The 56665-nt window shown below is 60.7% G+C and carries 55 protein-coding genes and 3 pseudogenes (2 of these 58 cut by a window edge); 30 read left to right on the top strand and 28 right to left on the bottom strand.

What is annotated here, in order from left to right:
* Together FNL56_RS01535 and FNL56_RS01530 are read left to right on the top strand one after the other, a co-directional pair.
* Positions 1 to 113: the 3' portion of a site-specific integrase gene (locus tag FNL56_RS01535; protein ID WP_143577415.1), read on the top strand. It extends 1423 nt beyond the left edge of the window; 113 of the gene's 1536 nt are visible here — the last part of the coding sequence; its start codon lies beyond the left edge, outside the window; the stop codon is at positions 111 to 113.
* Positions 114 to 339: 226 nt separating this feature from the next.
* Positions 340 to 627 carry a DNA cytosine methyltransferase gene (locus tag FNL56_RS01530; RefSeq protein ID WP_143577414.1) on the top strand — a complete coding sequence of 96 codons (288 nt, stop codon included), beginning with the start codon at positions 340 to 342 and terminating at the stop codon, positions 625 to 627.
* Positions 628 to 688: 61 nt separating this feature from the next.
* Here FNL56_RS01530 and istB read toward each other — a convergent pair whose 3' ends face one another.
* From istB to FNL56_RS01475, 11 genes and pseudogenes are all read right to left on the bottom strand, one after another.
* Positions 689 to 1483 carry an IS21-like element helper ATPase IstB gene (gene istB / locus FNL56_RS01525; RefSeq protein WP_143581731.1) on the bottom strand — a complete coding sequence of 265 codons (795 nt, stop codon included), beginning with the start codon at positions 1481 to 1483 and terminating at the stop codon, positions 689 to 691.
* Positions 1480 to 2979, bottom strand: coding sequence for an IS21 family transposase (gene istA / locus FNL56_RS01520; RefSeq protein ID WP_143579282.1), 1500 nt, complete (start codon positions 2977 to 2979; stop codon positions 1480 to 1482). The genes istB and istA overlap by 4 nt, the downstream gene beginning before the upstream one ends.
* Before the next feature lie 108 nt (positions 2980 to 3087).
* Positions 3088 to 3516 (bottom strand): annotated as a pseudogene (locus tag FNL56_RS01515) (IS21 family transposase); the annotation flags it as partial.
* 184 nt (positions 3517 to 3700) lie between these two features.
* Complete coding sequence (locus FNL56_RS01510) at positions 3701 to 3979, bottom strand: hypothetical protein (protein ID WP_143577410.1); 279 nt, start codon at positions 3977 to 3979, stop codon at positions 3701 to 3703.
* Positions 3980 to 4031: 52 nt separating this feature from the next.
* A complete protein-coding gene (locus FNL56_RS01505) occupies positions 4032 to 4373 on the bottom strand; it encodes a DUF2958 domain-containing protein (RefSeq protein WP_143577409.1) in 342 nt (113 codons plus the stop codon).
* The gene (locus FNL56_RS01500) at positions 4363 to 5526 is read right to left on the bottom strand and encodes a PGN_0703 family putative restriction endonuclease (protein WP_143581730.1); all 1164 of its coding nucleotides are present in this window, start codon (positions 5524 to 5526) and stop codon (positions 4363 to 4365) included. Before FNL56_RS01500 ends, FNL56_RS01505 begins: the two co-directional genes overlap by 11 nt.
* A gap of 569 nt (positions 5527 to 6095) precedes the next feature.
* Positions 6096 to 7331, bottom strand: a complete 1236-nt coding sequence (locus FNL56_RS01495) for an ATP-dependent DNA helicase (RefSeq protein WP_168204630.1) — start codon at positions 7329 to 7331, stop codon at positions 6096 to 6098.
* 242 nt (positions 7332 to 7573) lie between these two features.
* Positions 7574 to 8119 carry a hypothetical protein gene (locus FNL56_RS01490; RefSeq protein ID WP_143581728.1) on the bottom strand — a complete coding sequence of 182 codons (546 nt, stop codon included), beginning with the start codon at positions 8117 to 8119 and terminating at the stop codon, positions 7574 to 7576.
* A gap of 13 nt (positions 8120 to 8132) precedes the next feature.
* A complete protein-coding gene (locus FNL56_RS01485; RefSeq protein ID WP_143577405.1) occupies positions 8133 to 9038 on the bottom strand; it encodes a replication initiator protein A in 906 nt (301 codons plus the stop codon).
* Positions 9035 to 10381, bottom strand: a complete 1347-nt coding sequence (locus FNL56_RS01480) for a bifunctional DNA primase/polymerase (RefSeq protein ID WP_143577404.1) — start codon at positions 10379 to 10381, stop codon at positions 9035 to 9037. Before FNL56_RS01480 ends, FNL56_RS01485 begins: the two co-directional genes overlap by 4 nt.
* A 110-nt stretch (positions 10382 to 10491) precedes the next feature.
* Positions 10492 to 11136: a hypothetical protein gene (locus FNL56_RS01475; protein ID WP_143581727.1), complete on the bottom strand. Its 645-nt coding sequence runs from the start codon at positions 11134 to 11136 to the stop codon at positions 10492 to 10494.
* Between the two features lie 891 nt (positions 11137 to 12027).
* On the opposite strand from FNL56_RS01475, the gene FNL56_RS01465 reads away from it, so the two are divergent.
* The 5 genes from FNL56_RS01465 (at position 12028) to FNL56_RS01440 (ending at position 17726) form a co-directional block, all read left to right on the top strand.
* Complete coding sequence (locus tag FNL56_RS01465; RefSeq protein ID WP_143577401.1) at positions 12028 to 12312, top strand: hypothetical protein; 285 nt, start codon at positions 12028 to 12030, stop codon at positions 12310 to 12312.
* A gap of 288 nt (positions 12313 to 12600) precedes the next feature.
* Positions 12601 to 12795 (top strand): hypothetical protein, encoded by a 195-nt coding sequence (locus tag FNL56_RS01460; protein ID WP_143577400.1) that lies wholly within the window; start codon positions 12601 to 12603, stop codon positions 12793 to 12795.
* Positions 12796 to 13153: 358 nt separating this feature from the next.
* Positions 13154 to 14452 carry a hypothetical protein gene (locus tag FNL56_RS01450; protein WP_143578741.1) on the top strand — a complete coding sequence of 433 codons (1299 nt, stop codon included), beginning with the start codon at positions 13154 to 13156 and terminating at the stop codon, positions 14450 to 14452.
* Positions 14453 to 14661: 209 nt separating this feature from the next.
* Positions 14662 to 17136, top strand: a complete 2475-nt coding sequence (locus tag FNL56_RS01445; RefSeq protein ID WP_143577398.1) for a type IA DNA topoisomerase — start codon at positions 14662 to 14664, stop codon at positions 17134 to 17136.
* Positions 17137 to 17174: 38 nt separating this feature from the next.
* A complete protein-coding gene (locus FNL56_RS01440) occupies positions 17175 to 17726 on the top strand; it encodes a CIA30 family protein (RefSeq protein WP_143577397.1) in 552 nt (183 codons plus the stop codon).
* Between the two features lie 171 nt (positions 17727 to 17897).
* Here the strand turns inward: FNL56_RS01440 and FNL56_RS27525 are convergent, their stop codons facing one another.
* Positions 17898 to 18071 (bottom strand): hypothetical protein, encoded by a 174-nt coding sequence (locus FNL56_RS27525; protein WP_168202831.1) that lies wholly within the window; start codon positions 18069 to 18071, stop codon positions 17898 to 17900.
* 784 nt (positions 18072 to 18855) lie between these two features.
* On the opposite strand from FNL56_RS27525, the gene FNL56_RS01435 reads away from it, so the two are divergent.
* From FNL56_RS01435 to rutD, 3 genes and pseudogenes are all read left to right on the top strand, one after another.
* Positions 18856 to 19680, top strand: a complete 825-nt coding sequence (locus FNL56_RS01435; protein WP_143577461.1) for an IS5 family transposase — start codon at positions 18856 to 18858, stop codon at positions 19678 to 19680.
* Between the two features lie 410 nt (positions 19681 to 20090).
* Positions 20091 to 21117: pseudogene (locus tag FNL56_RS01430) on the top strand (IS110 family transposase).
* Between the two features lie 376 nt (positions 21118 to 21493).
* Positions 21494 to 22531 carry a pyrimidine utilization protein D gene (rutD, locus tag FNL56_RS01425; RefSeq protein WP_143577396.1) on the top strand — a complete coding sequence of 346 codons (1038 nt, stop codon included), beginning with the start codon at positions 21494 to 21496 and terminating at the stop codon, positions 22529 to 22531.
* Positions 22532 to 22538: 7 nt separating this feature from the next.
* On the opposite strand, the gene FNL56_RS01420 is transcribed toward rutD, so the two are convergent.
* From FNL56_RS01420 to FNL56_RS01390, 7 genes are all read right to left on the bottom strand, one after another.
* Positions 22539 to 23375 (bottom strand): ABC transporter ATP-binding protein, encoded by an 837-nt coding sequence (locus FNL56_RS01420; protein ID WP_246661496.1) that lies wholly within the window; start codon positions 23373 to 23375, stop codon positions 22539 to 22541.
* A complete protein-coding gene (locus tag FNL56_RS01415) occupies positions 23336 to 24115 on the bottom strand; it encodes an alpha/beta fold hydrolase (protein WP_168202830.1) in 780 nt (259 codons plus the stop codon). The genes FNL56_RS01420 and FNL56_RS01415 overlap by 40 nt, the downstream gene beginning before the upstream one ends.
* A gap of 94 nt (positions 24116 to 24209) precedes the next feature.
* On the bottom strand, positions 24210 to 24995 hold the full coding sequence (locus FNL56_RS01410) for an ABC transporter permease (protein ID WP_210245454.1): 786 nt from the start codon (positions 24993 to 24995) through the stop codon (positions 24210 to 24212).
* Positions 24995 to 25384, bottom strand: coding sequence for a pyrimidine utilization protein C (gene rutC, locus FNL56_RS01405; RefSeq protein ID WP_143578535.1), 390 nt, complete (start codon positions 25382 to 25384; stop codon positions 24995 to 24997). Before rutC ends, FNL56_RS01410 begins: the two co-directional genes overlap by 1 nt.
* Before the next feature lie 71 nt (positions 25385 to 25455).
* Entirely contained in the window at positions 25456 to 26187 is a 732-nt protein-coding gene (locus FNL56_RS01400) for an isochorismatase family protein (protein ID WP_210245453.1), read from the bottom strand.
* A gap of 23 nt (positions 26188 to 26210) precedes the next feature.
* A complete protein-coding gene (locus FNL56_RS01395) occupies positions 26211 to 27266 on the bottom strand; it encodes an ABC transporter substrate-binding protein (protein WP_143577394.1) in 1056 nt (351 codons plus the stop codon).
* A gap of 170 nt (positions 27267 to 27436) precedes the next feature.
* Positions 27437 to 28429 (bottom strand): LysR family transcriptional regulator, encoded by a 993-nt coding sequence (locus tag FNL56_RS01390; protein ID WP_246661616.1) that lies wholly within the window; start codon positions 28427 to 28429, stop codon positions 27437 to 27439.
* Between FNL56_RS01390 and FNL56_RS01385 the strand changes: the two genes are divergently transcribed.
* Positions 28410 to 29234 carry an IS5 family transposase gene (locus FNL56_RS01385; protein WP_143577461.1) on the top strand — a complete coding sequence of 275 codons (825 nt, stop codon included), beginning with the start codon at positions 28410 to 28412 and terminating at the stop codon, positions 29232 to 29234. The two genes, FNL56_RS01390 and FNL56_RS01385, sit on opposite strands and share 20 nt — an antisense overlap.
* Before the next feature lie 764 nt (positions 29235 to 29998).
* Here the strand turns inward: FNL56_RS01385 and FNL56_RS01380 are convergent.
* Complete coding sequence (locus FNL56_RS01380) at positions 29999 to 30973, bottom strand: LysR family transcriptional regulator (RefSeq protein WP_143577393.1); 975 nt, start codon at positions 30971 to 30973, stop codon at positions 29999 to 30001.
* 136 nt (positions 30974 to 31109) lie between these two features.
* Between FNL56_RS01380 and FNL56_RS01375 the strand changes: the two genes are divergently transcribed.
* The 7 genes from FNL56_RS01375 (at position 31110) to nthB (ending at position 38325) form a co-directional block, all read left to right on the top strand.
* On the top strand, positions 31110 to 32150 hold the full coding sequence (locus tag FNL56_RS01375; protein WP_143578739.1) for a carbon-nitrogen hydrolase family protein: 1041 nt from the start codon (positions 31110 to 31112) through the stop codon (positions 32148 to 32150).
* A 69-nt stretch (positions 32151 to 32219) separates the two neighbouring features.
* Positions 32220 to 33536 carry an ABC transporter substrate-binding protein gene (locus FNL56_RS01370; RefSeq protein WP_143577391.1) on the top strand — a complete coding sequence of 439 codons (1317 nt, stop codon included), beginning with the start codon at positions 32220 to 32222 and terminating at the stop codon, positions 33534 to 33536.
* 8 nt (positions 33537 to 33544) lie between these two features.
* Positions 33545 to 34420 (top strand): branched-chain amino acid ABC transporter permease, encoded by an 876-nt coding sequence (locus tag FNL56_RS01365; RefSeq protein ID WP_143577390.1) that lies wholly within the window; start codon positions 33545 to 33547, stop codon positions 34418 to 34420.
* Positions 34417 to 36282: a branched-chain amino acid ABC transporter ATP-binding protein/permease gene (locus tag FNL56_RS01360; RefSeq protein ID WP_143581726.1), complete on the top strand. Its 1866-nt coding sequence runs from the start codon at positions 34417 to 34419 to the stop codon at positions 36280 to 36282. The genes FNL56_RS01365 and FNL56_RS01360 overlap by 4 nt, the downstream gene beginning before the upstream one ends.
* Entirely contained in the window at positions 36269 to 36973 is a 705-nt protein-coding gene (locus tag FNL56_RS01355) for an ABC transporter ATP-binding protein (RefSeq protein WP_143577388.1), read from the top strand. Before FNL56_RS01360 ends, FNL56_RS01355 begins: the two co-directional genes overlap by 14 nt.
* A gap of 69 nt (positions 36974 to 37042) precedes the next feature.
* Positions 37043 to 37666, top strand: coding sequence for a nitrile hydratase subunit alpha (nthA, locus tag FNL56_RS01350; RefSeq protein ID WP_143577387.1), 624 nt, complete (start codon positions 37043 to 37045; stop codon positions 37664 to 37666).
* Positions 37663 to 38325 (top strand): nitrile hydratase subunit beta, encoded by a 663-nt coding sequence (gene nthB, locus FNL56_RS01345; protein WP_143577386.1) that lies wholly within the window; start codon positions 37663 to 37665, stop codon positions 38323 to 38325. Before nthA ends, nthB begins: the two co-directional genes overlap by 4 nt.
* A gap of 306 nt (positions 38326 to 38631) precedes the next feature.
* Here nthB and FNL56_RS01335 read toward each other — a convergent pair.
* A pseudogene (locus FNL56_RS01335) lies at positions 38632 to 38922 on the bottom strand (integrase core domain-containing protein); the annotation flags it as partial.
* Positions 38923 to 39126: 204 nt separating this feature from the next.
* Here FNL56_RS01335 and FNL56_RS01330 point away from each other — a divergent pair.
* Positions 39127 to 39975 (top strand): amidohydrolase family protein, encoded by an 849-nt coding sequence (locus FNL56_RS01330; protein WP_168202829.1) that lies wholly within the window; start codon positions 39127 to 39129, stop codon positions 39973 to 39975.
* Positions 39976 to 40003: 28 nt separating this feature from the next.
* Here FNL56_RS01330 and FNL56_RS01325 read toward each other — a convergent pair whose 3' ends face one another.
* Both FNL56_RS01325 and FNL56_RS28690 read right to left on the bottom strand, forming a co-directional pair.
* On the bottom strand, positions 40004 to 40285 hold the full coding sequence (locus FNL56_RS01325; RefSeq protein WP_143577384.1) for a hypothetical protein: 282 nt from the start codon (positions 40283 to 40285) through the stop codon (positions 40004 to 40006).
* Positions 40285 to 40647, bottom strand: coding sequence for a polysaccharide deacetylase family protein (locus FNL56_RS28690; protein WP_143582519.1), 363 nt, complete (start codon positions 40645 to 40647; stop codon positions 40285 to 40287). Before FNL56_RS28690 ends, FNL56_RS01325 begins: the two co-directional genes overlap by 1 nt.
* A gap of 194 nt (positions 40648 to 40841) precedes the next feature.
* On the opposite strand from FNL56_RS28690, the gene FNL56_RS27520 reads away from it, so the two are divergent.
* Entirely contained in the window at positions 40842 to 40994 is a 153-nt protein-coding gene (locus FNL56_RS27520) for a hypothetical protein (protein ID WP_168204629.1), read from the top strand.
* Here FNL56_RS27520 and FNL56_RS01315 read toward each other — a convergent pair.
* Positions 40991 to 42076: an amidohydrolase family protein gene (locus tag FNL56_RS01315; RefSeq protein ID WP_143577383.1), complete on the bottom strand. Its 1086-nt coding sequence runs from the start codon at positions 42074 to 42076 to the stop codon at positions 40991 to 40993. The genes FNL56_RS27520 and FNL56_RS01315 overlap by 4 nt on opposite strands.
* A 162-nt stretch (positions 42077 to 42238) precedes the next feature.
* On the opposite strand from FNL56_RS01315, the gene FNL56_RS01310 reads away from it, so the two are divergent.
* From FNL56_RS01310 to FNL56_RS01300, 3 genes are all read left to right on the top strand, one after another.
* On the top strand, positions 42239 to 42943 hold the full coding sequence (locus FNL56_RS01310; protein ID WP_143577382.1) for a TetR/AcrR family transcriptional regulator: 705 nt from the start codon (positions 42239 to 42241) through the stop codon (positions 42941 to 42943).
* A gap of 68 nt (positions 42944 to 43011) precedes the next feature.
* Entirely contained in the window at positions 43012 to 44103 is a 1092-nt protein-coding gene (locus FNL56_RS01305) for a Bug family tripartite tricarboxylate transporter substrate binding protein (RefSeq protein WP_143577381.1), read from the top strand.
* Positions 44104 to 44117: 14 nt separating this feature from the next.
* Positions 44118 to 45281, top strand: a complete 1164-nt coding sequence (locus tag FNL56_RS01300; protein ID WP_143577380.1) for an enolase C-terminal domain-like protein — start codon at positions 44118 to 44120, stop codon at positions 45279 to 45281.
* 137 nt (positions 45282 to 45418) lie between these two features.
* Here FNL56_RS01300 and FNL56_RS01295 read toward each other — a convergent pair whose 3' ends face one another.
* The 3 genes from FNL56_RS01295 to FNL56_RS01285 are packed head-to-tail and all read right to left on the bottom strand — an operon-like array spanning position 45419 to position 49013.
* Positions 45419 to 47344: an AMP-binding protein gene (locus FNL56_RS01295; protein ID WP_143577379.1), complete on the bottom strand. Its 1926-nt coding sequence runs from the start codon at positions 47342 to 47344 to the stop codon at positions 45419 to 45421.
* Positions 47345 to 47346: 2 nt separating this feature from the next.
* A complete protein-coding gene (locus tag FNL56_RS01290; protein WP_143581725.1) occupies positions 47347 to 48243 on the bottom strand; it encodes an HpcH/HpaI aldolase/citrate lyase family protein in 897 nt (298 codons plus the stop codon).
* 23 nt (positions 48244 to 48266) lie between these two features.
* On the bottom strand, positions 48267 to 49013 hold the full coding sequence (locus tag FNL56_RS01285; RefSeq protein WP_246661495.1) for an enoyl-CoA hydratase/isomerase family protein: 747 nt from the start codon (positions 49011 to 49013) through the stop codon (positions 48267 to 48269).
* A gap of 249 nt (positions 49014 to 49262) precedes the next feature.
* On the opposite strand from FNL56_RS01285, the gene FNL56_RS01280 reads away from it, so the two are divergent.
* From FNL56_RS01280 to FNL56_RS01265, 4 genes are read left to right on the top strand one after another with little or no spacing between them, the layout of a single operon-like run.
* Entirely contained in the window at positions 49263 to 49910 is a 648-nt protein-coding gene (locus FNL56_RS01280) for a TetR/AcrR family transcriptional regulator (protein WP_143577377.1), read from the top strand.
* A complete protein-coding gene (locus FNL56_RS01275; RefSeq protein WP_143577376.1) occupies positions 49907 to 50668 on the top strand; it encodes an enoyl-CoA hydratase-related protein in 762 nt (253 codons plus the stop codon). The genes FNL56_RS01280 and FNL56_RS01275 overlap by 4 nt, the downstream gene beginning before the upstream one ends.
* Before the next feature lie 2 nt (positions 50669 to 50670).
* Complete coding sequence (locus tag FNL56_RS01270; RefSeq protein ID WP_143577375.1) at positions 50671 to 51270, top strand: enoyl-CoA hydratase/isomerase family protein; 600 nt, start codon at positions 50671 to 50673, stop codon at positions 51268 to 51270.
* A gap of 54 nt (positions 51271 to 51324) precedes the next feature.
* Positions 51325 to 52467, top strand: a complete 1143-nt coding sequence (locus FNL56_RS01265; protein WP_143577374.1) for an acyl-CoA dehydrogenase family protein — start codon at positions 51325 to 51327, stop codon at positions 52465 to 52467.
* Between the two features lie 348 nt (positions 52468 to 52815).
* Here the strand turns inward: FNL56_RS01265 and FNL56_RS01260 are convergent, their stop codons facing one another.
* Positions 52816 to 53193 (bottom strand): dihydrofolate reductase family protein, encoded by a 378-nt coding sequence (locus FNL56_RS01260; protein WP_246661571.1) that lies wholly within the window; start codon positions 53191 to 53193, stop codon positions 52816 to 52818.
* A gap of 514 nt (positions 53194 to 53707) precedes the next feature.
* Between FNL56_RS01260 and FNL56_RS01255 the strand changes: the two genes are divergently transcribed.
* From FNL56_RS01255 to FNL56_RS01245, 3 genes are all read left to right on the top strand, one after another.
* Positions 53708 to 54907 (top strand): IS256 family transposase, encoded by a 1200-nt coding sequence (locus FNL56_RS01255; protein ID WP_143577346.1) that lies wholly within the window; start codon positions 53708 to 53710, stop codon positions 54905 to 54907.
* A 535-nt stretch (positions 54908 to 55442) separates the two neighbouring features.
* Entirely contained in the window at positions 55443 to 56141 is a 699-nt protein-coding gene (locus FNL56_RS01250; RefSeq protein WP_143577372.1) for a GntR family transcriptional regulator, read from the top strand.
* A protein-coding gene (locus FNL56_RS01245) for an ABC transporter permease (protein WP_143577371.1) crosses the window boundary here: on the top strand, positions 56138 to 56665 show its 5' portion. The gene runs 309 nt beyond the window's last position; only the first 528 of its 837 coding nucleotides appear in the window; its start codon is at positions 56138 to 56140; the stop codon falls past the right edge of the window. Before FNL56_RS01250 ends, FNL56_RS01245 begins: the two co-directional genes overlap by 4 nt.

Genomic DNA, 56665 nt, shown 5'->3' with positions numbered 1-56665 from the left:
TTCTAGATGCAATCACGGGGCATGGCAGTCGGTCGGTAGGGGACTCATATGGGGAGTTTCCGGCGGAGGCTTTGTATCGAGAGCTCTGCAAGATTCCGGCCCTAAAACTCTGAGTAATGCCGGTGCAAATCCGCGTGAGGCTCAAGTTCTCGATCATGTCGCTCTCGCAAGCCGGAAGATCGATTGACCACAATATTCAAATGTTTTCCGGTGAGGGCTCGCTGATGGTATGTTGCTAACGAGGCGACTTAGGATATGAGATTGCCGGAACCAAATTGCCTCCTGTGATTCGGCGCGTCTGCGTTGGGCAGCCCGCAGCTGAAGGGTGTTCAGTCAGACATGAAAGGCATTAATTTTGCTGATTTGTTCGCGGGTTGCGGGGGATTCTCGCTCGGGCTTTTACAGGCTGGACTGACGGGAAGTTTTGCCATCGAGCGAGACCCGATGGCATTCGAAACATTCTCAGCCAACTTGATCGAGGGCCCCTCATCGCGACACGCTTTCGAATGGCCTGAATGGCTCGAAAAAAAGGCCTGGGATATCGAGCACCTGCTGTTGCAGCACAAGGCCGATCTGATCAGCCTCATGTCAACGCCGGAGAGATTTTACAGCGGGTGGCCGGAGTAAAAGTGCAGCACGGACGCAAGCAAGAAGGCCCCCGATCGGGGGCCTTCTTGCTTTTCGCGTTTTATTCCTGAGGGGCCGCGTCCGCCGGCGGTTCTGACCGCGCTCGGCGTGACCGGCGCCTGGAGTCGGCGAGCCTAAAGCTGTCGCCGTTCATCTCGAGAATATGGACGTGATGTGTGAGGCGGTCGAGGAGCGCGCCGGTGAGCCGCTCGGAGCCGAACACGGACGTCCACTCGTCGAACGGCAGATTGCTCGTGACCAACGTGCTGCCTCGCTCGTAGCGCTGGCTGAAGACCTCGAACAGCAGCTCGGCCCCGGTCACAGAGAGTGGTACATAGCCGAGTTCGTCGATGATCAGCAGCTTGTAGCCGGCGAGCTGACGCTGAAGACGCAGTAGCCGTTTTTCGTCGCGCGCTTCGAGCAGTTCGTGGACCAGAGCCGACGCCGTGATGAAGCCAACCGATAGACCCTTCTGGCAGGCCGCCAAGCCAAGCCCGAGCGCGATGTGGCTCTTGCCTGTGCCGCTGTTGCCGACAGCAATGATGTTTTCGCGCCGCTCGACGTAGTCCGAGCGCGCCAGTTCCAGCACCAACATCTTGTTCAGCGATGGCAACGCCAGGAAGTCGAAGCTGTCGAGGCTTTTAACGGTCGGGAACCGCGCCGCCTTGATCCGGCGCTCCACCATACGTCGCTCGCGATCAATCATCTCCATCTCGGCCAGCCGCATCAGGTAACGCGGATGGTCGACGCCTTCAGCCGCACACAGCCGGGCGACCTTGTCGTACTCTCGCAGGAACGTCGGCAGCTTCAACGCCTTCAGATGGTGGGCGAGCAGGATCTGCGGCGCGTCGGTCATGTCGCCACTCCGGCCAACAGATCCATGTACGACCGCGCCGATGTTGTCGCGACCGTCGCTTTGGGCAGATACGGATAGATCGTCATGTCGAGGCGTGGCGGACGCCGCTCGATACGGCACAGCACCAGATGCTTCACGGCATCGAAGCCGACCGCACCGCGCGCGATTGCGTCGCGCACAGCGGCGGCCACGTCGTCGACCTTGAACACCTCGATCAGCCGCAGCACCTGCACAAACTCGCGCTTGCCGGACCTGCCCATACGGGCCTCAAGCAGGCGCCGCAGCGTCGCGAACTCCTCGGGCAACTTCCAATCGGCGAGCGGGGCTGCCTGGTCGAGCGCATTGGTTTTCTGCTCGATGAGCGCCAGGTAGTGCAGCGGATTGAACACGAAGTCCTCGCGCGCGTAGGAGCGGGGATGGCGCGCAATCACCTCGGCTCCGCAGGCGATGATGACCTCGTGCACGTAGCCACGGACCAGAACCTTCTGGTGCCCATAGGCCGTCGGCACCGAGTAGTCATTCAGCCGATAGCGCACCAGCGAGAGCGAGTTGACGCTGCCCGGCTTCTTGTCGCAAGCGTCGTAGGGCGCCGGCAGCGGCTTCTGGAACGCGGCGAGATCGTGCTGCAGCCGCTCGCCGATCGTGCCGTCATGGCCGCGCAGCCGGTCCGCAAGGCGCTTCCGGCACCCCTCCAGAAGATGCCCGTTCAAGGCCTCGAAGTCAGCGAACACGGGGATCGGCACCAGGAAGTTCCGCCGCGCATACCCCACAAGCCCCTCGACCTTGCCCTTGTCGTTACCCTTGCCAGGGCGGCCAAACCGATCCGTGAACAGGTAATGCGATTGCAGCTCGCTGAACACGCGCGTGCGCTGACGCTTGCCATCGCCGAGAATGCGGGCAACCGCGATCCTGGTGTTGTCATACAGGATCGACTGCGGCACGCCGTCGAAGAACGCGAATGCTCGCACGTGCCCGTCGCAGAACGCTTCCGTCGTCTCCGCCGGATAGCCCACCACGAAGATCGCGTCGGAGTGCGGCAAGTCCATCGCGAAGAAGTGGATCTTGCACTCGACGCCGCCGATGATGCCGATCGCTTCGCCGAAGTCGGCCTGGGCATGCCCCGGCGGATGCGCAAGCGGCACGAACATTTCCTGCGTCCGCTGGCGCCAGCCGGCAACGTAGTCCTTCACGATCGTGATTTTGCCCGTAAATCCGTGCTCGTCGCAGAGCCGCTCGAAAATCCGCTTGGACGTATGCCGCTGCTTCTTCGGCCGGTCCTTGTCGGTCGCCAAAATCGCATCAATAATACCGCTGAACTCGTCGAGCTTCGGCCGCAACGGTGGCTTCCTGCGCACGTATCCGGGCGGCACCGAGAACTTCAGCATCTTCGAGACCGTCCTGGCGTTGATGCCGAACCGGTCTGCCGCAGCGCGCTCGCTGATCCCCTCGATCAGAACGGCGTGCCGGACCCGCGCGTAAAGCTCCACTGTCTTCATCCCCCGCCCCCTGCCGTTCCAGACAAAGGACTCTAACTGCCGCAGTTTTACTCCGGCGCAGCCAAACAAATCGGCCGCTTCAGTGAGGCAGTATTGCTCCGGCTTTCACAGATCGGCGACCTCGGTGAAGTCCGACAACCCCATGCGACCCGGCGGATGTTCCTGACGGAAGATCACCTCCCGATCCGGCCCGTTCACCGCCCGCCATGCCCGAATGCGCCGCTCGAGCGTCCGCCGCGTTCCAGAACCCAGCTCCGGATGTCGGCGGCATAGTTCCTCGAACACGGCGATCGGCCGTAAGCCTGGGGCGGCGTTCAGCATCGGGAGGATGTCGTTCTCCCAAAGATCGGCAAATGGATCAGCGCGGCGGCGTTCGCGGGGCGACTTCTTCTGGGTGGGAAGTCGGGGATCCTTTTCGAACCGGTAGGCGGCGGAGGTGCTGAAACCAGCCTTTGCAGCGGCGACGGCTGGCGAATGGTTGCGACGCAAGCTCATGAAAAGCCTCATTTGTTGATCGGTGACATGCCGGCCGGCCAAAGAATTGGTCCTCTCAAAGGAGAAACCCGATCTTTGACCAGCCGCCGTTACCGCCAAATGAGGCCCGTTCGGGCGACACGCCGCTGCTGGGCTGCCTCCGGTCGGGCTACGCCCTCCCTTCGTCAACCCAGCAGCGGCGCATTCTCATCCTGATTGTCGCGGGATTCTCATCCTGATTGTCGCGCTACATTGCGACCTGGATCAGCGCCCCGGCGTAGGCAGGTATTCGATGAAGGTCTCGAATGTCGCCTTTGACAATGCTGGATCGTAGATGTCCTTGGGGGATGGTTGCAGCGGCGACACGGTCACGAAGCTCTTGGAGTGAGACGAGCTCGAAGGTGCCGATGTTGTAGCGCTTGCCGTTGACGAGCGAGATCAGCTCCTGTCCTTCGACGCGCAGCTTCGCGCGGGTTTCGGCATATCCCTTCTCATGGAAGCCGGTCAGGCGTTCGAACCAATCCATGCAGATTCCTCTAAAGATGAACGGGGCTGCGGGTGGCAGCCCCGTTGGGGGTCTAGGCGACGATCCGACCCTTGACCCGAGCGTCCTCAACATATGCCGAGAGCGGCTTATCAGCGACGAAGTAATTATCGCGTTCGACGGGCAGACCCAGCCGTCCACGAAGCTCGATGAGCTCTTGGAGGCTGACGTACCCGAGCTCAGGAAAGCCCAAACCTAGGTCGCAAAGCCCAAAGAGACGGTCGGGATCGTCAGGGTCGACCTCCGTGAGCAACCACGTCGCCGAGCCGTCCGGCGTGAAGAGCTTGACGGCGGGAAAGTGATCGCGCTCATTATCGAGCGCGTTCACAAGGAGGGTGACGCTGTCGGTGACCGTCAGGGGTGAATTATTGACCATAGGTCACCGCCCGACGAAGCCGCGTGGTCGAGGACGCAACCCCGACTGCAGAGATTGAACCTGCTTTGCGCTGGCGGCGCGGCTTGTTGACCTGGGCCGCTTCTTTTTCAGCGGCGGCGGTGGTGGTGGGGCTCGATGAAGCAGGGAGGGTGTATTCTGTCATCGCCAGATGGAAGACCCGCTCGAAATCGCAATAGCGCGCCCAGAGAGCTCGAGCCAGATCAGTGGCGCCGGCCTCATTGATCGTGTCTATGACCTTCTCGAGGGTGATCGACTGAAACTGGACGCGATCGGCGTCGAGGTCATCGTCAGGGATCAGTTCATTCTTGTACACGCGGCAGGCGGTCTGGACGCGGCGATTGAGCCGAGGACCGATGACGACGAACATAGCCCGGTCAGTGACGCCCTGATCGACAGCGAGCTGCGCGAGCATATGTTCACGCCAGAGCTGCTCGAGGGCAAGGGATCTCAAGATGACTGCATCCGGTTCAGAGTAGAGGCGAACCTGACGGGCGGCCTCGTCGTAGCGATCCCGCAGGCGTGCGGCAGGGCCCTCCATTGATTCCGAGTATTTGGTCTCGATGAAGACGGTGGCGCTTTCGCCATCCGGCGTCAGGACTTCGATTGCCAGGTCGAACGCAGTTCCGTCATCAAGGAAACGCGCTTCGCGGCGGCCGGGCGAGGTTTCAAAACGGATGTTCTCGACGCTTGCAACGAAGGCAGGAAGCAGCGAGCGGAACACGGCGGTGGCGAGCTGGAGATCGAGTGCAAGCGGCGCGAAGACGTTGAAACTCATCGGCGTCGAGCTCAAGGCGTTGTAGAATAGCCGGTGCTCATCAATCGCGGCACCTTCCTCCCGCATTATTGTGGCGTGGCGGACGAAGGCATGGATTTCGGGGGTGAGAAAGTTGCGGCCGGAGCGCGCGGCATCTGCTTCGAGCATTGAACCGAGGTCCATGACGATGTCGCCGTCGTCGGATTTTCGGACATGAACGCCGGTGACAATGGCGCTATCACGAAGCCAAAGGTGCTGAAGTAATCGAGCGGCACTACGAAAGCGTGTGTCGATGATGCAGGCGACGTTGTGATCTTTGAGGATCGATTGCGGAATTAGCGGGATGCGCGGCAGTGGCGGCGCGGAATAGAGCGACATACGAATCTCCGGTTGCACGGCATGTGCAGGGGAAGATTCAGAGATGCGCTCACGATCTTGATAGGAATCGGAAGATTGCTGAATAGCTGCAGTTCGAAAGTCATCATCGCTCTTGGTACGTCGACGAAGCCGGCGAGGGGTAGCTTATCGAGAGTGAGTAAGCCAGCTCGTGCGAGCAGGTCGGGCTATGGGTCAAGTCAGTCAGAGAGGAGTGTAGGGTGGTAGGGGTAGGTTAGGTAGGGGCAGATAAGGCTAAGCAGGCAGGCCAGGCTGGTAGGCCAGGCTGGTAGGGGTAGGTAGGGTTCTCTCGCTTTCTTTCGGGGGCATCTCGAATATACCTAGTCGTCCAGCTATCAACCAGCTGTCTTTTCGCTAAAATGAAGCCACAGGTCTAGGGTTCTTGCGCGCGGTTTTTGTTTACTGGTTGGCCCCGAACAATCGAGACTTTCAACGGGGATGATCAAGTTAGAGTAAGCGGGCGATTAGAGCGCAGCCCGAATTGCGCCGAAACGATCACGAGAAGCCGAAATCGAGAGCGGTAACCGCCACCGCGCCTCTCGTGTCTCACCCTACGTTTCGATTACAGTGATCGCTTTTGAGGTGCGCGTAATGCCGGTATAAAGCCATCTGCGCGCGTCGTCCTTATAGATCTGCGACTCGTCAAAGAGCACGACATTATCCCACTCGCTTCCCTGGCTTTTATGAACCGTGATGACGTCCGCATATCCGAAGCGCTCGGACCGAGCTTGGTCCAATTCAGAGACAGGAAAAATCGTGCCTGTGAGCGGTCCTGTAAGGCACTGCACTTTCAATTTACGGTCGCCGGTCTCTGATTGAATCTGAAGGCTAACGGTTGCGCCATTGATTTGCGTGCAAGATAGCGCAGTCCAAACCTGGCCGTTTAGCAATCCTTTGTTTCTATTATTGCGTAAGCACATCAGCTTGTCGCCGGGCATCGGAAGCGGCGCGGTTCGACCGAACAGGTTGCGCAGAGCATGTCCGACAGCGCCGCAAGTCGCTTTGCGTCCAGCCAAAACCTGGTCAGCCTTCATCAAACGATCGAGAGGCAAGGCGTTTAGTTTGAGAATCAGGCTGTCGCCATAGCTGCCTCGCTTGAGTCTTCGGCCTTCCCGTAAGTCTAACGACATTCGCGTGATGGGATTGTCGAGCGCCTGCCGATGAAGTTCGGTGAGAAGGTAGTCGGCTTTGGCGTTCGTGAAATAGCCGGCGCCATTGATCGGAGGCAATTGCATAAGGTCCCCCATCGCGATGACCGGTTTGTTGAGGGACAAGATGTCCTTCGCAAGATGACTGTCGACCATTGAGCACTCGTCAAGAACAACAAGGTCACACTTCGCTATAGCGCCGGCGTGATTGATAATGCGATCGCTCGGCCCGCCGTCATCGCGAGGTATCCACTGATACAACGCGCGGTGGATCGTGGAAGCATCGGTGCATCCCTTCGCGATCAGTACAGATGCTGCTTTGCCTGTGTAGGTCACGAATGCAATGTTGCAGCCCAAGGCATCCGGCAGCTCGCGAGCGATCGTCGTCTTGCCGGTCCCAGCATAGCCAAAAAGTCGGAAGACGCCCTTGAGTTTGCTAGCGTACCACGCTCGGATACGTATAATGGCATCGGTCTGCTGGCTACTCAGATTGACAGTAGCATGACTTGCTTGGCCTCGGGGCTGTTGGATGACCGCCGAACCCCATCTAGAACGGACGCTCGCTTCTAGATGGCTGCCGTCGACCTGAGAAAGCGCCGTCGCAGATCCGTCTATGTGGAGTGCGCCGCGCGTATGCATAGCGTACCGCACCCTAGTAACTCTGGAATTCGCGGCTTGGATCGTCATTGTGGGTTCAGATACGACCATTAGGGCAGCCGCGGTGTTCTGGGACTTGAAAAGGCCGGGAGGCACCTGCCGTACGGCCAAGACAACCGAAGCACTGCATAGAGCACGCTCTGCTTCGGTGTCATAGTAAGATCCGGGATCGGCGCGCAGCGCAGCTAGTCGCTCGTCGGTGGGTAGGTCGCTCTGAGCTGTGTTCATAGCTGGCCAACTACGCCGCGATCCTTGGAGAACGGTTCGCAGCGGAGCATATCCAGGTAGCGGATCATGACGCTGTTTGCCAGGTCTTCCGATCCCAGCATCGTCGCGCTGATCAAGCCGCGCAGCGCTAGAACGCAGCGACCCTGGGCGGTCGCCGATTCCGGAAAAACAAAAAAAGGTGCAGAACGCTTCCAGGCGTCCTGAAAAGAGAACGCTAATGAAGCGGGCCCTAATTCAAGGACCTTCCAGTGAAAGTTCTTGAGGCAGATCTGCGGCTCGCGGCCGCTCGCAAAGTCGGCGCGAAGTCTTCCGAGAATCTGTTCGACCCGGGCTTCCGTTTCGTCCGTGGCATCAGCAACGATTAATGCCGTCGAACGCTTCCAGAAGTGGTGCACGTCCTTGCTAGATGTGTGGCTCGCACCCGGCTGCTGCCAGGCGCGCACCGAGATCTGGAGAGCATGAAGTTCGGATTTCCGGCGAGTTGAAGTTTGGGAACTCGCCTGAATAGCTTCGGATAAGGGGTCGGGTTGTGCTTTCGCCATGGGGTATCTCACGTTAGAGGGCGGGGATGACGATTGACGGAATCTCAGGGGCGAACAGCGGCTCGGGTTGCCGTTCGATGACGATCGAGTGCAGAGGATTGTTCGGGGAGTCGACGAAGGACTTTCGAGAAATCCGCAAAGCCTGACTCCGAGGTTGCCCTATTAGCTCGAGTTGGAAGCCGGGAAGGGCATTACGCGCGACGAGTAGCCGGATGGCATGCCGAAACTTGCGAAATCCGCCCGGCGACTCAGGCTGATGTTGACCGCCCGATTTGAACCAGGCGTAGTTCAGCGGGATTGCCCAAGGTTCGGCCGCAATACGGTTGACATGCGCGCTTGCCCAGCCATAGACGCGTCGCTCAAGACCGCGAAGTTTCAGCGACGCAGGATCAAGCTTCAGAATCAGATTAAGTCGAATCTGGTCGACAAACCAGTCCCCCACCGTGATTGAGCGGATACGTCGCGTGCCTTCTGCATAATCGATGCGTGAAATAAGTGTGTCGAAGGTCGGCACGACGCAACCGCCGGCGTTGTAATTGCTTGAGATCGTGGTGTTGTGCAGCCGATAGACAGCAGCTTGAAGAAGGACGTTCTGGCGGCCACCGAGCGGTCTTCCGAGAAAGCGGAGAATAGGTGTCGGCCTGAAAGGTATGACCGGCGACAGGTCTGCTCCGGCGTTCTTGGCAGCGGCAATGACGGACGCCGCGTAGATCAAGACATCAGCGTCCGCCAACGTGGCCATCGAGTCATGCCCATCGGCGGACGTGGCGAAATGATAATCGACACCATGTTCTTTAAGAACAGACTTGATGGACTGCGTTCCGGGTGCCGTGGCGACCAGTGGTAGCTTAGCAAGCACGGAAAGCTGCCGCATGTCCCGGTGAGGCTCTAGCTGGAGCGGCGTCGAAATCTGGATCAAGACGAAACTCCCGCGGGGCTGGCGTTATTCAAATAGGCTCGCTGGCTAACAGCGACTGACGCCTGGTTCATTGAATTGAACTGCGGCTGATATCGAGCAAGCTGGCCACGGCCGCCGCTAACGAGTGTCGCCTTCCACAGGTAAAGCTCGCGAAGGCGGCGACGCGATTTTTTCACAGTGTTCGGCTTACAGCCGACCATCGCGGCGACTGTCTCGCGGGATGCAAAGCAGCAGCCCTCGGGCTGGTCAGAAAGGACAAAAGTCAGCATCGCGTGGCTGACGGCGGCGTCAGTTCGCGTAAGAAGGCCGGCGGCGCAAGCGCGGTCGACAAAATGTCCAAATCGTTCGCGCTGCGTTGGATCGCCGGACGTCCCGCCGCCGGTCGAATTCATGGACGGCACGCCAGGCCGCGGCTTACCACTTCGAAGAAGATAGTGGGCCTTGGTCAGGGCATCGTGGTGGGACCAGGGCCGGCGTCCATTACGCTTAGGTCTGGAAAGATCGGCTTGTTGTGTAAAGCTCCGCCAGGCGGCATCGGCGATTGCCTCAGCTGTGCTGTGCGTGGCGTAGGCCTGAAAAACGAGACGGGTCAACAGCGTGTCGCGGCCGTCTAAGACTCGGTCTGCGTTCGTGCGTAGCGGTTTCGCCTTATGATCAGGAAAAATGGGGTCCGGCGTCGAATCGGGCCGAACTCCCGGTACGGCTTCAGCAAAGAAATAGGCTCGGACAGCGTTGAGAAAGCGAGCGATCTTAGCCGGCGTTACAGCCGGCAAGGCTGAAACGGGGACAGTGGCAGGCGTCGCATTTTCCCAGGTGTAAGGCTGGCGGGTGTCCGGATGAATGCCAAAGCCGACGAGATAGCGTCTGTCACCAATTAGATCGAGCTTGCCGACGCTTTCGGACTCGATCACCGCACCAGGCGCGACGCGGTAAATCAACGCGCGTTTCGGAAACTGGCCGATGCGCATAAGCGGCGTGTCACCGAGCGACTTTCGCGTCAAGCGTTCGATGTCGTCGGCCTGTTCTGCAAGAAGGCAATCGATGTCGACCGCCACGACCGAGAAGCCGGCGGCCAGAGCAATGCCATGGTCGCCGTACTTCGACTGCCAGGCGGCAATTTGCTGCTCGGTCGGGACTTCGGCGCAGAATTTAGACCAGCCCTTCCAGTGGGTGCGCTTCTGAAACGGGGGCAACGGAAGGCAAAAATAGCCGTTTGCGGCCATCTGCGATGCATGAATGGCGAAGAAGTGGTGCTCCGGCGTGATTGCGTCAGGCGTGCGGGTGGCAGCGCTTGTGACGCGAGCGACACGTTCTAGAGCAGACTGACTGAGCTTTTGCGGCATGAAGTTCGTGCACCGGTATGTTCGGAAACACGATTAAGCCTGCAGCGAAAAGTTCGACAGCGGTAACAACTGTCAGTTCAAAGAGACATCTGTCAGTTAGACAAAGAGGTCTACTTCAGTGAAGTGGGCTTGCCGGACGAGGTCGTTTTCCGCTTCGGGGCTATGCGCGGCCGTTTGCGAGCAATCAGACTCGCAATTCTCTCCGCCTCTCTCTCGGTATATTCTCCTAGTTCACTCGGCCAATGCTTCTCAATAAAAGAGGGTATCGCCTTAATCGAGTCGATCTTTGCCCCTCCATTTTTGGCCAGCCACAACTCAATAATTCTGAGATAGTCAAAAACTGGCATGACCCGGAACTCTGGGGGGGCTGAATCAAGCCAATTTGCCCGTGGAGCGGGTAGTTCGCTGCTTTCAATCGCTTTAAAGCCAGCCGCTCTATCAACGATCACAACGCTTGGTAGGCTATCGCGCCACCTAAAGGGTGCACTATGAGCTATTGTCCAAAACTCTTGCGACTGCCAACGCAGTGCTGGGATAGGTGTGCGATCGAAGTCTTGGTCCAGAAGAAACGTTTCAAGGCGTCCAGTCAGTAGAGCGGACCGCAGAACAAATTCAACCCGGTCAAATTCAGCCTGAGGCTTGTACTCGGAGTCTGGCTCAAGCTGGCGATGCACCTCTATGAACAGATCTTGAATAAGAATAAACTCGTCAGGAAGTTGGTTCAAGTTGGATAGCAGTGTTTCTGGTCGGCTCAAGTCTGGCTTCCTATTTTGGATTGTACAACTGGATCGCCACAGTGAGCACCGGGTGCCGAATTCTGGATAATTCGGAGACGGCTCGAAAAACCGACATCGCCCTTTTCAATGCTAGGCGGCACACGAAGAACGCTGTTTGTGGCACTTACGAGCAGAAGGCGGGGTACATCGCCGACGGTTGTAGCAAAACTTTTGAACTTTGAAATATATCGCTGCTGTTCCCTAATATTTCTTTTCCCCTCTCAGCTTTCTCCCACCCTGGTTATCCTGGGGATGTTCCGTAAACCGTTTAGCATCCGTGCACGACGCATATTTGATAACAGCGTCGCGGGATCACGCGGACTGAGCAATCGTGCTTCGAGAAGGTAAAGCTTCGCGCGCCTGGAATTTTGCCGTTTAACGAATTTGAGTTTCGTAATCGACCCCTCGACCTGACCGTTTGACCAAGGCTGCGTGACTGCATCGCTCCGCAGAGATGTCCTTGAGGACGCCCGAAGCGAAAGATGAGACTCGGCTGCTTTCGCGTTCGCGATCCAGGCATCGGGTTTGGCCTCGTCCTTTTTTCGGATCGTATCGTGCAACTGTGCAATGAGCGTGTGGATCTCGCTAATAGGTCTGTCCCGCTGATCGCGCGCAACCAGATCCGGATCGTGATCGATCAACCATAATGTCCGCGATGCGCAGGGAGCGCGACGGCGCGCTGTGGTGGATAAGCTGCGCTGCGCCAAGGCTCATTTTTGCGAAGGCATAAATGCCTAATTCACGTGTTCGAACCCAAGAATTGCTTGACGCGACCGGGCCCAAGTTGAGGCACTATCGTCGGCGAGTTCCGTCTGGCATTGTTGGGCGTCGAGGTACTGGATTCTGGCAACTATTGGGGATCGTTTTATTATGTCGGTGTCGAAGAAATCGCGTGACGCAAAATTCAAGAAGGAAGCTGCCAAGAAGACCGGCCAAACCGCCGCACCGAAGATTGAGGATGGAGAAGGCGAACTCACGACTCTACGCAGGGGTAATGAGTTGTACCTACTGGCGGACGGCAAAAAAATTGCAAGGCGCGGACGGCCCGGCTCGCCGCAAGCGGGTACATGGATTCCGATAAGCGATGTGAATGCGATCATGATGGAGGGCGACGAGAACTTTATGGACCTCGATAAGGGTGAACGATTGCAGTAATAACGCAAAAGCCGGAAGGTGGTTTACACGCGCTTACTTTGATTTAGTCGTCCGTAGCAACGCTAGTACGTCGGCCAATTCAAGGTCAGCCGGAATCAAACATGCCAAGCGACGATTTCGGACGGCCCGGGTGTCGGTCATGCGAGTCTCAGATTGAGCTGACGCTCGCGGCCGGCGTGACGCACCAGGAACTCCTCCATGGTCGCCGCGGCGGGCGTCCGCCTCGAGCTCGACATCGAGCTAATCGCGTGGCGTCACGAAGTTTCAGTCAAACCCAGAGGAGTTGCCATGGATCCCGCAATCGACCACACGGTAAATGAGGCCAACGTCCGCACCGAGGATAGCGCTTACGGGGCGATCGTCACTGGAGCGATCGCACTGGTATTTCTCGCGTTCGTCGTCCATGCCGCCACGCTGCCAACGCAAGATGCCGCGGCCCCGCCGCCTCCGTCCGGCGCCACGGCGACCAAGGCCGCGCACTAGGGTGTCGGCGCCGAGTGGAAGATGGCGCTTCAACATCCAGTCACGCCGGACCGCCGCTATATCGTGAAGGGCCGCCTCTGGCGTCTGGCCGCCCCCTCGCTGCCGGAAGCGGCAAAATCCGCGCTTGTGTCCGAACTCATGCGGGCGCGGCGCGGGGTGAGGACCGCGAAGCGGGCCGATGACGCAGAGGCGGAGGCGCCTCGCATCGCAACGTCGACGATGCCAAGCGCGCCTTGGGCGGGGGCCTTCCCGTCTGGTGGAGTGGCGGCGATCCGGACCTTAACAGGCACATGGCAAAGAATACGCCGTACGCGACGTGGTTCGCCGGCCTCAAGGCGAGCCGAGCGAAGGAGTCCGCGTGAAGATCGCGACCTTCAACGTCAATAACGTCAACAAGCGTGCGAGCCCGATGGCGTCAGATCGTAAGTGGCAGTTCAAGACGAAGTTTCGCACCAACGCCTATGGATGGCGCGCATCGAATCTCGCGATCAGCCGACTGAAGGAAGCTGCCGCCGAGATCAGGTCCGCGGCGAAATCCGATCCTGTCGCGGCGGGAGACGGCGTCGTATCGTTGATGGAGCGCATCTGGCCGGCGTTCCAGGGCATTGATACCTCATCGGGCGCTCTTGGCGGCGCGGTTTTTCGCACTATCACCGAGCTGATCCCGATCCTGACCGCCGCGCCGGCGGACCATGCGACCAGAAGCAAGTGGCTCGAGAGATTGTTCGAGGCGGTGCAAAACGACGGCGTCGAATATCTGGCGCCGCTGGAAGATCGTTGGGGCGAGATCGCCCAGTACCCCGACCTGATCGAGGAATATGCCAACCGAATGATCGAAATGGTGCGGCGCGCCTGGGCCGACCACCAAACCTTCCAGCATGTCATTGGAACATCCATCTGCTTGTCGTGCCTACTGGAGGGCGGCCGTTACGACGAACTTCAAGAACTGCTGGCCACGCGGCGGATGAAGTTTTGGCCCTGGCACAGGTTCGGCGCCGAGGCTCTGGTTCGCCAGGGGCTGTGGGAAGCCGCGATTGCTTATGCCGAAGCCGCCCGCAGCGTCACGAACCCCGGCTTCTCCGAAACGTCCATCGACCAGTTTTGTGAGAAGCTATCGATCGACCATGGCAGTCCGGATGAGGCCTATCGACGTTATGGACTGCGTGCGGCCAGCGGCACGACGAACCTGTCGGTCTACCGCTCTCTGGTTCGCAAATATCCGGATCGGGACCACCGCCGGATGCTGCTGGATCTAATCGCAAGCCGCGGCGAAAAGGGCAAATGGTTTGCGGCCGCGAAAGATTCCGGGTTTCTCGATATCGCTGTCGAGTGTGCCGCTGCGCACGGCGCAGACCCGTCCACGCTGGTGCGGGCGGCCCGGGATTTCTGCGGCAAGGAGCCGAAATTCACCGCCACCGTCGCGCTGCTTGCTCTCTCGAGCCTGCTCGATGGTGGCGGTTATGATCCGAGCGTGTCGGAAGTCGACGACGCTGTGAGGCATCTTCTCGCGGCTTCGCGCCAGATCGGATCGGTCGAATGGGCCTTGCAAGAACTCTGCAAGTTGAGGGAGCGGCGATGCGCGCCAGGCCGGGAATCGTTTCAGAATGCCATCCAGGCCGCGCTGTCGCGCTGGCATCCTGTCGAGCCCAGCGTTTAGCAACCATGACCGCCCGGCTTCAGCCAGATCGATCTCTGCGCGGTCGCGCCGGATTAAACGCTGCGCGAGATCGGCATCGCCGTGCTTACCCGAGGTCTCTGCGGCTTTCGTTACCGATACCCACTCCAACGGTCGCTTGCGATTCGTCGATGTTCGCTATATGTTCCTTGTAATCCGCAGTCCCGCTATGGTCCCTGAACGAGAGCTATATGGCGGATCAGATCGTCATCACCGAGAAGACCAGCCAAGCGAAAGACGTTCGCGCCGCTGTGGGGGCACGCTACGGGGAGATCCTTCCGGCTGAGGGACATCTGCTCGATCTTCTCGAACCCGAGGATGTCGTGCCGGCCTGGAAGCGCTGGTCTGCGATCCTACTTCGTCCAGAAGGCCTTTATGGCACCCGCCCTGCTGAGGGCGGCAACAAGGCCGCGAAACTTAAAGCCATCCGTGAAGCGCTGCGCACCGCAAAGCGGGTATGGCTCGCCACCGATTGCGATCGTGAGGGACAGCTCATCGGTCAGGAGATTCTCGAGCATTACAATTACCGCGGCGAGGTCATGCGGGTGCTGTTTACAGCGCAGGATCCTCAGACGATCCGCGACGCATTCGGCCGGGCGAAGCCAAACGCCGAATACGCTTCTCTTTATGCCGCCGCCGTCGCGCGGCGACAAGCCGACCAGATCTTTAACCTGTCGCTGACCCGAACCGCGACCATCATTCTTGGTAAAGGTGCGCGGGGCGTCATAGGAGTTGGCCGGGTCAAGACGCCAACCTTGGCGATCGTCTGTAAGCGCGAGCTCGAAATCCGGAAATTTGTGCCGCAGGCGTATTTTGAGGTTTTCGCCACCGCGAACGTAGCTGGTGGTCAATTCCAGATGCGGCACGCCCCGCAGGAGCGAATTGTCCGGCGCGAGGTCGCCGAGAAGGTGGTCGAAGCGGCTCAGGGTTTCGAGGGCGCGCTAGGAGTGCGCGTTGAAGACAAGCGGCAAGGGCCGCCGAAGCTCCATGATCTGCCCTCGCTGCAAAAACTGTGCAGCTCGCGCTTCGGCTGGCCGGCCAGCAAGACATTGGAAGTGGCGCAGGAACTGTATGACGGCAAGGGCAAAAAGATCATCACCTATCCTCGCGCCGAGGTACGGTATCTCCCGGAGAGCTTGATATCGGACGTTCCGAAGATCGTGGCGGGCTTGCAGGCAGGGAAGTCGTTCAGCGCGATCCCTGTGCCCGATCCCCCGATCATCAGAAAGGGCGCAAGCGGCAGTTTCCATGACAAGGGACTTGAGGGCGCCAGCCATCACGCCGTCATTCCGAACGTCAACACGGTCGACAACCTAAGGGAGGTCTGGCCGCGTCTTTCGATCGACGAGAGGAAACTGTTCGACGTGATCGCGCGAGCTTATCTCGCCGCCGTCATGGCAGATTTCCGTTACCGCCAGACGACTGTAACGCTCGACGTGCGGGGCTTCCCCTTCCGCGCCGCCGGTCGCCAGCCCATTGATCTTGGCTGGCGCGCAGCGTTCCCGGAGTGGCAGCCTGCCGACGAAAAAGGCGATGAAGCGCAATTGCTGCCAGCATTGCGCAACGGCGAGACAGCGAAGCTGGAAAAGCCTACGATCGACGACAAGGAGACGCGGCCTCCGCCGCGATACAACGAAGGCACCCTGATCGAGGCGATGCAAAACGCATGGCGTTTCGTCGACGATGAGGTGCTGCGGGAGCGACTGAAAGAGGCCAAAGGCATCGGCACTCCGGCCACCCGCGCCGAGGTCATTGGCGGACTCAAGAGACAGGCTTTCCTCATTGCCCAGGGAAAGAACATCGTGCCCACCGAGACTGGGCTATCGCTATTCGGGGTTCTCAAGCAGGCTGATCCGTCGCTGGTCGACCCTGGGTTAACCGCGCAACTCGAATGCCTCCTCGACGAGGTCGTGATCGGCAAGCAGGAGATGATCGGCGCGATTGATGCGGTATGCGACGTCGCCCAACGCATTATCGGTAAACTCCAGGAAGGCGGCGTCGCCGGAGGACCGCCCTTGCTTGGCGCCGCCGCGGTCGGCGGCACGGGATCACGACCGCCAACACCAGCGATGAAACGCTTTGCGGACAGCATCGCCCGGGCGAAAGGCGTCAAACCTCCACGGGGCTATGCGACATCCGGACCAATCTGCCGCGCGTTCCTCGACCAGCACGCCGCCAAGAAAGCTAGCTGTGAAATACCTGGTGTGTCTGGCTCCAAGCCCGCGAGTCCGGCGCAGATATTATTCGCCGAGAAGCTCGCACAGGATAAAGACATGGTTGTTCCCGACGAGGCAAAGGCCAGTTCAGACCCCATGGGGACGTGGATCGACTTCAACCGAGTCAAGCAGCGTGGTGAGCGCCGTCGTAAGGCTGTCAACGCGCAGACCAAAGCAATTGCTCCCAAAACTAAGGCTCCAAGAAATAGATCTCGGAAGCTCGCGGCAAATATCACCGGAAAAACTAAGCCACCAACGACCACTCTGGAGAGTTCGGGAAATGATACCCCACTTCGGATTCCCTACGGCAACAAGGATGTCGCCATGAAACTTGGGGCCCGCTATCGAGCAGGGCAGTGGTATGCCCCACCGGGTGTCGATCTCACTGCCTTCAGCGAACATGGTTGGTTGGTGCCCGACAAGCCACGGCCCGCTTCAGCGAACCTATAGTTCAGCCGCAACCTATGAACACTTTAAGGGGCGGAGGAATGTCGGTAACGACTGCTATTATAGACGACCTAAGCCGTGAGCCACCCATTGCCGCGATAGGGAGCAACTGGCAGCTCCTTACCGACGAGGTCATGGGCGGTGTGTCTAAAGGGACCATGGACCGCGGTGCAATCGCCGACCGGGCCGCCATCCGCATGCGCGGCGACGTCAGCCTCGAGAACAATGGTGGCTTTGTTCAGATTGCCCTCGATCTTTCGCCTGACGGTGGCGTCGTCGATGCCAGCGGCTGGAGCGGGATCGAACTCGACGTATCCGGCAATGGTGAGGAGTACGGCGTTCATCTACGGACGGACGCCCTGACCAGGCCGTGGCAATCTTATCGCCAAATCTTCACAGCCGACGCGTATTGGCGGACGGTTCAGCTGCCGTTCGGCCGCTTTGTTCCTCATCGCACGGATGTTCTGCTCGATACTCATCGCTTGCGGCGCATCAGCGTGGTCGCCATTGGGCGCGCCTTCTCATGCGATCTTGCTCTCGGAGGGCTTCGGTTCATGACATCGCAGGGGTCAGTGAAGGAGCCAAGCTACTGATGAAAGCGACTGGCCGTCTTGTATGTCTTGTAAATCATAAAGGCGAGAATTCGAAGCTGCACGTTCTGGTGCCAACGGACCCGAACGTACTCCGCGCGCCGCCTTTCAAAACAATCGTGCCTACCTTCGTGACCTATTCCTTAAAGGAATAAACCCAGCGGGCATGAGCGATTATTGCAGGATGGGGAAGCCGAAAAACACCGGCGCTGGATGGTTGTCAGCCGCGACGCGCATGTTCGCTGGAGGCCTTCGTTGCGCGAAGTGATTGTGGTGGTGTGCCGCCTTGCGGAATTTGGCTTTTGCGATCTTTTTGTTGCTGCTGACCAGTTCTGCGCGGTCGTTCATCCCCGCGGCGGAGGCGGAGGATGCGACTGTCTTTGCGGTCGACAGGTCTGACGCTTGCTGTGTCGGCGGAGGAACTGCTTCCCGACGGGGGAATATTGCAGCAGACCGAGGTTCCCGATCGCCGTGATGGGCAATCGCACGCAGACTGTCCAACGTGGTCCACTCCTTGGGCGCAGAGCGAGCGCTTTGAACAGTTCCGGTGGAGTCGTGACCGAGCCACCAGATTCCAGCCGTCCGGGCGCTGATCGACCATCTGGCGGCTGGCTTTGCGAAGCGCAATGTCGCCAGCCGGGTTGCCGATTGAGCTTTGAAGTCCTCGTAGAGGGTGGCCCTCGTAGAGGGTGGCCCTCGTAGAGGGTGGCGGATTTGAAAGGCATGTGTCGACTCGGCCCGGGTCTAGGCTTTCACATGGCGGCGCGAATTCTGCAGTACCCAAAATATACGACGGCGGTCCTAGCGCATGCCGTACCGGGCGAGCCGGCCAGCGGCGACGTTGTCTTCGAGCAGGACATCGTATCCTTCAAATACCGAATTGTGCGACTGCGAAGTTACAAATATCCGCGTGTCCGGAGTTTCCGCTGATCGGACGTCGGCAAGCAATATGAGACTGGCTCGATTGACCCAATTGAGACAGTACTCGTGTCACTCTCAACAGTGTCGCGCGTCAAAATCCGCAGGGAGCATAAGTGTGAACAGGCCTCTCAGAGGCTGACTGAAAAAGAAGCTGAGTGATTTCAGCCAGTTGTGATTCCTTCGGATTTGCGAAGATTCGAGGGAGAGCACGATGGTCTGGACTGAAATCACCCGCCGACACTATAGGCGGGCGAGCTTGCGATATGAAAGCGATACGACGGATGCCGAGTGGTTTGTGATGGAGCCGCTTCTGCCGCCTGCTTCGGCGCTCGGTCGCCCGCGTGCGACAGATATGCGAACGGTGATGGATGCGATCCTGTATATTGCGTCGACCGGCTGCCAATGGCGGCAGTTGCCCAAGGATTTCCCGCCCTACTCGACGGTGCAGGGCTATTTCTACGCGTGGTCGCGCGGCGGACTGTTTGCGTCGCTGAACTACACGCTCGTGATGGCCTCGCGCGAGGCGGCTGGCCGAGAGGCGAGCCCAACGGCCGGAGTGATTGACAGCCAGTCGGTGAAAACCACGGAAAGCGGCGGCCCCCGGGGCTATGATGCAGGTAAGAAAATCAAGGGCCGCAAGCGCCACATCGTCACCGACACGCAAGGAAACTTGGTCGGGCTGGTCGTGCACGAAGCCAGCATTCAGGACCGTGATGGTGCCCCGTGCGTTCTTGCTTCGATACGTTATCGCTATCCGTGGCTGCGCCATATTTTTGCCGATGGTGGCTATGCCGGAGATAAGCTGCGTCAAGCTTTGAAGCGCATCGGCAATTGGACGATAGAAATCATAAAACGATCCGACAGGGAGCAGGGCTTCGAAATCCTACCGCGCCGATGGGTCGTCGAACGAACGTTCGGATGGCTCGGTCGCTGCCGCAGATTGGCAAAGGACTTCGAGACCACAATCGCCAGCGCCGTTGCCTGGGCGTTCGTCGCTCACATTCGCGTCCTTATAAGACGGCTTGCAAAAGCCTGAAATCAAACGAATTCATTATGAGTCAGACTCTAAGATTGGCTCTGACGCACTTTTGATGATGGTCTATCTCTGAGCGAATGCTTTAAATGAGTCCGATCAATAAGTTAGGTTGGTGCCGCCGTTAGGTCGCGGTGACGCCACCAAATCGCGCTCCGATTGGCTGCTCGCCTCCTGAAATCAGGAGTCTTTTCAAAAGGATCAGCCGCTGCTGTCATCTATGGGGGCGAGAACTCATCATCAAAATTGAGTCAGAGCCTAAGATTGACCCCGCTCCCGCTTAGTGGATCAATAGCCTAGCTCGCCGATCGGCGTCTGGATCCCACACGATGACGTAATTGCGGTCTGCGCTCGAGGCGCGAAAGATCCGTTAGCATTGAGCCCTCGCAATCAACCGATTCGGAGGAACCGTCATGAAGCAATACGTCGGTCTGGATGTCTCGCAAAGAGAAACCGCAGTGTGTGTGGTCAGCGAAACTGGCCAACTAATTTTCGAGGGAAAAGCTAAGTAAGATCCCGGCTCTGATCGACCTGCTTCGTAAACATGCGCCTCTGGCGGAACGTATTGGTTTTGAGACCGGCGCGATGTCAAGTTGGCTTTGGCACGAACTTCGTAGGGTCGATTTACCCGTCGTTTGCATCGATGCGCGGCATGCACACGCGGCACTGTCGGTACGTATGAACAAGAGTGATCAAAATGACGCTCGAGGTCTTGCCGAACTGGTACGGGTCGGTTGGTATCGAGAAGTGAAAGTTAAGAGCGAGGAAAGTTAGAAGGTCCGCGCGATACTCGTCGCGCGATCCCGACTCGTATCCATGCGCCGAGACATTGAGAACCAAGTCCGCAGTCTGATCAAGGAATATGGATTGCTGTTCCCTCGCGCTATCGGCCAACAGTTCCGCAATCAGGTCAGCGAATTACTCGGCAAAGATCATCTGCTTCTCAGCGTGACCGCGCCGCTCCTGTCGATTCATGAGCATATCTGTCAGCAGCAGAGCAAGTTCGACGACGAGGTCCGCCGATTGGCGAAGTCGGACGAGACGACGCGACGTCTGATGACCGTTCCAGGCGTCGGTGTGGTAACGGCCTTAACGTTCCGCCATACGATCGATGATCCGTCCCGCTTCCGATCGGCCTCGATAGTCGGCGCCTATCTCGGCCTTACGCCTCGGCGCAACCAATCTGGAGAAAGCGATACGAGTGGCAAGATATCGCGATGGGGCGACCGTCTTCTCCGAACCTACCTGTTCGAGGCGGCGAGCGTTCTGCTTTATCGGACCAAAAAATGGTCCTCCCTCAAGGTCTGGGGAATGAAGCTCGCAAAGCGGATAGGTATGAAAAAGGCGAAGGTCGCTATTGCCCGAAAGATCGCCGTCATCCTTCACTGCATTTGGGTGGATGGCACCTCATTCGACTGGGGCCACGCAACACCGGCCTGAACGCATCCTAAAGTTTCTGGCCCGGTCCGCCGGGCTGGCGATGTCCCGCTGGGACGGTGGTCGCGGTGACCTCGGTCAATCGGCTGGTGGCGGCTCGTCCGCACTCCGCTGTACACGTTGAGGCACCCGCCCCGGACATCATCATGAGGCGCCTGGCGACCTCGGAAAGGACCATGACCCTGGCGATGGCATCAAAGCTACCGCGCTAAGATTGTTCGGCAAAAGCACATCCAACGCCGACCGGCTATCGTATCGCCGGCCGCTCTCGCCCCATCTGCACAACCCCATTCAGTTTCGATGGGGCGAGCGCTACCGCTTTGCTGAGCGCGGCCATACGGGTGCTTGACAACAGCCTGCAATTAAAGGGCCGATTGACATGCTGGTCTTGGAGACGACCGCCCGATCCGGCGTGAGCACTCATCAGGGCAAGACGATCAAGGAGACCGCCCGTGATCTGGAGGCCGCAGTTCAATTAAACGCCGCGCTAGCGGATTGCTTATGCAGGAGTATGCGCGCATGGAGGTTGTCTCATGAAACCGATAAGGCATACAATTCCAGACAGATTCACCTTTGCGTAATCTGGCTTTCGACAAGACCGACGGAGTTGAACATGCCCTACGCGAGCGCTGCAGCCGGCGCGGAAATATTCTATGAAAGTTACGGCGAAGGTACGCCGATCCTGATGTCCGCCGGCATGGGAGGCAACAGCTCGTTCTGGACGCCGCAGATCGCGACGCTGAGCGAGCGCCATACGGTGATCGTGTACGATCATGTCGGCACAGCACGAAGCCGCAACGGCAATGATAGCGTCCGCACCATCGCAGGCATGGCGGACGATATGGTTTGCGTGCTGGATCGGGTCGGCGTCAAGGCCGCGCATGTGGTTGGTCACGCGGTCGGCGGCATCGTCGGGCTCGAACTGGCGATGACCCAGCCGGAGCGGCTGTGCAGCGTGACGGTGGTGAACGGCTGGGGCCGCGCGGATGCTCATCTGCTGCGCTGCTTTGAGGTTCGCCGTGAAATCTTGAAACAGTCCGGGCCACGCGCTTATGTTCGCGCGCAACCATTGTTTTTGTTTCCGCCGCAATGGATCGCAGAAAACGAAGCGAAGCTGGATGCGGACGAGGCTCAGATTCTGGCGCATTTTCCGCCTGCCGACACCATCAACAAGCGAATCGAGATGTTTCTCGCGTTCGATCCCGGCGAGCGGCTGGCCGGCATCACCACGCCGACTTTAATCACCACCGCGACGGACGACGCGCTGGTGCCAGCCTATCTCACACGCGAACTCGCGGCCGCTATTCCGGGTGCGCGACTGCGCCAGGTCGATTACGGCGCGCATGCCTTTACTGCTGTGACGCCGGACATCTTCAATACGATGCTACTCGATTTTATCGCCGGCGCGGGCGGGTAACGCCCCGTCAGACCTCGCGGCGAATTTCCAGCTCGCCCCAGATCCGGTTGAAGTAATCGTTGAAAAGCGCATTGGTCCGGATCGTCACAGGGTCGCGCTCGGAGTCCGACAGTTCGATTGTGTGCACGCTCTTCACGGTGGCAGGCCGATTGGTCATGACGACGATGCGGTCAGCCATGGTGATCGCCTCGCCGATGTCATGCGTGACGAGGATGACGCTTTTGCCGCGCTCGCGGATGATGCGCTGAACTTCGCCCTGCAAGAGAAGGCGGGTCTGGAAATCCAGCGCAGAGAACGGCTCGTCGAGCAGTATGACATCCGGATCGAACGCCAGCGTTCGCATAAAGGCGACGCGCTGACGCATGCCGCCGGACAGTGTCGCGGGCTTGGCATTTTCGAATCCACCAAGGCCATAGGCGTTGATCAACCGGTGCGCAATTTCTTCGGATTCCTTACGACCGACGCCGCGCACTTCGAGGCCCAGCGTCACATTGTCCAGCACGCTGCGCCAGGGCAGCAGCATGTCTTTTTGCAGCATGTAACCGACTTGCCCTTTGGCCCCGGCGACCTGTACGCCGTTGACTGACACGCTGCCGAGGCTGGGCGTAATGAGGCCGGCGATGATGTTGAATAAGGTCGTCTTGCCGCAGCCCGACGGACCGACGATTGCCAGCACTTCACGCGGGCGCAATCCGAACGAAATATTGCCGAGCGCGCGAACGGGATTCGTACTGTCGGCGTTGAAGATCATGCCGACCTCGCGTGCGGTCAGCACGTCGTGCGCAGTCATTGCAGCATCGGCCATCAAACAATCTCCGGATAGCTCACGGCCGGCGCGCGCCATGGTCGTCCTGCTGTCACCGCGTCGAGATATGACAGCACCACGGTGTTGAACTGCTCGGGCAGCACTTGCGAAACGGCGTGGCCGCCGGTCTGAAAGAAAAACGTGTCGGCGTTCGGCATCAGCCGCGCCATCCGCTGCGAATAGAAATATGGCGTCAGGTGATCGTCCAGTGCGCAGGTGATGAGCGATGGGCACGTGATCCCGCGCAGCGCCTCGCCGGGACTGTACGAACAAATCGCATCGATGCGGCTCGTCATGATCTCGGCGGGTGCGAGCGCCGCCGCCGCTGCAGGTTCGTCCGCTTCGAGCCGTTCGAGGTTGGCGCTGACCCACCAGGGCGGGTTGAGAAAGAGCGGCGTGGTTTGCACGTAAGCGAGCGAGCCGCTATCGGCCAGCACACGCTTGCGGACATCGAAGCAACGCTTGAAGTAGCCGTCGGCAGTTTCCCAACCGGCATAGAAGACCGCGCTCTTGATCCGCGCCGGAAAGCGCAGCGCAATGTCCTGCGCCATTGCGGCCCCCGTAGAGTGCCCGACAATATGCGCCGCTTCGATGTCGAGAGAATCCATCAAGGCAATCATGTCGTCGGTCATCTGCGGCACCGAATAGACGATGCGATCCTTACGCGATCCGCCGGTGCCGCGATGGTCGTGCACCACGACGCGATAGGATGCGGCAAAGGCATCGACATTCGGTTTGAAGTAACCGCCTGCGCCGCCGATCCCGGCCACCAGCAGCACGGGGTCGCCCTGCCCGGCATCGGTGTAGGCGATCTCGGTTCCATTGATCTTAGCTAACGGCATCGAACTCTCCAGGCATCGCGCGCACGCAATTTCACCAGCTCAGCCATCGCTCAAGCATCGTGACGCCGTAATCAAGCACCAGCGCGAGCAGCATTAATGCGAAGAGCCCGACCCAGACGGCGTTCAGGTCGTACAAAGTGCCGGCGTAATAAACGAGATAGCCGAGGCCGGATTTAGCGGCGATGTATTCGCCGACGACGGCTCCGATCAGCGCGAAGCCGACATTCAGCCGCAGGCCGGAGATGATCCACGGCATGGTCGCCGGTGCGACGATCTTGGTGAACGTCTGCCGCGAACTCGCTCCGAGCGAACGCATCAGCCGGATCAGATCCTGATCGACCTCCTGCGCGCCGCTGAAGGCGGTCATCAGCGACACGATGAAGGTGATGATCGCCGCGATGGCGATCTTGGATTCGATACCGATGCCGAACCAGACGATGATCAACGGGGCAAGAGCGATCTTTGGCAGACCGTTGATCGCGACGATGAACGGCCGCAGGATCAGCGCAAAACGCGGCGTCAGCCACAGCGCAAGTCCGGCTGCGCTGCCGAGCGAGCAGCCGATCACGAACCCAACTAGAGATTCGAAGCCGGTGACGAGCGTGGATTCGACCAGCGTGCCGTCGGCGAGCAAGGTGACAAATTTACTCGCGATGCCGCTCGGCTGGCCGTAGAGATAGACCGGCAACCAGCCGGCGCGGATCGCGATTTCCCACAATCCGAAGAACCCGACTGTAAGGGCGATCTGCCCGACCACGATCAGCAGCCACGGCGACATCGCCGAACGGCGCGGCTGGGCCTGTGACACTGTCGTCATCAGCGTTTCGACAGATGCGCGACGGACGCGATTTCCACGAGGAATTCGGGCTTCACGAGGTCGGCGCGAATGCAGTAACGCGCTGGAAATTCGCTCGGGAAGTATTCTTTGTACACCGCGTTCATCTTGGCGTAATCGGCCAGATCCTTGAGGAAGATCGAGTTCATCGTGACGTCGGCCATGGTGCCACCGGCAGTCTCGACGATGCTTTTGATCGACTCCAGCACGGCGCGTGTTTGCGCCGTCGCGTCGCCGACGCCGACAATTCCGCCGCTCGCATCCATCGCCAGCACGCCGGAGACGTAAAGGATGTTGTCGGCGACAACACCCGGCGAATAGGGGGCCATTGGCGGCGGTGAACCAGCGGGTATGATCGGTTTGCGCGGCATGTCGAGATCCTTGTGAACGTTGTCGCTGTTTTTATCGTTGTCTTGAGATTGTGTTGGGGCCGATAAATCCATTAGCGGTTGGTGAGGCTGCGCAACTCGCTGACGGTGGTGGTCCAGCCGAAGAAGGTTTCGACGTTGTAGATCGTCGCCTCCTGCAAGGCGGGTGGTCCGGCCTGCAAGGTGGCGTCTTTCACCATGATCGAGAAGTATTCGAGAAAGTAAGCGTCGCGAATGGTGGATTCGACGCAGACATTGGTGGCGACGCCGACCACGACGAGGTTTCGGATTCGACGTGCGCGCAGCATGGCGTCCAGTTGCGTCCCGGCAAAACCGCTGTAGCGCGGTTTGCCGAGCACGAGATCGCCCGGCATCGGCTTGAGCTTGTCGACGAGGTCGTAATCCCACGTGCCCCGCGTGATCAGCTTGCCGTCGAGTTCGGGCTGCGCGCGCATCGTCTTCAACGCGTTCGACTTCCACCAATTCGGCGAGTCCGGCGTTCCGGCTTCCTGTTTGGCGCTATCCCAGCCGTTCTGAAAAAAGACGATTGTGAAGCCGAGCTTGCGAGAAATCTCGATAGTTTCCGCAACGGCTGATATGACTGGTTTAGCGCCCGTCACATCGAAGCCGGCGAGATCGAGATAGCCGCCCGGTGAGGCGTAGGCATTCTGCATATCGACGACGATCAGCGCGGTCTCATTCGCCGATAGCGGAAATTCTTCTGGGCTGGCGGACAGCATCAAGTAGCTGTCGCGACGTGGTAGCGATTGCGGCAGTTTAGGCATCGAACTCATGTTGGCACTCATGTTCGCATTCAATGTGAGGCCGATCAGCCCGGCATGCCGAATTCGGTGGTGGCCTTGGTAGCGAAGCTGTTGTCCACCATGTCCTCGTAAGGCAACGTTTTCTTGAGCGTGCCAGCGCCGCTTTCATGCTTCATAATCGCGTCCCAATCTTCCTTGGTGATGATCGGGTTGCGCGGCATCACGTTCTTCGTGTTCATAAAGTTTTTCGCGCCGAGCTTGACCACTTCGGGGGCGACAGAGGGAAACTCCAGCCGGCTGACCTCTTCGAAGACGTTCGGATCGGACTGCATGAGCTTCATCGCCGCGGCCAGACCGTTCATGAATTTTTGCACCGTATCGCCGTTAGACTTGGCATATTGCTCGGTGACAAAGATCGACGAGAACGCGATCGGCCCGAGGATGTCTGCGAAGGAAAAAACCACTTCTAGTCCGAACTGCGTGACGCCGATGCTGGCGTCCCAGTCGAATACGATCGCGAGGTCGGCGCGTCCGTCCTTGACGGCGGCAGCCTGCGCACCGGGTGGCAGTTCAAGAAAATTGACGCCGGCTTCCTTCGGGTCGAAGCCGCCGATGCCGCGCATCAGATAAGTCGGCGTCGAGATGGTGTTGGATGGGAAGCGCAGCGTGGCGATGGTCTTGCCCTTGAGATCGGCGAGCGAGTTGATCTTCAAGCCCGGTTTGGCGATGGCGAACAGCGAGACGCCGCCGGCGACCTTGCCGATCACCTTCATCTTGCCGCCTTCCAGTGTCGAATTCACCGACATGCCTGTGCCGGTCAGCGCGAATTGCGCTCGATTGGCCAGCAGCACCGACACCGGGACCGCGATACCGCCCGCCGTCGAGAGTTCGACATCGAGCCCCTGCCTGGCGAACAGTTCCTTGCGCATCGCAACGTAAAGCGGCGTATAAAGCGCGATATGGATCGCCTCGGAGACGATTACCTTGGTCCTACCCTGCGCGATTGCCGGCATCGGCAACGCCGCAGCCAGACCGAGCGCGCCCGTTCCAAGTAACACGCTGCGGCGCGAATGCGCTGACAGAGCTGACAACGACGTCGATCCAGTGTTCTGCACGGTCATGGTCTCTCCTGACAAGATGCTGCGGTCGGACGTTGAGTCTTCGATCGGGATGCCGCTGAAGCGACGGTCCCCGGTTCCAATGCCGACAGCCTAGGAAGCAATCTCTGATCTTTAAAGTCGAGAAACTGTCATGCGATCATGCAGAAAAGGCAACACCTCCAAATCCGCGGCTAGGTCGTCTGTTCTTTTGACGATCTGATTGCAGCGGTCAGCATTTTCAAGAATTCCTGGGCCGCATGAGACAACGGCCTGTCGCGATGTACGCTGATGCTGGACCGCGCCGCGGCCAGTTCGATATCCGTCAAGGGAATCGACTTGAGCCGACCTGATTTCAGCAACGACACCGCCGCGAGCGCCGGCTTGAAGGCGATGAACTGACCGGTGGCCGCCATGGCATTTGTCAGCTCCAACGAATTCGTTGTCAGGATTACTTGTGGTGCAAGCTTCTGATTGACGACCGCGCGCTCGAAGGACTGCCGCAGACCGAAACTGTGATCGGGAAGCGCGAGCGGTTTTTTGCAGATATCGGCGAGGCTGAGTTCCGTGCGTCCAGCATACTCGTGATCCGGCGAGACGAGGCACGAGATCGGCTCCGGAAACTCCGCGATGGTTTCGATTTCCGCGCGCGGGGCGGCATTAAACGTGATGCCGATATCGGCATCGTCTTCCAGAAGGGCCTCGATGATGCGATCGGTGGACGCGGTCTGTACTTTAAACGCGACGGCGGGATAACGCTGCTGGAAATCGCCGAGAATTTTTGGCAGCACGCCGCGCACGATTCCTTCGATCACCCACAGGTTGACCTCGCCACGCCGCAAGCCGCGCAGATCGTCGATACCGGCGCGTGCGCGATCGAGATCACGAAAGATACGATTGCTCTGGCGCGCGAGAACATCGCCGGCCGCCGTCAGCCGCACGCCACTCTTCGACCGTTCGAACAAAACGGCGTCGAGTTCATGCTCAAGTTGCGCAATCTGACGACTCACGGCCGATGGCGCGACATGCAGCCGGTCGGCCGCCTTGCGGATCGATCCGAGCCTCGCCACCGCGTAAAAATATCTAAGAGGCTGACTGAAAAAGAAGCTGAGTGATTTCAGCCAGTTGTGATTCCTTCGGATTTGCGAAGATTCGAGGGAGAGCACGATGGTCTGGACTGAAATCACCCGCCGACACTATAGGCGGGCGAGCTTGCGATATGAAAGCGATACGACGGATGCCGAGTGGTTTGTGATGGAGCCGCTTCTGCCGCCTGCTTCGGCGCTCGGTCGCCCGCGTGCGACAGATATGCGAACGGTGATGGATGCGATCCTGTATATTGCGTCGACCGGCTGCCAATGGCGGCAGTTGCCCAAGGATTTCCCGCCCTACTCGACGGTGCAGGGCTATTTCTACGCGTGGTCGCGCGGCGGACTGTTTGCGTCGCTGAACTACACGCTCGTGATGGCCTCGCGCGAGGCGGCTGGCCGAGAGGCGAGCCCAACGGCCGGAGTGATTGACAGCCAGTCGGTGAAAACCACGGAAAGCGGCGGCCCCCGGGGCTATGATGCAGGTAAGAAAATCAAGGGCCGCAAGCGCCACATCGTCACCGACACGCAAGGAAACTTGGTCGGGCTGGTCGTGCACGAAGCCAGCATTCAGGACCGTGATGGTGCCCCGTGCGTTCTTGCTTCGATACGTTATCGCTATCCGTGGCTGCGCCATATTTTTGCCGATGGTGGCTATGCCGGAGATAAGCTGCGTCAAGCTTTGAAGCGCATCGGCAATTGGACGATAGAAATCATAAAACGATCCGACAGGGAGCAGGGCTTCGAAATCCTACCGCGCCGATGGGTCGTCGAACGAACGTTCGGATGGCTCGGTCGCTGCCGCAGATTGGCAAAGGACTTCGAGACCACAATCGCCAGCGCCGTTGCCTGGGCGTTCGTCGCTCACATTCGCGTCCTTATAAGACGGCTTGCAAAAGCCTGAAATCAAACGAATTCATTATGAGTCAGACTCTAAGCGTCAGAAAGCGCACTGCTGATTTTCCCGATGCACGTTGGTCCAACAGGTATACGTCATACGCGATCATCTGCGTCAGGAAAAAACGGGCAATCTGCTGTCGTCTTTGCCGGAGGCCATAGGAGGCTTCCGCCGTCAGGCGCAGCCAGTTGAAGTCAATCTGCTCGATACATAACCGGCGAAAAACACCGATCAGCTGGCATAGACGATTGAGCCGCACCAAATCCTATAAGGCCCAGCTTGATGATCCAACCCTGCGGGTTGCGTGCATCCTTGAAGCGAGCGCGTCGTCCACAGTCGAGCCCTGGAGCGCTTTGCTGGGCCGATGCGGGGACGGTGTCATTCCAGCGCCCTTTGTATCGACTCCGAAGTTTAACCCCGATCGGCGCCCCACATTAACGCCGGCCGACCGTTGAAATCGTTAATAGTGTGAGTGACATTAATGCTCACGAGTGGGGTCAATATGGGAAGCCGATCGAGGGTAAAATGGCATGCCGATCTACAGCTACGTCGCCAAATAGGCATTCGGCTATTTGTGCCTCTGTTAGGCCCGGTTAAGAAGCTATTAGAGTTAGTAAACGCTCTTTGATAGTCGGCATGCGTGTGGCCTAGCTCGTGGTAATATTCTGCAAACAGGCGGGCAGGTCTGGGCACCATCTTTGTTCAAAGCCCTTAATCTGAACTTTAATAAATAAGATCATATAGTTGGCGCTGTCTGCCCGGTACGTAGATCAATGGCTGTCGGAAGTTGCGATCTTGCTGTCTGATTCTAAGAGAGCCTCAAGCAGTTTCCGGCCTGACGTATCGCTCTGCATCATCGGATCCATTTTGAAAGTCGCCTTCAGAAAGCTTGATACGGCGCGAATGCGCGGCACGAACTGCAGGTCGGTGTGAACGTTAATCCAGAGTTCACGCGTTGTCGAAATCTTTGCGGGCAGCATGGGTACAAGGTCGTCACGGCCGGCTGCGGCGAAGCTTGGTAACAGCACCAGGCCAAGGCCGCCGGCCGCGGCGTTCATCTGCGCGATCATGCTGTTGGAATGAAAGCTCACCGTTGGGTTCTTGATGATGTCGTCGAGCCAGCGCACAGACGCGAGCTGGATGAGGTCATCGATATAGGTCACGAAGCTGTGCCGGACGAGATCGGCGGCCGAGCGGGGCATGCCGTTGCGGTCGAGATAATCCTGAGAGGCGTAAAGCAGGAGTTCGAAGCAGCCGATTCTTTCCGACACCATGCCTTGGCCGGCCGGCCGAAAAAAGCTGAGGAAGAGATCGGCTTCGCGCCGGTTCACTGAAACGGTTTGAGGCGACGTCAGCAACTCCACGGTGAGGTTGGGGTGTTGGTGGCGCAGTTGCGCGAAACGCTGCGCCAGATAAAGCGAGGCGATGCCCTCCATCGTGGCAAGGCGCACGCGCCCGGCCATCTGGCTGCTGCCGCATTGCACGTCCTCACGCATCGCGATGACTGCGCTCTCGATCCGTTCGGCGTGGCACAACAGGCGATCGCCGGCCTCATTGACGCGCAGCCCCGAGGGTAGCCGCTCGAACAGTGCAATACCCAGTGTACTTTCCAGATGCGCGATGCGGCGGCTGATGGTGGACTGATCGACCTTCAGGCGTCGCGCTGCGCTGCCCAGGCTGCCACCGCGGGCCGCATGCAGGAACACCTTCAGGTCGTCCCAGTCGATCGAATTGAAATCCTTCATGCCGAGACGGGAGCAAGAGCTGTGCCAAGCCCTGGTGGTGAGGCGGATTGTCGCCGCCTGCAAGCCGGGTTGCAGGATTGCCTATACCCACGGCGCTCCGATGCGACCTAGCCTGTCGGAAACCAAGGATCCTGACATGCTTCCCCGATTCAAGGCCGCCGCGGTCCACGCGGCACCGGTATTTCTTGACAAGGCCGCGACCACGAAAAAGGCGATCTCGCTCATCCGTGAGGCAGCCGCTGCAGGCGCCGCCCTCGTCGCTTTTCCGGAAACCTTCATCCCTGCCTTTCCAGTATGGGCCGCATTGTCGGCGCCGATCGACAATCACGACTTATTCGTCCTAATGGCGGACCAGTCGGTGCTGGTCGATGGTCCCGAGGTCAAGGCGATCAAAGACGAGGCGCGGGCGCAGGGCATCGTCGTCTCGATCGGCATCAGCGAGAAGTCGCCGGCCAGCGTCGGCTGCATCTGGAACAGCAATCTTTTGATTGGCGAGGATGGTGCGATTCTCAATCACCACCGCAAGCTGGTGCCGACCTTCTACGAAAAGCTGATCTGGAGCCCCGGTGACGGCGCGGGCCTGAGGGTCGTCGAGACCCGACTCGGCCGGATTGGCCAGTTGATCTGTGGCGAGAATACCAATCCGTTGGCACGCTACGCACTGATGGCGCAGGGCGAGCAGTTGCACATTTCGAGCTGGCCGCCGGTGTGGCCGACGAGGCGTCCGGCCGACGGCGTCAATTACCACATCGCCGCCGCGACCCGGATCCGCGCCAGCGCGCATTGCTTCGAGGCCAAGGTGTTCGGCCTGGTCACCGCAGGTGTTCTCGACAAAGCGGCACGCGACTTGCTGGTAGCGCATTATCCGTCGGCTGCTGCCGTGCTCGACGGGACGCCGCGTGCCGCGTCGTTCTTCCTCGATCCGACGGGCGAGCAGATCGGCGAGGCGCTGTGCGAGGACGAAGGGATTCTCTATGCCGACATCGACCTCAATAAATGCGTCGAGCCCAAGCAGTTTCACGACGTCGTCGGCTATTACAACCGTTTTGATATTTTCGATCTCCGCATCAACCGCCGCCGACTGGTGCCGGCAACCTTCACAAACGACGCGCCGCCTGACGCACGCCCGGACGATGCCGTGACGGAAGGCCTCCAGACGACGCGTATCGGTTTTTAGTTTTTAGGGTCCTGTCCCCATCGATTTTCATCGGCCAATGGCGGCCGTGATTGAACATAGAGGTGTGTCATGCAGTTTGACCGTCGGCAGTTGTTGCTCGGAGGAGTCGGTGCCACCGCCGGCTTGATGCTTCCCCGAAGCGCTTTTGCACAGTCGCCCGCCACCATCGGCACCTTCCCGGAAGGCGTCACCGCCGACTCGGTGTTCGTCGGCCTCACCATTCCCCTGACCGGCGTATTCTCCGGCGACGGTGGCGATCTCAAGCTCGGTTATGAGCTGGCGATCGCGCAGATCAATGCCGGCGGCGATATCGCGCAGAAGTGGGGCCTGAAGGGCAAGGGCGTGCTCGGCCGTCAGATCCGCCACAAGGTATCGGACACCGAGGGTAAGCCCAACCTCGACGTGCAGAGCGCCACCCAGTTCATCCAGCGCGATAAGGCGATCATGGTGTCCGGCTCGGTGTCATCAGCCAGCGCGATCGCGCTAGAAGAGCTCGGCTCGCGCGAGAAGGTGCTCTACATGGTCGGCATCGCCGGCTCCAACGACATCACCGGCAAGAACTGCCAGCGCTACGGCTTCCGTTCGCAGCAGAATGCCTACATGGCCGCCAAGGGCCTCGCGCCGGTGGTTGCCAAGGCGCTCGGCAAGAACATCAAGATGGCCTTCCTGGTGCCCGACTACACTTACGGCCATACGGTCTACGACAGCTTCGCCAAGTTCTCGACGGAGCAGGGCTGGAAGCAGGTCGCCAAGGAAGTCGTGCCGCTCGGCACCACCGATTACTCCTCGGCTCTTCTCAACATCGCCAACAGCGGCGCGGACGTATTCGTCAACATCGCGTTCGGCGGCGACGCCGTCGCCTCCACCAAGCAGGCCGAACAGTTCGGTGTGCTCAAGCGCATGAAGCTTGTGGTGCCCAACCTGTCGTCGTTCCAGGATAAGGAGCTCGGCGCGGAGATTATGCAGGGCGTATACGGCAGCTGCGATTTCTGGTTCGGCATGCAGGACAACTACCCGCTCGCCAAGACATTCGTGGAAGCCTTCGTTGCACAGAACAAGTACTATCCGCGCTGGGGCGCGCATATCGGCTACATGCAGACCTATCTGTGGGCAATGTCTGTGGAGCGCGCCAACACATTCAATCCGGTCGACGTCATCAAGGCGATGGAGAACTCCAAGGCGCAGCCTTACGAAACGACCATCGGCAAGGTGTATTTCCGCGCCGAGGATCACCAGATGGTGCGACCGATCCCGATCCTGCGCGGCAAGAAGCCATCGGAGATGAAGCACAAGGAAGACTTCTACGACATCGTCGAGATTGTCGACGGCGAGAGCGTAATGAATTCACCCGACTTATTCGGCTGCAAGCTCGGCCCCTACACCTAAGGATCGTCATGCCAAGCTGGCTCGTTCTCATCTCTCAGGCCTTCAACGGCTTGGCTCTCGGCACGCTGCTGGCTCTGGTCAGTAGCGGCCTGACGATCATCCTCGGTACGCTCGGCGTGCTCAACTTTGCCCACGGCGCGCTGTTCGCCGTGGGGGCCTACACCGTCTTCGTGCTGCTGCAATATACGTCGTCCTTCGTACTGGCGATCGTCGTCGGCTGTAGCTTTATGCTGGCGCTAGGCTTCCTGCTGGAGCGCGTCATCATCCGCTACTTCTACGACCGCCCGCACGAGGACCAGATCCTGGTCACCTACGGCGTCGGCATCGTGCTGGTGGAGTGCCTCCGGGCTGGCTTCGGCGGCAACGCGCAGCGCGTACCGGTGCCGTCCTGGGGGCAGGGCGCCACGCAGCTCGGCTTCCTGATCTATCCGACCTACCGGTTGCAGCTGATCGCGATCATCGCCGGACTGCTGCTCAGCCTTTACCTCGTGTTGTACCGAACCTCGATGGGCCTGGTGGTTCGCGCCGGTATCGAGAACCCCGGCATGGTCGGCATTCTCGGCATCAATGTGCGGCGCGCTTTCCTGCTGGTGTTCGCCATAGGCGTCGTGGCGGTCGGTCTCGCCGGCATGCTGTATGCGCCGGTGGTGGCGGTGTCCCCAGACATGGGCTCCAACTTCATGGCGCAGTCCTTCGTGGTTATCGTGCTCGGTGGTCTCGGCTCGTTTCCCGGCGCCATTGTCGGTGGCCTGATCGCCGGCGAGATCATCAGCCTGACCAGCGCCTTCAACTCCTCCTACTCCGAAGTCATGCTGTATGCGCTGATGGCGCTACTGCTGGTGATGCGGCCGCAGGGCCTGTTTGGCTCGGAAGGCCGGGCATGAAGCGGGCTCGAAGCTATTTGTCGGAATTCGCCGTCCTGCTCACGCTGATTGCCGCACCGGTGGTGCTGAAGCCGCTCGGCTTCTCCACCGACCTGCTGACGCGGGTGCTGAACTGGGGCCTGATCGGCCTCGGCTTCGACATCCTCTTCGGCCTCACCGGCCTGTTGTCCTTCGGCCAAGCGGCGTTCTACGGCGTCGGCGGTTTCGTCACCGCCTATCTGCTGGTGTCCGGCGCGCTGGGCAGCGTCTGGCTCGCATTGCTCGCGGGCACGATCGCTGCGGGCCTGTTCGGCCTGCTGGTCGGCTGGTTCGCTGTGCGGCGGATCGGCATCTATTTCACCATGATCACGCTGGCCTTCGGCCAGATGGCCTATTTCATCGAGAACTCGCCGTTGTCGGATTATACCGGCGGCGAGAACGGCATTCCCGGCGTGCCGGTGCCGACTCTCGGCTTTGGCGCCAACGCCATTCGCGTCAGCGCCGGGCTGCCGATGTACGTGCTGTTCGCGGTGGTCTACTTCCTGGGCTACGTGCTGGCGCGGCGCATCGTCGGCTCGCCAGTCGGCGCTGTCCTGCTGGCGATCAAGGAAAACACCGGCCGCGTTGCCATGCTCGGCCACAACGTGCCGGCCTACAAACTGACCGCCTTTGTGATTGCTGCCCTTTATGCCGGACTCGCCGGCGGACTGCTGGGCTCGTTCCAGAGCTACATGCCGCCGGACGCGTTCGCGCTGGAGACCTCCGGGCAGTTGGTGGTGCAGACCATCGTCGGCGGCGCCGGCACGCTGGTCGGGCCGCTGGTCGGCGCCGCGGTGTGGCTGTGGCTGCGGGATAATCTGCAGCTTATTCCCGGCCTCGCCACGCTTTGGAAGCTGGTACTCGGCATCGCTTTCATCGTGTTGGTAATCGGGCTGCGCCGCGGCATCTGTGGCGAGATAGCCCACTGGTGGAACGAACGGCGAAATCTCGTGGCCCTGCGCGCCGCGGAGGCGAAAACTGAGGCAATTGAGGCGCACAATGTTGATACTGCCCCAAGTGTTGTAGCCGGGATCACCGACGTCACCCTGCCGCTCGCTGAACCAGCGACCGGCGACGGCGAGATCGCTCTCGAAGCGCGCGCGCTGGCGCGGCACTTTGGCGGGCTGAAAGCCGTCGACGGCGTCTCGTTCAAGGTGCGCCGCGGCTCGATTCATGCAGTGATTGGCCCCAACGGCGCCGGCAAGTCGACGCTGTTCAAGATGCTGCTTGACGAGGTCCGGCCGTCGTCTGGCGAGGTGCTGCTGTTCGGCGAGAAGGTCACGGGGGTCGGTGCAAGCCGCGCCGCACAGCTTGGAATCGCCAAGAGCAATCAGTTGAACCAGCTGTTTCCGAACCTCAGCGTGCGCAAGAACCTGCGTATCGCCGCGCTGGCGCGCGGCCGTGGTCCGCTGCGGTTCGATCTGCTGCGCTCCGACGACAGCCTGCCGAAGGTGGAAGCGCAGATCGAGTCGGTCCTGGTGTTGCTTAACCTGGTTGAGCGGGCGGATACGCCCGCGCATGTCTTGGCGTACGGCGAGAAGCGCCGGCTGGAGATCGGCATGGCGCTGGCGACCAGTCCGAATGTCTTGCTGCTCGACGAGCCGCTGGCCGGCATGAGCCCGGCGGAGCGTGCCGCGACATGCGCCTTCATCCGCGATATCGGCCGATCGCGCACTGTCGTCATCGTCGAGCACGATCTCGACGCCATCTTCGGCCTCGCCGAACGCATCACCGTGCTCTACGAGGGCCGGTTGCTGGCGGACGGCACGGCCGATGAAATCCGTCGCAACCCGGCGGTTCAGGACGCCTATCTCGGAGGGCTGCACGCACATGAGCCTGCTTGAAGTCGACCGCATCAATACGCTGTATGGCGATTCCCACGTCCTGTTCGACACGTCGCTGCGGGTCGAGCAGGGTGAGGTGGTGGCGTTGCTCGGCCGAAACGGCGCCGGCAAGACCACCACGCTGCGCTCGATCATGGGCGTTTTGTCGCCGCGGAGCGGCGCCATCCGCCTCGACGGCAAGGAGATCAACGGCCTGCCGCCGTCGGCCATCGCCGGCATGGGCGTGCAGCTGGTGCCCGAGGAGCGGGCGATCTTTGGCGGCCTCACCGTCGAGGAAAACCTGCGCATTGCGGCGCTGACCGCGCCAAACGCCTGGAGCTACGATCGCATCTACGAAGTATTCCCGCGTCTCAAGGAGCGGCGCAAGTCGGCGGGGCGGTCGCTGTCCGGCGGCGAGCAGCAGATGCTGGCCATTGCGCGTGCGCTGATCCGCGACGCCCGCATCATCCTGCTCGACGAGCCGTTTGAAGGCCTCGCACCCCTGATCGTGCGCGATCTGGTCACGGTGGCCCGTAATCTCGCTGCCGAAGGCCGCACCATGATCGTGGTCGAGCAGAATGTCGCGGCAGCGCTGAGCTTCGCCAACCGCGTCTACGGTCTGAACAACGGCCACGTCGTGTTCGAAGGGACGCCCGCGGAACTGTCCGCCAACCCGGCGATGGCGCGGGATTTTCTCGGTGTCGCGTCCTGACCGGTACGCGTTGCCTGGCCGCCAGATCCGTGTAGATTCGGGTGAAATTTCAGGCGCAATGGTAACAGCATGACCAAGAATCATCACGACCATCACCATGATCACGATCATTCCGAGCTTTCGGAGACCGAATTGCGCGTGCGGGCGCTCGAGACGATCCTGACCGAAAAGGGCTATGTCGATTCCGCCGCGCTGGACGACATCATCCAGGCCTACGAGACCCGGATCGGGCCGCGAAACGGCGCGCAGGTCGTGGCCAGAGCATGGACCGATCCGGCATTCCGCCAGGCGCTGTTGGAAGACGGCAGCAAGGCCATCGGTGCGCTTGGCCGGGTCGGCGATCATCTCGTCGTGGTCGAGAACACTCCGCAACGTCACAACATGGTCGTTTGCACGCTGTGCTCCTGTTACCCCTGGGAAATGCTTGGCTTGCCGCCGGTCTGGTACAAGGCCGCGCCGTACCGCTCGCGTGCGGTGAAGGATCCGCGCGGGGTGCTCTTGGATTTCGGTGTCAGCCTGCCGAAGGACGTCGAGATCCGCGTCTGGGATTCCACCGCGGAAACCCGCTTCCTGGTGCTGCCGATGCGGCCGGAGGGCACGGAAGGCTGGAGCGAGACGCAGCTTGCCGAACTGGTCTCGCGCGACTCGATGATCGGGACGGGACTCGCGCAGGCGCCAGGAGTGTCATCATGAACGGCGTTCACGACATGGGCGGCATGGACGGCTTCGGCAAGGTCGAGGCCGAGCCGAATGAGCCGATGTTTCATGAGGAGTGGGAAGGCCGTGTGCTGGCGATGGTGCGCGCCATGGGCGCGGCTGGCGCCTTCAATATCGATGCTTCGCGCTTCTATCGCGAGACGCTACCGCCCGATGTCTATCTGTCGAGCAGCTACTATCAGAAGTGGCTGCTTGGCCTGGAGGACGTGCTCGCGGCCAAGGGATATGTAACCGTCGAGGAGATCGAGGCGGGCCATAAAGTCGAAGCGCCAAAGACTCTAAAGCACGGCGGCTTCACGCGCGACCAGGTCGAACGCGTGATGGTGCGCGGCGTGTTTGGCCGCACGGCGCCAGCGCCTGCGGTGTTCAAGGTCGGCGATCGCGTGCGTGTCAGGAATATCCATCCGGCTACGCACACGCGGCTGCCACGCTACGTACGCGGTCATCTCGGCGGGATCGAACGCGTCCACGGCTGCCATGTATTTCCCGATACCGCGGCCCATGACAACGGCGAAAATCCGCAGTGGCTCTATACTGTCGTGTTCGATAGCGCAGAGCTTTGGGGCGCGGATGGCGATCCTACGTTGAAAGTTTCCATCGAAGCTTTCGAGCCCTATCTGGAACTGGCGCCATGACCGTCGATACCCCGGCTGCCACGCGCGAGGGCGGCTGTCCCGGGCATTCCGCAGGACGACGAAGACCCGGTATTTCGCGAGCCTTGGGGAGGCGCAGGCTTTCTCAATGAGCTTGGTTCTGCATCAGAATGCTGGCTGGTTCCAAGCATTCTGGTGCCATTGAGAGACGAGAGGCAAAATGGACCTCCGGCTGCGGCATGGATGATCGGCCCCCACTGACGGGTCCAGTTGGGATGTTAGTGCATGGGTGAATTGGGTGCCAGCGCGTCGGCGTAGCTGATGAGGGTTGCGAAGCCGACCGCGCGGTCATTGCGGGCACGAAGACCTCGGGGTTGGTAGCCTATAACCCAGCGAGCCGTGAGGGCGGACGGTGTTTTAATGCCGACGCCAACTTTCAATCACGATCCTAGCCTCGGCCAGTGAGTAGAAGATCTCGCCGTCCAAAAGCTCGTCGCTAAGCCGCGCATTGAATGACTCGATGAAGCCATTCTCCCATGGGCTGCCTGGCATGATGTAGGCGGTCTTCGCACCCACCGCCGCGATCCAGTCTTGCACAGCTTTTGCAGCGAACTCTGAGCCGTTGTCAGAACGAATGTGTCTTTCAATCGTAATCACCGGACACCGGCATGGCCCTGGACCCAGCCCGACTTTGGTATCGGCTCGAATCGACGTAGGGGTGGATACCGAGACCGTGGCATTCACCTCACGCGGATTGTTGGATAGCGTTCGCCCCGCCATGGAAGAAACCGGCATCGTGACCGCGCGTCGCGTCCGTGTGAGAAAATGCAAAGGAAAGCGCCGGTGAAAATCATCGACTCTCAGGTTCACGCTTATGAGGCGAATTCGCCCGGGCGCCCCTGGCACATCGTGCCGGACTGGCCTGATCACGCGACGGGCGACGAGATGGTGGCGGCAATGGACGAGGTCGTTGTCGATGGCGCGATTTTGGTCTCGCCGTTTTCGATGTATCGCTATGACGGCAGTTACGCCGTGGACGTGCAGCGAGCCCATCCCGGCCGGATCGCCATCGTCAAGCCGGTCGATCCCGATGATCGCAACGTTGCCGACGTCATTGCCGAATGGAAGAGCACGCCAGGCGCAGTGGGCATCCGCATCATGCTGACCAAGGACGAGCGGCGCGATCCTGCCGACCCCGGCCTCGACCGCATCCTCCGGGAAGCCGTTCGTCATGACTTTCCCGTCAATATGCTTTGCTGGGACAATCTTGATGCCGGAATTGCGGTGATCAGCCGTCATCCCAACGTCCGATTCGTTCTCGATCATCTCGGCATCATGCAATTGCCGCAGCAGCCCCCGGCGCGGGATCCCTGGGGTCATCTGCCGAAGGTGCTCAAGCTTGCCGAGCGCACCAACGTCGTGATCAAGGTGAGCGGCGCCTGTACGCTGTCGCGGCAGCCGTATCCGTTTCCGGACATCTGGGATCCACTCGCCCGCGTGTTCGACGCCTGGGGATTTGATCGCTGCCTTTGGGGCACCGACTGGACGCGCGCAATCTCCATCGTCGACTACCAGCAGGCCGTCGAGTGCTTTCGCAACACCAGCCGCATCAGTGACGCGGAGCGTGCGATGCTGATGGGTGGCGCCTGTACGAAGACCTATGGATGGTCGCCGACCGGTAGCGCGTCGTGACGGCCAGGGGGGATTCGTTCGGTCGCTCTCAGACCGCCTCCGCGAATCGATTTGCCAGTTCGGCGTGGTTGGTCAGCCACGTCGTCGTGTGCCGCTTTGCCAGGTCCAGCGATTTGGCAAATTCGATCGCGCCGAAGGGACGCCCGAAGACATGGGCGTGGACGGTAATGTCTAGGCAGAACGGCGTCCGGGACATGCTGTTCACATTCTCGATGATTTGTCGCAACACGCGCGTGAAGGCTTCCGGTTCGTTACCGTAGCAGATGTAGAGGGACATGTCGTTCACTTCCAGGGTGAACAGCACCGCCATCAATGAGTCGGCCGAAGTCTCGAGCGGGTAGGGCATGTCGCTGTTAAAGATGTCGCCATGCCAAGCAAAACCTGCCTAGGCCAACAACTCGGACGTGCGCTGGCTTGGCTTGCAGCGTGGGCTGATCCAGCCGCGGGGGCGCCTGTGGGAGACTGCTCAATTGCGTTGATGCACTTGAGCAGATCTGCCTTCTCTTCGTCCCGCGTCTGATAGGCTGGCACGATATTTTGGCCCCAGCTGTGCGCGGAGATGTGGTGTCGGGCAGCGACGATCGCCTTCATCAGCGGCGGATAAAGCTCGGCGAGAATGCCACTGACATAGAAAACTGCTTTGACGTCGGCGACGGCAAGCGTGTCGAGCAGGCGCCATGCGCCAACCTCGAGACGATAAGGCCGCCCAGGACTGGCCTTGCAGGTCGAGCACGCCGGCTTTCAGCTGATTGCCCATCGGCCCGATGCCGGGCGCGCTGTCGTCGGTCCAGCTCTCGAGCATGACGCTGACGGAAAGCGCGATCTTTCGCTAGGCAGGCTAGCTGCGCGGAAGTTTCGATGTAATCATGACCATCCTTATTTTCTCAATTCGCGAAATTACGGGAAGCCAGAGGTCAGCCGACACGGTTCTCAAGCGCGCCGATGCCTCCGATTTCACGGGTGACGACGATCGTGGCCAGCCCTGGGTGACAAAAAACACATTCGTCGTTGACGCTTAGCCGGTCTTGATGCCGAGCAGTTGCGCAGCATTTCCGCCCAGGATCGCGATCTTCTCACTCTCGCTCAGACTGTCCGTCGCGAACACGTGGTCGACGGGATGCTCCTCCCAAGGGATTGGCTGGTCGGTGCCGAGCATAAGCTGGCTCGCGCCGACCTGCGCGGCTAGATGCCGAAGCGCTTCCGGCGTGAAGACCAGGGAGTCGAAATACATCTGATTGAGATACTCGGTGGGTTTCTTCTTCAGCTGAATGGCAGGATCGCAGTTCTTTGGCGAGACGAAGCACGCATGGTCGGAGCGCGGCGCATAGGACGGCAGATATCCGCCGCCGTGAGCTGACAGCACCTTGAGCTTCGGAAATTTGTCCAGCACGCCATCGAAAATGAGGCGTTGGAGCGCAATCGTCGTGTCGAGCGGATTTCCGATCACGTTGGCCAGCCAGCCATTGCCCTTGAAGCGGGACGACAGCTCGCCCAGCCGATACGGATGAATGAACAGTGTGGCTCCGAGTTCTTCGGCTTTCGCCCAGACCGGATGAAAGCGGGGATTGGAGAAGTCGGCGCCTTCCACGTTGGCGCCGACGGCGGCGCCCTTGAGGCCCTTCTTCTTCACCGCGTCCTCGAGCTCCTGGACAGCGAGGTCGGGATGCTGCAGTGACAGCGACGCAAAGGCGGCAAATCGATCGGGCTGCGAGGCGCACAGCTCAGCGAGCTTCTCGTTGTTGATCTGAACGATCCTGGCCGAAAGGTCGCGGTCTTTGCGATACCAGTAAGGGTTGATCGACAGCACCTGCATGTCGATCCCCATGGCGTCCATCGCGCGCAGGCGGTCTTGCATCACAATGAAATGTTCTTGCTGGCCCTTGGTCGGCGGCAGAATGCCGGCGACCTCGTCGCCCATCAGCTCGAGCGATTCATGAAACAGACAATGCGCATGAACGTCGATGGTCTTGACGCGCTTGCCGCCGACCATCACGGGCAAGCGGCGCGGCGCCTGCTGTTGCGCATGTGCGGCATCGAGCATGCCGCAGCTGCAGAAGCTCAGGCCGGCGAGGCCTTTCAGGAAAGTGCGGCGTGTGGTCATGACGTTGGCCCCCCTGTAACGACGGCCTGCGCCGCAAGGCGCTCGGACCGACCTGTGTGGTTCGTTGGTCGAACCTTCCACCGGGGCTGTACCGGCTTTCGCTTGACACCGTCCCGACAAACGACTTATTGAAACGAACGTTTGTTTTAGTCAAGAGATCCGATGCCCCGCGTTTCAGCCCTCGCAAGACTCCTGGATGACGCGCCCGGCAAATCGTCGGTACGTCAGCGCTTGATGGACGCATCGGAGCAATTGTTCGCAGAGCACGGCTGGAACGCTGTCAGCATTCGCACGATCGTGTCAGCGGCAGGGGTCAACCTTGCTGCGCTGCATTATCATTTCGGATCGAAGGAGCAGCTGCTTTCCGAGATCTTCAGCGCCCGCGCCAAGCCGATTGCCGAAGAGCGCGTGCGTCTGCTATCGGAGATCGATCTCGACGACGCGCCGTCGCTCGAGCGCATGCTGGAAGCCTTTCTTCGGCCGGCCCTGACGATCGGTTCGGATGAACGGTTTGGCGGTCGTGCCTTCGTCAAGCTTCGCGCCCGGCTGGCGACGGAGCCCGAAGAGGTCAGTCGCCGCATCCTGACGAACGCGTTCGATGAATCGAGCGGCAAGTTTCTCGATGCGCTAAGTCGCGCGCTGCCGGATTTGCCCAGAGCCGACCTGGAATGGCGTTTCCATTTCATGCTGGGCACGATGTTCTACACGATGGCAGACGCCGGCCGCATACAGTCGCTGACTGACGGGCGATGCGATCCCGGCCGCGTGGAAGACGCGCTCGCGCATATCATTCCGTTTCTTGCCGCGGGATTTCGCTCGAAGCCGGACCCGAAACCGAAGCTGGCAGCAAAACGGCGGAGCAAATGAGCGCTCGCGCTCGACCTAGAGGTTGGGTGCTGAGCTTCTAGAATGAATACTCGCGCTGCAATCATGCAATGCGATGTGGCCGAAATATCCACGCAGACGAAGGCCTAACGACAATAAATCACGGCAACACAGAATGCCGGTTGGGGGAAAACGCTATGTTGAAACAACATTCAGGCAGCCTGTCACGGCGTAGCATGCTGCGCGCCACGGCTTTTGCGGGCGCCGCAGCTATGGGGCTGTTCCCGCGCGGAGCGCGGGCGGCCAATTATCCCGTACGACCCGTCAAGATCATCGTTCCCTTCGCTCCCGCCGGCCCGACCGATATCATGGCGCGCTTTGTCGCGGCCAATCTCGGCAACGCGATCGGCGGCACCGTCATCGTGGAAAACCGCGCGGGCGCCGGAGGCAATATCGGCATCGGCATTGCCGCGCATTCCGAAGCGGACGGCTACACGCTGCTGGTCACGTCGAGCGCCTACGTTGTCAATCCCAGCCTTTACGCGAAAATTCCCTACGATCCCTACAATGATTTCACTCCAATTGCCGAGCTTGGGACGTCGCCGAACGTGTTTTTGGTCGATCCCAAAACGGGGATCACCTCGATCGAGGAACTGGTCGCGCGCGCCAAAGCAGACCCGAACCTGCTCAACTACTCGAGCCCCGGCGTCGGCACGACACCGCATCTGTCAGCTGAACTGCTCAAAATCGAAGCCGGCATGAATATGACCCACCTTCCGTTCCCGGGGGCGGGGCCGGCGATCCAGGCCATCCTCAGCGGAACGGTGCAGGTCTGTTCGGCCGCGCTGCCGCCGGCACATCCCCACATCGAGAGCGGTGCCCTCCGGGCGCTGGCTGTCACTGGCACCAGTCGGTGGTTCGACCTGCCGAACGTGCCCACCATGGTGGAAGTCGGCTACAAGGATTTCATTGCCGACACCTTCCATGGCTTCCTCGCGCCGGCCAAGACGCCCCCAGAAATCGTTCAGCTGCTGGCCGCGAAAACAATCGCGGTTCTCAAGGATCAAAAGCTCGCTGAGCAGCTGCGCAACAACGGCTTCGAGGTGATCGCCAAGGGCCCCGAAGGCATGCAGAAGCGCATTACCGACGAAGTGCCGAAGTGGCGCGACATCGTTGCGAAGGCCGGTATCAAGCCCGTCTAACGATCGGATATCCTTTGCGTATCTCCGACATCCGCGAGACATCCGTACCCGTTGCGTCGACGATGCGGAATGCCGCGTTCGACTTTTCCGAAATGACTACATCAGTTGTCGCGGTCGTGACCGACGTCATGCGCGGCGGCAAACCTGTCATCGGCTATGCGTTCAACTCGACAGGCCGCTACGCCTGCGGCGCGGCCATGCGTGCGCGTTTCGTGCCGCGCATTCTCTCGGCAGCGCCGGATTCATTGCTCGACGAGGCCGGCATCATCGATCCGGTTAAGGTCATGCAGCGCATGATGATGCGCGAGAAGCCCGGCGGCGATGCCGAACGCTCGGTCCCAATCGGCACTATCGAGACGGCGGTCTGGGATGCCGTGGCAAAAATCCTGGACCGGCCGCTGTGGCACGTTCTCGCCGAGCGATTCGGCAGCACGCCCTTGCGGAAGGTGCCGTGTTACGTCGGCGGCGGATGGTACAAGCCGGAAAACGATTTGAAGTCATTAACCGAGGAGGTCGAGCGCCACCTTGGCAACGGCTATACGCGTCTCAAGATCAAGGTCGGCGGTGTATCCATTAAGGACGATCTCGCTCGGATCGAGTCCGCGATTGCGCTGATCGGGGCTGGAGACCGTCTTGCGGTTGACGCCAACGCGGCGCTCTCGGTAGAGCGCATGCTTTGCTACGGCAGAGTGCTCGCGCCGTTGGGCCTGCGCTGGTTCGAGGAGCCGTGCGGCCCGCTGGACTACGCGACGTTCGCGCGGTTGGCGGAATCTTATGATGCTCCACTGGCAACGGGCGAAAACCTGTTCTGCCAGCAGGACGTCGAGAATCTGTTTCAGTTCGGTGGCTTTCGCAGGGATCGTGACATCCTGCAGGTCGATCCGCCGCAGGCCTATGGCGTAACTGCATACGCTCAGATGGTTGCGCGTGTCGAGGCGCTCGGTGGCTCGCGTCAGCGGATCTTTCCCCATGGCGGAAACATGATGTCGTTTGCGCTCGTGGCTGGCCTCGGCCTCGGCGGGTGCGAGGCCTATCCCGGGGTGTTCGCGGCATTTGGCGGCTTTGCCGATGGCATGGACGTGGATGACGGCGAAATCGCTGTGCCGGATTATCCCGGCATTGGCTTCGAGGCCCAGCCCGGCCTCTACCAAATCATGCGGACGATCACGGAAGCGTAGCGCTTACCTGAACCGGGCAGCCTCATGATCGTCACCGATCGCAATCGCGACTGCTCTGCAGGTTTTTTGATTGCCTGAACGGCACGCACCACCTGTCAGGCCGCCAGTACGGCGTAGGTCATTCCGGACAGACGCGATCAGTCCTCCTGGCGGATGGAGTAAGCCGTGGAGAAGCTCGACAAAATCTCCTCAGCGCGCTCCCGCAAGCCCGGCTGGGCGCCGAGCATGACGAAGGTGGTCTTCAGCGCGCCGCCGGTGTGCACGACATCCAGCCGCCACCGGCCGCTCAACTCGCGCAGCGCTTCGTTGAACACGCGCTGAGCGGCGTCCGACTGCAATAGGTGCTTGACGGGCTTCCCGACCGCGGTCAGCGGCAATTTGTCGAGGAAGATGATTTCCTTTGGCACCGCCGGCCGCTCGGGAATCCGATCGGTGGCGAAGCGCAGCAGCTCCTCGGCCGTGATCTTGGCGCCAGGATGGAGCTCCACATAGGCAATCGGGAGTTCGCCCGCATATTGATCGGGTTTGCCGATGGCGGCGGCCTGCGCGACGGCCGGCGACTGCAACAACGCGTCTTCGATCAGGCCGGGCTCGATGTTGTGTCCGCTGCGAATGATCATGTCCTTCTGCCGGCCGCTAATGCGCAAGTAGCCGTCGGCATCCATCTGGCCGAGGTCCCCGGTGACGAAGAACCCGTCGGGCAGGAAGGTGCCGCGGTTTTGCGCCGGGTCGAGGTATCCGCCGGCAACACCAGGGCCGCCGACCAGCACCATGCCGTCCTCGCCGGGTGCGCAGTCGCGCTCGACGGTGCCGTCGGATGCCATCTTAACGATGCGGAGCTTCATATAGGCCACCCGGATTCCGGAATAGCCGCGTCGCTGTTCGCCGTCCCTGGGATCCACCGTCGCGTGGCTGGTGTTTTCCGTCAGGCCGTAGGTCTGCAGCGCCCGTGCGCCGGTAATCTCGGCGATGCTCTTTTGCACGGAGGGCGCCATTGCGGTCGAACCGGTTGCAAAGTAAGGGCGCAGCGAGCTGATGTCCTCGGTGGTCGGCGGGTTTTTCGCCAGCACTGACAGCGAGGTAGGCACGCCGGAGATCTGGGTGATGCAAAAGCGCTCCACATAGCGCCAATACGATGCGATATAAGCCTTGTCGCGCGCGCCGTGCATGCTGGGAATGACGGTGGTGTGGCCGTCCGCAGTCGACACGAGACCGCGGACCAGCAGTCCTCCGATGTGGAAAAGAGGCGTGTCGGACAGCACGACGTCGTCCGGCGTGAAGCCGAGGCACAGGTTGGCGGCCCACTGCCGGTAGACGAGCCCGCCGTGCAGCAGCTGCACGATTTTCGGATGGCCGGTCGTGCCGCCCGAATGCACATAGCAGGCGACACTGTCGCGCTCCGCTGTCTGGCGGGGAAACGCCAGCCTGTCGTGCGGGTGGGCGGCAGCGGCCTCGATCAGGTCGTTCGCATGAGCCGGGGCAAAAGGATCATGAAGCGAGAACAGTTGCGGCGGCGCGGTCATCCCGGCAAGGGCAGCGCTGACGTTCTCCCAGATCGAAAAGCCCGGTGTCGGGCCGAGCGCGACAACCGCCTTCGCACCGGCGCTCTCGATCAGGTCGCGCAACGCCTGCGCGTTGAGCATCCAGTTGATCGGAAAAGGCCGCACGGCGAGCAGGCCGCCGATGAGTAGAGGAAACAGCGCCGGCACCGTCGGGCTGACGATGGCGACCACGTCGTCTTTGCCAAGGCCGCCGGCCCGCAACAGATTGGCAATCTGCAGCGCACGATGTTCGAGATCCTGGAAGCTCCAGGTGATCAGCGGGCCGTCGATCTGCCCGTTGTGTGTTATCTGCAGAGCGGCGCGGTGAGGATCGATGCGGCAGCCGTCGAGCAGGCTAAGTGCAAAGTCCCATTGGGTGATACGCTGCTCTAGCGGAACGCGTTCGATTGCGATGACGTCGGCCGCCGTGCGCAGCATCGGATAGTGGCGCCGTGGGCCGCTGGTGCCGTCAATGGCAAGTTCGAGCGACGCTGCGGCGGCTGTGGCGAGGTCGGCCATCATGGTCAGCGGGCTTTCGCCAGCGACAGCGTGCGCCGCGCCAGACGCACATTGGCATAATCGACCATCATGCCGCGATATCTGACGGCGCCGACGCCGCGCGCCTCGGCTTCTTCGAAGGCGATTACAAGCCCGGTGGCGTATTCGACTTCGGCTTCGCTCGGCGAAAACACCTGGTGCATGACCGCGACCTGAGTTGGGTGAATGGCCATCTTGCCCACAAAGCCGAGTTCGCGGGCGATCTCGCATTCCGTCCGAAGCGCGTCGGTGTCGTGCAGATTCATGAAGACGCCATCGACGATCCACTGGAGACCGGCGGCTCGTGCGTCGGCTACCGTCTTGCCTCGCGCATAAGCGAGTGCGCGACTCTGAGGCGTCCAGCGTCCGCCAAGGTCGACCATGAAGTCGCCTTCCTCGGCGCTGGCCAGCGACATGCCGCAGACTCGCGACGAGGCGCGGGCCATGTCGAAGGTATTGCGCAGACCCAGGCAGGTTTCGATCAGCGGGAGGATCCGCAGATGGTCTGCGGTTGCACCCAGCTTGTCTTCGAGAGCGGTAAGCAGTGCTGCGACCGCGAGCACGTCAGCGTCGGTATCCGCCTTCGGCAGGATCACGCCAGCCACGTTCGAAAGATCGCGCGCGTGTTCCAGCACGGCAAGATCGGCAGCTGTATCGCCAGCGCGCGGGTTGCTGATGCGCAAAAACATTGGTTTTGCCAGTCCCGCGGCCAGAACACCGGCAATGTTCTGCCGGGCTTCGTCCTTGGCGTTGAGCGGAACGGAATCTTCGAGGTCGAAGATCAGCGCATCGGCGTCTCCGGTTTGTGCCTTGGCAAGAAGCTCGGGGCGGCTGCCAGGTGCGAACAGCAGCGTACGGTAGATGGGGGTAGACGTGGTTGACATGGTTCTCTTTTCACGTGGGTCGACTAGCAACCGCGCCAGACCGGCGCTCGTTTCTCCAGAAAGGCGCGCGGGCCTTCCTGGGCGTCTTCGGTGGTGTAGAGGAAAGCTGCCAGGTCCTGCTCCAGCCGTATGCCGTCATCGAGCGAGAGTTCGGCCCCGCGGACGATCGCGGCCTTGGCTGAGCGCACTGCGACCGGCGCCTGTGCGGCCATCTGTGCGGCGAGGGCCACGGCCTTTCCCAGCAGTTCGGCTTTCGGCACCACGTATTCGACGAGTCCCAGCGCCAGCGCTTCTTCCGCGCTCACGCTGCGGCCGGTCAAAATCATTTCGAGGGCGCGCGCCTGACCGATGCGGCGCGACAGACGCTGCGTGCCGCCATTGCCGGGCATCAAGCCCCGCTTGATTTCCGCAAAAGCAAAGGTCGCGTTCTCGGCTGCGAAGACCAGATCGCAAAGCAGCGCTAGTTCGAGGCCGCCGCCGATCGCGACGCCGTTGACCGCGGCGATTATAGGCTTGTCGAACGCTGCAATGCCTTCTGCCTGGGCCCAGCGGAAACGCTTCATCTCGGCCACCGGCATGCCGGCATTGGTCTGCGCAAACTCGCGCAGGTCCATGCCGGCTGAAAATGCCTTCTCGCCATTGCCGGTGAGCACCACCGCGCCGATGTCGGGATCGCGCCGCAGCGTCTCGAGCGTTTCGCGCAAGTCCGCGCGCATCTGCATGCTGATGGCGTTCATCGCCTCAGGGCGGTTCATGGCGACGATCGCCACCTGACCCTGCACGGAGACGTTCAATGTTTCTGGCGATCGCGGAGCGCTGGTCATGGCGAACGAGCCTTGTCGGATGCCGTTTCGGATGTCGTTGATCATCGTCGTGGAAGCCCGGCCGCAGCCGTCACGGGAAAAGACCCATATGCCAAGAGAGGCCAAGATCTAACTCAAGCGCTTGAGTGAAGCAAGCGTTTGATTTAAACTGCGGCTGACCTTAAGGTGGGTCGACGAACCAAGGATGAGACGGGTATGTCGAAACTGGCCGAGCAAACGGCGGACATGGCCTCAGGCACGCCCGAACGCATTCTTCTAGCGGCGGAAAAGCTGTTCAGCGAGCGCGGAATTGATGCCGTCAGCTTGCGCGAGATCACGGCTGCTGCCGGCGTCAACACCGCGGCCGCGCATTATCATTTCGGTTCAAAGGAAGCCGTTCTCAAGGAGCTGTTTTCCAGGCGCGCCCAACCGATCGCCGACCGACGTGAAGAATTGCTTGGCCAGCTCGAGCCCGATACGTCCGGCAGGCCGGTGCTGGAAGACATCCTCGCCGCCTTCCTTCGCCCCGGCCTCGAGGCACTGGGCACGCCGGATGGTATGGCTTTCTCGATGATGCGCGCGCGCATGGCCTTCGAACGCGAGGAAGTAAGGCGGGCTGCGCTCAGCCAGGCCTTCAACCGGACCAGCGAGATGGCTCTGAAGGCGCTTGCAAAGGCTTTGCCTGACCTGCCGAACCACACGCTGCACTGGCGATTTCATTTCCTGCTGGGCTCGATGGTCTACACCATGGCCATGCCCGGCCGCATCGAGTCGATCACCCATGACGGGATCGACACGGTGGAACCCGAAACCGCATTGGCCGAACTCGTCCGATTTGCCGCAGCGGGATTTCGTGCGCCATGAGCGAGATGCATTCCGAGCAGGTGACTGACCGTGGCCTGTCCGCGCGGGTCGACGCTGGCGTGCTGACGCTGTCATTCGAACACAGCGACTTCACCCCGGCGCTCGTTCAGGTCTTGCGCGCCGAACTGCAGGAACGAGCGGCGGACGAACTGGTTCGTGTCGTCGTCTTGTCCTGCGGAGCCGGCGGCGTCCGCGGGACCGTGACGTCCGGTGTCTGCGGCGATCTGGTGCGACAGCTCCGCAACATGCCGCAGCCCGTTGTCGCGAAACTGCGCGGCGCCTGGCATGGCAGCGTGCTCGCGCTCGTGGCAGCTTGCGACATCGTCTACGTCGCCGATGACGCCGAGTTCGGACTCGACGAAGCGAACAGCGGCGGCTTCATGGGCGGGCCTGTTGCGCAAGTGATGTCATTGGTCATGACCCGACGTTCGATCAGCCAGCATGCGCTCGACGGTCGGCCTTTCGACGGCATCGAGGCGGAGCGCAATGGTCTCGCGACGCTGAGTTTTCCGTCGGCCGAGCTCGACGGCGAGACCGGCGCGCTGCTGGCAAGCCTGCTGGAGAAGGATCCGCTCGCCCTGCAGTTTACCAAGCAGACCCTGCGCCACGTTCCGAGTATGGATTGGGACGCCGTGCTTGACTACAACGCTGCCAAATTCGCCGAGCTCAAGTCGCTGCAGGCTGGCAGACCGTCGGCGCGTGCGGCGGCGGTCGAGAGTTTTCTCGCGGGCACCAGCAAGCCCGGTCTCGGGAGCTGACCATGCTCCAGGTCGAGGATCGCGGCGGCATCCGTCTCATCGGGCTTGACCGCGCAGCCAAGCGCAATGCCATTGGTGTGGAACTGACACTGGCGATGGAGGCGCAGTTGCTTCGTACCCGCGACGATACAGCGGTGCATACGGTGATCTTCCACGGCATCGGCGGTCACTTCTCGGCCGGCATGGATATGAAGGACTTCTTCGACAGTTCCACCCGGCCGCCGGATCTGCTGCGCCGTGCGCGGATCGCGACCGACCATTGGCGCACGCATCTGCTGCGCCAGCTTACGCAGACCGTCATTACCGCCGTGCGGGGCTACTGCTTCGGCGGGGCGCTTCCGATCCTTTCCGCGTCCGACGTCGTCATCGCGGGCAGAGACGCGCGCTTCGGTCTCCCCGAAATCAATTTCGGCCTCGTGCCCGGCGCCCAGATCGTCAAGGCCGCCACGCAAATGACCAGCCCGCGCGGCATCGCGCATGCCGCGTTGACCGGCCGGCCATTTGATGCAGAGCGGGCCCGGCGCTGGGGCATCGTGAGCGAGGTCGTGGACGGCGATCCGCTGCTCCGCGCGCTGCAGATCGCCAACCGGGCCGAGCGTTGACAACTCGCAAAATTCAAATATACGCTTTAAACAGTTGATTGAACGGATCGTGAAATGAATTTCGGCATTACCAGCGACCAGGAAGCGATGCTCGACCACGTTCGCGCGTTGCTCGATGACGTTTGCGACCTGGCCTACGTGGCCAAATGCGACGAGACCTGCTCGCCGCCGCGCGAAGCCTTCGATGCCATGGCGCGCAACGGATGGCTGGGCCTGATCGCGCCGGAGGAGTACGGCGGCGCCGGCGGCTCGCCTACCGACCTCGCTTTGCTGCTGGAAGAAACCGGCAATCACTTCGAGGAGCTGGGGCTCTGGCTGTTTCGCAACTACACCTACGGATGCTACGCCATCCTCAAGCACGGGACCGAAGAGCAGAAGCAACGCATCGTGCCCGGCACCGTCAAGGGCGAACTGTCGTTTGCTTTCGGTTTGTCGGAGCCCGACTCGGGGTCTGACGCGGCTGCGTTGAGAACGCGTGCAGTCGCCGACGGTGACGGCTTCATCATCAACGGGCGCAAGCAGTGGACCTCCGGCATGGACATATCCGATTATGTCCTTCTGGCGTTGCGCACGAGCGACCAGGGCAAGAAGCAGCTGGGCATCAGTACCTTTATCGTCGACACCAAGCTACCCGGTATCGAGGTGCGAAAGATCCCGACGCTCGGTCAGCGCGCAATCGGCACGACTGAGGTATCATTCACCGATGTGCGGGTGCCGGGCACATCTCTGCTCGGTCAACTCGACAATGGCTGGGCGATCTGTGAGGATACGTTACGTTACGAGCGCTTGTGCTTGTCGGCTGCGCGCATCGGAGCGGCGCGCCGCGCATTCGAGCTGGCGCTCGATTACGCCAAGACGCGCAAGCAGTTTGGCAAGACGATCGGCAGTTTCCAGGTCACGCAGCACAAGTTTGCCGACATGAAGATTATGCTCGATACGGCGCAGACGATGATTCGGCGCTATGCATGGTTGATGGAGAACGGCAAGGCCGAGCGTGCCGACACTGCCGTCATCAAGTATTACATCGCGGAATCGTACAAGACAATTTCCGACGTGTCCTTACAGATATTCGGTGGCTACGGCTATGCCATGGAATATCCCATGCAGCGGTTCTTCCGCGACTCGCGGCTGGCGACCATTGGCGGCGGAACATCGGAAATCCAGAAGAACATTATTGCTTCAACGCTTGGACTGTAAGAGCGCGAAACGTGAAAATTTTCGCTCGAATAGGCCGACCCGATCGCCGCGGTCACGCTGGCAAAGGGCCGCGCGAAACTGCATTGACGACAGATTTCGGCTGCCTGACAAGACAAATCAGAGTGATACACAAGCCCTCTGATTAGGTCGCCTGAGTAATTGATTTTGCTGAGGCCTTGGCGCGAGATGGACCACCGCCATTGCCCAGCCTCCCGATCATCCGATTGCTGACAGAATAGTGGGGTGCAATGGGCCGCCACTGCGCGGCTGTGGAGACTGCGCGCCTCGCGCATCAGCCGGTAGCGTCCGTCCCGCCAGGCCATCCTGCACCGATGCTTGCGGTTTTCCTTAGAGCCGCGGCTGACCCGGTGTCACCGTGTAGCGGAGGTGGACGGCGCCGTGCTCCAACCTCTCGCAGGAGATCAGCGACAGTTCGGCCTTGCCGGCGAGCCCTGCATCGCAGAACGCGACGATGGGCATGTTGCCGGATCGTGCATCCAGGGCAGGTGCGACGATCACGCAAAACTCGTCGATTAGGTCGGCGGCGAAAAACGAGCAACTGATGCTGCGGCCGCCTTCCAGCGCCGGTCGTTTGATGCCGAGTTCGCGGCCGAGCCCTTCCAGCGCTGCCGGCAGATCGATCGCCTTGTGTTCGGAAACGATGTAGGACGCGCCGTCGTCGGCAAGTTCTGCGAGATACGCGACGGAGACGGCGTTGCCGAGCACCGCGACGAAGGCGGGTCGTGGAGGCCGATGCCGGCACCGCGTGGAATCCGTCGAACCGGCCGGCATGCGGAACGAGCTTTGGCCGTTCGGCTTCGAACGCCTCCCAGACCGTTTGCTCGATCGACCAGATCAACCAGCTGTTTCGTGGGCTGACCGCGCCGACTTTTGGTGCGATGGTTCGTATCGGTCGACAGGGCCCTCATTCTTCCATTTAGCTGCCGAGCCATCGCAGGTGGCGGCGGAGGATCAGGAGGCGGCTCGGCAGGCGGCAGCGCTTATTGAGCTGGAGCCGCCGGGTCGCTTGGCACCAACACCGGTGGTGCGACGGGATCGTCCCGGATAGGTACGAGCTCAAGTAGATCGTGTCCCGCGTGTTGGTGTAGGTTTTTGATCTCATGCCGCTCGCGAAGCGCGCTTTCAAATGGCGCTGTAGCGAGCGAGCGGCATGTGTAGGTCACCGGCGGTTCGCCGGTAGGATCGGGTTGCAACACGCAATGCAACCGAGGAACCACCGATGACCAGCGAGATGATGAACCTTCGTGCGCTCGTGGAGAAGACCCCCGACGCGGATATTTTGCGCCAGATGATCGGCTTCGCCGCCGAGCGGCTGATGGAACTGGAGGTGGCCGCGTTGACCGGTGCCGGCCACGGCGAGAAGAGCGCGGAGCGGCTGGTGCAGCGCAACGGCTACCGCGAACGCGACTGGGAGACCCGGGCCGGCACGGTCGAGCTGCGGATCCCGAAGCTGCGCAAGGGCTCATATTTTCCGGGCTTTCTGGAGCCGCGCCGGATGGCCGAGAAGGCGCTTACTGCGGTGATTCAAGAGGCCTACATCCAGGGCATCTCGACCCGCTCCGTCGATGACCTGGTCAAGGCGATGGGAATGAGCGGCGTCTCCAAGAGCCAGGTGTCGCGGCTGTGCGAGGAGATTGACGAACGCGTCAATGCATTCCTGGAGCGGCCGATCGAGGGCGACTGGCCGTATCTGTGGATCGACGCCACCTATGTGAAGGTCCGGCAGAATGGCCGCATCGTCCCGGTAGCGGCGATCATCGCGGTCGGCGTCAACAATGACGGCCGGCGCGAGATTCTCGGCATGGACATTGGGCCCTCCGAGGCCGAAACATTCTGGACCGCGTTCGTGCGCAAGCTCGCCCGCCGCGGATTGCGCGGCGTCAAGCTGGTCATCTCCGACGCCCACGAGGGCATCAAGGCCACGGTGTCGAAGGTGCTGACCGCCAGCTGGCAGCGCTGCCGCGTCCACTTCATGCGCAATGCGCTGGCCCATGCCGGCAAGAGCGGGCGGCGCGTGGTCTCCGCCTTCATTGCCACCGCCTTCGCCCAGGACGACGCCGAAGCCGCAAGGGTGCAATGGCGCAAGGTCGCCGACCAGTTGCAGCCGACCATCCCGAAGCTGGCCAGACTGATGCACGAGGCCGAGCCCGACGTGCTGGCCTTCATGGGCTTTCCGGCGACGCATCGCGCCAAGCTGCACTCCACCAATCCGATCGAGCGCCTCAATGGCGAGATCAAGCGCCGCACCGAGGTCGTCGGCATCTTCCCCAACGAGGCTGCCATCCGACGTCTCGTCGGTGCCATCCTGCTTGAACAAAACGATGAATGGGCGGTTCAGCGTGCCCGCTACATGACGCTGGAAACCATCGCCCCGATCAGCGATAATCCGATCGTCGGGCTGCCCGCAGTGGCAACCTGACCAGCCCGGCCGTGGCCGGCAATCGGGGTGGCCATCAAGAAGCTACACCACGCCGCGGGGCATGATCTCGGCGTACAATTGCCCCTTAGCAAAGGTTGGCTTGGGCGCAGCATATATTGCCCCACGTCTGGGGCAACTGCACCACTTCTCGACCTGGTTCTGATCTTCGCTTCCTGGCGTTGCGCTACTCGGCCCAGAAAAGCGAACGGACTCGCGGCATGATCGCAAAAGGCGGAGCGATCGGAGACGGGTCAAAGGCGAAATGATTTCAACGAGCATCTGAACTCTTCAATGGCTGAGGTCCATGACGCGGCTGGACTCGAGCGGCGGTCGCAGGGCCGATGCCGTGGAATTTGCCGACGGTAAGTATGCTCTCGACCAAGGCGGACCGTGCCCGGAGAGATGATGGACTGGCCGTTGGACTTCGCATGGGCAGGAAGACGCGCCATTTTGCTAAAGACCAAAGTTTAGGCGCGCCCACTTGACGGGCATCTTTTTTCGATCCTATAAAATATATTATATATGGAATTGCGCGATGAAGCAGGTTGAGCGCCCGGAGTTCAAGACCAAGGCTCACGTCGTCTTTGACGATTTGCGCCAGCGTATTGCTTCCGGCGCCCTGATCCCAGGCGAGCGGCTGATTCTGAAAAACGTCGCCCAAGAGTTCGGCTGCAGCGAAATTCCGGTGCGCGAGGCGTTCAGGTCGCTGGCCGCCGGCGGTTTCGTCGAACTGGTGCCGCACGGTGGCGCGCACGTCTCGGCGCCTAACGTGCAGGATATCGCCGAGCTCACCGAGATCCGCGCGTTGCTGGAGCCGGAGGCGACCTGTCTGGCGGCGCAGCGGCTGGACGACACAGCGTTGCTCGAACTCGATGGCATACTGATCGAGATGGCCGCGGTCGCCAGCGCCGAACATGCGCCGGCCTATGGCGCGCTCAACCGACGCTTCCACGATGTAATCCTGTCGCACTGCCCGAACCGCCGGCTGGCGACGACTATCAACGACATCTGGGACCGCGCCGAGCGCGGCCGCCTAGTCTACCTCAAGGGACCGCGTTTCATCGCGGACTCTATGAACCAGCACATCGAAATGGTCCGGCTGATCCGCGCAGGCGATTTCGCGGCGCTGCGCGAACTCAGCGTTCGCCACAGCCAGTTCGGCCTGCACGCGGTGCGCGATCTCGTCGCTTGGGAAGACCAATCCGCGGCCCGCAAGGTAGGAAGCCATCGATGACCATGACCGACGCCACCGAAACGGTTGCCGTGCCCTTTAATCGCAAGAGGCCCTGCAGTTGGCGTCAGACGATCGAAAGGTGGAGCCCGGTAGTGCTGATCGTGGTGCTGTTGGTGGTCTGGGAGACGTGCGTTCGCGTGTTCGACGTGCCGCGGTTCCTGCTGCCGACGCCGAGCGAAATTGCACTTCTCGCCGTCAATGAATGGTCGTTGGTGCAGATGCACTCGATCTCCACGATCTGGAGCATCGCCACAGGCTACATCGCGGCCGCCATCTTCGCGCTGGCGGCTTCCGCGCTGATGATCCGCTTCGCGCTGGCCGAGAAGCTGATCATGCCGATCTTTGTCGGCCTTCAAAGCGTACCGAAAATTGCGATCGCGCCGCTAATCCTGGTCTGGGTCGGCGCGGGCATCGGATCGAAAATCCTGATCGTCGCCTCCATCGCTTTCTTTCCGATCGTCATCAACACGATGGTCGGCTTCAAGGAGGTCGACCGCGGCCTTGCCGATGTCTTTCGCTCGGTG

It is taken from the genome of Tardiphaga sp. vice304, assembly GCF_007018905.1.
GTDB lineage: Bacteria > Pseudomonadota > Alphaproteobacteria > Rhizobiales > Xanthobacteraceae > Tardiphaga.
This window is presented reverse-complemented; position numbering and strand designations above follow the sequence as displayed.

Coding starts and splice junctions, on each gene's coding strand:
- FNL56_RS01295 (WP_143577379.1), bottom strand. CDS start 47,344: ATGATGGCCGACCTCGCCACAGCCGCCGCAGCGTCGCTCGAACTTGCC.
- rutD (WP_143577396.1), top strand. CDS start 21,494: ATGCTGGTCTTGGAGACGACCGCCCGATCCGGCGTGAGCACTCATCAG.
- FNL56_RS01325 (WP_143577384.1), bottom strand. CDS start 40,285: ATGGCGGTGCTGTTCACCCTGGAAGTGAACGACATGTCCCTCTACATC.
- FNL56_RS01465 (WP_143577401.1), top strand. CDS start 12,028: ATGTCGGTGTCGAAGAAATCGCGTGACGCAAAATTCAAGAAGGAAGCT.
- FNL56_RS01250 (WP_143577372.1), top strand. CDS start 55,443: ATGAAGCAGGTTGAGCGCCCGGAGTTCAAGACCAAGGCTCACGTCGTC.
- FNL56_RS01370 (WP_143577391.1), top strand. CDS start 32,220: ATGCAGTTTGACCGTCGGCAGTTGTTGCTCGGAGGAGTCGGTGCCACC.
- FNL56_RS01505 (WP_143577409.1), bottom strand. CDS start 4,373: ATGGTCAATAATTCACCCCTGACGGTCACCGACAGCGTCACCCTCCTT.
- FNL56_RS01460 (WP_143577400.1), top strand. CDS start 12,601: ATGGATCCCGCAATCGACCACACGGTAAATGAGGCCAACGTCCGCACC.
- FNL56_RS01255 (WP_143577346.1), top strand. CDS start 53,708: ATGACCAGCGAGATGATGAACCTTCGTGCGCTCGTGGAGAAGACCCCC.
- FNL56_RS01440 (WP_143577397.1), top strand. CDS start 17,175: ATGTCGGTAACGACTGCTATTATAGACGACCTAAGCCGTGAGCCACCC.
- FNL56_RS01410 (WP_210245454.1), bottom strand. CDS start 24,995: ATGACGACAGTGTCACAGGCCCAGCCGCGCCGTTCGGCGATGTCGCCG.
- FNL56_RS01445 (WP_143577398.1), top strand. CDS start 14,662: ATGGCGGATCAGATCGTCATCACCGAGAAGACCAGCCAAGCGAAAGAC.
- FNL56_RS01380 (WP_143577393.1), bottom strand. CDS start 30,973: ATGAAGGATTTCAATTCGATCGACTGGGACGACCTGAAGGTGTTCCTG.
- FNL56_RS01435 (WP_143577461.1), top strand. CDS start 18,856: ATGGTCTGGACTGAAATCACCCGCCGACACTATAGGCGGGCGAGCTTG.
- nthB (WP_143577386.1), top strand. CDS start 37,663: ATGAACGGCGTTCACGACATGGGCGGCATGGACGGCTTCGGCAAGGTC.
- rutC (WP_143578535.1), bottom strand. CDS start 25,384: ATGCCGCGCAAACCGATCATACCCGCTGGTTCACCGCCGCCAATGGCC.
- FNL56_RS01265 (WP_143577374.1), top strand. CDS start 51,325: ATGAATTTCGGCATTACCAGCGACCAGGAAGCGATGCTCGACCACGTT.
- FNL56_RS01490 (WP_143581728.1), bottom strand. CDS start 8,119: ATGGCGAAAGCACAACCCGACCCCTTATCCGAAGCTATTCAGGCGAGT.
- FNL56_RS01360 (WP_143581726.1), top strand. CDS start 34,417: ATGAAGCGGGCTCGAAGCTATTTGTCGGAATTCGCCGTCCTGCTCACG.
- FNL56_RS01270 (WP_143577375.1), top strand. CDS start 50,671: ATGCTCCAGGTCGAGGATCGCGGCGGCATCCGTCTCATCGGGCTTGAC.
- FNL56_RS01500 (WP_143581730.1), bottom strand. CDS start 5,526: ATGTCGCTCTATTCCGCGCCGCCACTGCCGCGCATCCCGCTAATTCCG.
- FNL56_RS01365 (WP_143577390.1), top strand. CDS start 33,545: ATGCCAAGCTGGCTCGTTCTCATCTCTCAGGCCTTCAACGGCTTGGCT.
- FNL56_RS01355 (WP_143577388.1), top strand. CDS start 36,269: ATGAGCCTGCTTGAAGTCGACCGCATCAATACGCTGTATGGCGATTCC.
- FNL56_RS01385 (WP_143577461.1), top strand. CDS start 28,410: ATGGTCTGGACTGAAATCACCCGCCGACACTATAGGCGGGCGAGCTTG.
- istB (WP_143581731.1), bottom strand. CDS start 1,483: ATGACCGACGCGCCGCAGATCCTGCTCGCCCACCATCTGAAGGCGTTG.
- FNL56_RS01310 (WP_143577382.1), top strand. CDS start 42,239: ATGCCCCGCGTTTCAGCCCTCGCAAGACTCCTGGATGACGCGCCCGGC.
- FNL56_RS01315 (WP_143577383.1), bottom strand. CDS start 42,076: ATGACCACACGCCGCACTTTCCTGAAAGGCCTCGCCGGCCTGAGCTTC.
- FNL56_RS01480 (WP_143577404.1), bottom strand. CDS start 10,381: ATGCCGCAAAAGCTCAGTCAGTCTGCTCTAGAACGTGTCGCTCGCGTC.
- nthA (WP_143577387.1), top strand. CDS start 37,043: ATGACCAAGAATCATCACGACCATCACCATGATCACGATCATTCCGAG.
- FNL56_RS01495 (WP_168204630.1), bottom strand. CDS start 7,331: ATGCATACGCGCGGCGCACTCCACATAGACGGATCTGCGACGGCGCTT.
- FNL56_RS27525 (WP_168202831.1), bottom strand. CDS start 18,071: ATGAACGACCGCGCAGAACTGGTCAGCAGCAACAAAAAGATCGCAAAA.
- FNL56_RS01510 (WP_143577410.1), bottom strand. CDS start 3,979: ATGGATTGGTTCGAACGCCTGACCGGCTTCCATGAGAAGGGATATGCC.
- FNL56_RS01280 (WP_143577377.1), top strand. CDS start 49,263: ATGTCGAAACTGGCCGAGCAAACGGCGGACATGGCCTCAGGCACGCCC.
- FNL56_RS27520 (WP_168204629.1), top strand. CDS start 40,842: ATGACCATCCTTATTTTCTCAATTCGCGAAATTACGGGAAGCCAGAGG.
- FNL56_RS01290 (WP_143581725.1), bottom strand. CDS start 48,243: ATGTCAACCACGTCTACCCCCATCTACCGTACGCTGCTGTTCGCACCT.
- FNL56_RS01305 (WP_143577381.1), top strand. CDS start 43,012: ATGCGATGTGGCCGAAATATCCACGCAGACGAAGGCCTAACGACAATA.
- FNL56_RS01400 (WP_210245453.1), bottom strand. CDS start 26,187: ATGAGTGCCAACATGAGTTCGATGCCTAAACTGCCGCAATCGCTACCA.
- FNL56_RS01530 (WP_143577414.1), top strand. CDS start 340: ATGAAAGGCATTAATTTTGCTGATTTGTTCGCGGGTTGCGGGGGATTC.
- FNL56_RS01275 (WP_143577376.1), top strand. CDS start 49,907: ATGAGCGAGATGCATTCCGAGCAGGTGACTGACCGTGGCCTGTCCGCG.
- FNL56_RS01420 (WP_246661496.1), bottom strand. CDS start 23,375: ATGGCGCGCGCCGGCCGTGAGCTATCCGGAGATTGTTTGATGGCCGAT.
- istA (WP_143579282.1), bottom strand. CDS start 2,979: ATGAAGACAGTGGAGCTTTACGCGCGGGTCCGGCACGCCGTTCTGATC.
- FNL56_RS01395 (WP_143577394.1), bottom strand. CDS start 27,266: ATGACCGTGCAGAACACTGGATCGACGTCGTTGTCAGCTCTGTCAGCG.
- FNL56_RS01375 (WP_143578739.1), top strand. CDS start 31,110: ATGCTTCCCCGATTCAAGGCCGCCGCGGTCCACGCGGCACCGGTATTT.